This is a genomic window from Arcanobacterium phocae, from assembly GCF_018913465.1.
GTDB classification, from domain to species: domain Bacteria; phylum Actinomycetota; class Actinomycetes; order Actinomycetales; family Actinomycetaceae; genus Arcanobacterium; species Arcanobacterium phocae_A.
Genome location: NZ_JABAPM010000003.1, coordinates 230,687 through 288,357, shown reverse-complemented (window position 1 = coordinate 288,357; position 57,671 = coordinate 230,687). Strand labels below are relative to the sequence as shown.

General features: G+C 50.1%; 54 protein-coding genes and 1 tRNA gene (2 of these 55 running past the window's edge). 30 read left to right on the top strand and 25 right to left on the bottom strand.

The genetic code is table 11. From position 1 onward, the window contains the following. From hrpA to KSO86_RS05605, 4 genes are all read left to right on the top strand, one after another. A protein-coding gene (hrpA, locus tag KSO86_RS05620) for an ATP-dependent RNA helicase HrpA (protein WP_216378659.1) crosses the window boundary here: on the top strand, positions 1–2,645 show its 3' portion. Its footprint begins 1,471 nt before the window's first position; 2,645 of the gene's 4,116 nt are visible here — the last part of the coding sequence; its start codon lies off the left edge, out of view; the stop codon is at positions 2,643–2,645. A 214-nt stretch (positions 2,646–2,859) separates the two neighbouring features. After that, positions 2,860–3,777: an ABC transporter substrate-binding protein gene (locus KSO86_RS05615; protein ID WP_216378657.1), complete on the top strand. Its 918-nt coding sequence runs from the start codon at positions 2,860–2,862 to the stop codon at positions 3,775–3,777. A 22-nt stretch (positions 3,778–3,799) separates the two neighbouring features. Next, entirely contained in the window at positions 3,800–4,774 is a 975-nt protein-coding gene (locus KSO86_RS05610; RefSeq protein ID WP_216378655.1) for an amino acid ABC transporter permease, read from the top strand. Between the two features lie 57 nt (positions 4,775–4,831). Beyond that, entirely contained in the window at positions 4,832–5,599 is a 768-nt protein-coding gene (locus tag KSO86_RS05605; RefSeq protein WP_216378654.1) for an amino acid ABC transporter ATP-binding protein, read from the top strand. A gap of 10 nt (positions 5,600–5,609) precedes the next feature. On the opposite strand, the gene KSO86_RS05600 is transcribed toward KSO86_RS05605, so the two are convergent. Continuing rightward, positions 5,610–6,296 (bottom strand): hypothetical protein, encoded by a 687-nt coding sequence (locus KSO86_RS05600; RefSeq protein ID WP_216378652.1) that lies wholly within the window; start codon positions 6,294–6,296, stop codon positions 5,610–5,612. 60 nt (positions 6,297–6,356) lie between these two features. Continuing rightward, the gene (locus tag KSO86_RS05595; RefSeq protein WP_216378650.1) at positions 6,357–7,301 is read right to left on the bottom strand and encodes a GNAT family N-acetyltransferase; all 945 of its coding nucleotides are present in this window, start codon (positions 7,299–7,301) and stop codon (positions 6,357–6,359) included. A 200-nt stretch (positions 7,302–7,501) separates the two neighbouring features. Here KSO86_RS05595 and KSO86_RS05590 point away from each other — a divergent pair, with 200 nt between their 5' ends. After that, positions 7,502–7,954: a SprT-like domain-containing protein gene (locus tag KSO86_RS05590; protein WP_216378649.1), complete on the top strand. Its 453-nt coding sequence runs from the start codon at positions 7,502–7,504 to the stop codon at positions 7,952–7,954. Between the two features lie 10 nt (positions 7,955–7,964). On the opposite strand, the gene KSO86_RS05585 is transcribed toward KSO86_RS05590, so the two are convergent. Together KSO86_RS05585 and nrdF are read right to left on the bottom strand one after the other, a co-directional pair. After that, positions 7,965–8,534: a low molecular weight protein-tyrosine-phosphatase gene (locus KSO86_RS05585; protein WP_216378647.1), complete on the bottom strand. Its 570-nt coding sequence runs from the start codon at positions 8,532–8,534 to the stop codon at positions 7,965–7,967. Positions 8,535–8,658: 124 nt separating this feature from the next. Continuing rightward, positions 8,659–9,633, bottom strand: a complete 975-nt coding sequence (gene nrdF, locus KSO86_RS05580; protein WP_091279126.1) for a class 1b ribonucleoside-diphosphate reductase subunit beta — start codon at positions 9,631–9,633, stop codon at positions 8,659–8,661. Between the two features lie 88 nt (positions 9,634–9,721). Between nrdF and KSO86_RS05575 the strand changes: the two genes are divergently transcribed. Beyond that, the gene (locus tag KSO86_RS05575; RefSeq protein ID WP_216378645.1) at positions 9,722–10,882 is read left to right on the top strand and encodes a DUF418 domain-containing protein; all 1,161 of its coding nucleotides are present in this window, start codon (positions 9,722–9,724) and stop codon (positions 10,880–10,882) included. A 26-nt stretch (positions 10,883–10,908) separates the two neighbouring features. Here the strand turns inward: KSO86_RS05575 and nrdE are convergent, their stop codons facing one another. The 3 genes from nrdE to nrdH are packed head-to-tail and all read right to left on the bottom strand — an operon-like array spanning position 10,909 to position 13,699. Beyond that, a complete protein-coding gene (nrdE, locus tag KSO86_RS05570; RefSeq protein WP_216378643.1) occupies positions 10,909–13,044 on the bottom strand; it encodes a class 1b ribonucleoside-diphosphate reductase subunit alpha in 2,136 nt (711 codons plus the stop codon). Continuing rightward, the gene (nrdI, locus tag KSO86_RS05565) at positions 13,026–13,427 is read right to left on the bottom strand and encodes a class Ib ribonucleoside-diphosphate reductase assembly flavoprotein NrdI (RefSeq protein ID WP_091279135.1); all 402 of its coding nucleotides are present in this window, start codon (positions 13,425–13,427) and stop codon (positions 13,026–13,028) included. Before nrdI ends, nrdE begins: the two co-directional genes overlap by 19 nt. A 20-nt stretch (positions 13,428–13,447) precedes the next feature. Beyond that, positions 13,448–13,699 (bottom strand): glutaredoxin-like protein NrdH, encoded by a 252-nt coding sequence (gene nrdH / locus KSO86_RS05560; RefSeq protein ID WP_091279137.1) that lies wholly within the window; start codon positions 13,697–13,699, stop codon positions 13,448–13,450. Between the two features lie 162 nt (positions 13,700–13,861). Between nrdH and KSO86_RS05555 the strand changes: the two genes are divergently transcribed. From KSO86_RS05555 to mtnN, 3 genes are read left to right on the top strand one after another with little or no spacing between them, the layout of a single operon-like run. After that, positions 13,862–14,026, top strand: a complete 165-nt coding sequence (locus tag KSO86_RS05555) for a hypothetical protein (RefSeq protein ID WP_216431899.1) — start codon at positions 13,862–13,864, stop codon at positions 14,024–14,026. Between the two features lie 19 nt (positions 14,027–14,045). After that, positions 14,046–14,507, top strand: a complete 462-nt coding sequence (locus KSO86_RS05550; RefSeq protein ID WP_216378641.1) for an S-ribosylhomocysteine lyase — start codon at positions 14,046–14,048, stop codon at positions 14,505–14,507. After that, positions 14,504–15,844: a 5'-methylthioadenosine/S-adenosylhomocysteine nucleosidase gene (gene mtnN / locus KSO86_RS05545; protein ID WP_216431897.1), complete on the top strand. Its 1,341-nt coding sequence runs from the start codon at positions 14,504–14,506 to the stop codon at positions 15,842–15,844. The genes KSO86_RS05550 and mtnN overlap by 4 nt, the downstream gene beginning before the upstream one ends. Before the next feature lie 127 nt (positions 15,845–15,971). Here the strand turns inward: mtnN and KSO86_RS05540 are convergent, their stop codons facing one another. After that, the gene (locus KSO86_RS05540) at positions 15,972–18,083 is read right to left on the bottom strand and encodes a S9 family peptidase (RefSeq protein WP_216378637.1); all 2,112 of its coding nucleotides are present in this window, start codon (positions 18,081–18,083) and stop codon (positions 15,972–15,974) included. Positions 18,084–18,134: 51 nt separating this feature from the next. Then, positions 18,135–18,707, bottom strand: coding sequence for a ribonuclease H family protein (locus KSO86_RS05535; RefSeq protein ID WP_216378635.1), 573 nt, complete (start codon positions 18,705–18,707; stop codon positions 18,135–18,137). Between the two features lie 70 nt (positions 18,708–18,777). Between KSO86_RS05535 and KSO86_RS05530 the strand changes: the two genes are divergently transcribed. After that, complete coding sequence (locus KSO86_RS05530; protein ID WP_216378634.1) at positions 18,778–19,686, top strand: macro domain-containing protein; 909 nt, start codon at positions 18,778–18,780, stop codon at positions 19,684–19,686. An 18-nt stretch (positions 19,687–19,704) separates the two neighbouring features. Beyond that, a complete protein-coding gene (locus KSO86_RS05525) occupies positions 19,705–20,535 on the top strand; it encodes a trimeric intracellular cation channel family protein (RefSeq protein WP_216378632.1) in 831 nt (276 codons plus the stop codon). A 57-nt stretch (positions 20,536–20,592) separates the two neighbouring features. On the opposite strand, the gene KSO86_RS05520 is transcribed toward KSO86_RS05525, so the two are convergent. After that, positions 20,593–20,676: transfer RNA gene (locus KSO86_RS05520), tRNA-Leu, on the bottom strand. 205 nt (positions 20,677–20,881) lie between these two features. Here KSO86_RS05520 and KSO86_RS05515 point away from each other — a divergent pair. From KSO86_RS05515 to pknB, 6 genes are all read left to right on the top strand, one after another. Further along, complete coding sequence (locus tag KSO86_RS05515; protein WP_216378630.1) at positions 20,882–21,580, top strand: FHA domain-containing protein; 699 nt, start codon at positions 20,882–20,884, stop codon at positions 21,578–21,580. Then, a complete protein-coding gene (locus KSO86_RS05510; RefSeq protein WP_216378628.1) occupies positions 21,577–22,032 on the top strand; it encodes an FHA domain-containing protein FhaB/FipA in 456 nt (151 codons plus the stop codon). The genes KSO86_RS05515 and KSO86_RS05510 overlap by 4 nt, the downstream gene beginning before the upstream one ends. Next, positions 22,032–23,252 (top strand): PP2C family protein-serine/threonine phosphatase, encoded by a 1,221-nt coding sequence (locus tag KSO86_RS05505; RefSeq protein ID WP_216378627.1) that lies wholly within the window; start codon positions 22,032–22,034, stop codon positions 23,250–23,252. Before KSO86_RS05510 ends, KSO86_RS05505 begins: the two co-directional genes overlap by 1 nt. Beyond that, positions 23,249–24,745 (top strand): FtsW/RodA/SpoVE family cell cycle protein, encoded by a 1,497-nt coding sequence (locus KSO86_RS05500; protein ID WP_216378625.1) that lies wholly within the window; start codon positions 23,249–23,251, stop codon positions 24,743–24,745. The genes KSO86_RS05505 and KSO86_RS05500 overlap by 4 nt, the downstream gene beginning before the upstream one ends. After that, positions 24,742–26,187, top strand: coding sequence for a peptidoglycan D,D-transpeptidase FtsI family protein (locus KSO86_RS05495; RefSeq protein WP_216378623.1), 1,446 nt, complete (start codon positions 24,742–24,744; stop codon positions 26,185–26,187). Before KSO86_RS05500 ends, KSO86_RS05495 begins: the two co-directional genes overlap by 4 nt. A gap of 83 nt (positions 26,188–26,270) precedes the next feature. Beyond that, a complete protein-coding gene (pknB, locus tag KSO86_RS05490; RefSeq protein WP_216378621.1) occupies positions 26,271–28,142 on the top strand; it encodes a Stk1 family PASTA domain-containing Ser/Thr kinase in 1,872 nt (623 codons plus the stop codon). A 219-nt stretch (positions 28,143–28,361) separates the two neighbouring features. On the opposite strand, the gene KSO86_RS05485 is transcribed toward pknB, so the two are convergent. Further along, positions 28,362–29,318: a class E sortase gene (locus tag KSO86_RS05485; protein WP_216378619.1), complete on the bottom strand. Its 957-nt coding sequence runs from the start codon at positions 29,316–29,318 to the stop codon at positions 28,362–28,364. A 106-nt stretch (positions 29,319–29,424) separates the two neighbouring features. Here KSO86_RS05485 and KSO86_RS05480 point away from each other — a divergent pair, with 106 nt between their 5' ends. Then, positions 29,425–29,694 (top strand): cell division protein CrgA, encoded by a 270-nt coding sequence (locus KSO86_RS05480; protein ID WP_216378617.1) that lies wholly within the window; start codon positions 29,425–29,427, stop codon positions 29,692–29,694. A 52-nt stretch (positions 29,695–29,746) separates the two neighbouring features. Here KSO86_RS05480 and KSO86_RS05475 read toward each other — a convergent pair whose 3' ends face one another. Both KSO86_RS05475 and KSO86_RS05470 read right to left on the bottom strand, forming a co-directional pair. Next, positions 29,747–30,325: a rhomboid family intramembrane serine protease gene (locus tag KSO86_RS05475; RefSeq protein WP_216378615.1), complete on the bottom strand. Its 579-nt coding sequence runs from the start codon at positions 30,323–30,325 to the stop codon at positions 29,747–29,749. A 75-nt stretch (positions 30,326–30,400) separates the two neighbouring features. Continuing rightward, positions 30,401–30,922, bottom strand: coding sequence for a peptidylprolyl isomerase (locus KSO86_RS05470; protein WP_216378613.1), 522 nt, complete (start codon positions 30,920–30,922; stop codon positions 30,401–30,403). A gap of 224 nt (positions 30,923–31,146) precedes the next feature. On the opposite strand from KSO86_RS05470, the gene KSO86_RS05465 reads away from it, so the two are divergent. From KSO86_RS05465 to KSO86_RS05450, 4 genes are all read left to right on the top strand, one after another. Continuing rightward, on the top strand, positions 31,147–32,013 hold the full coding sequence (locus KSO86_RS05465) for a hypothetical protein (RefSeq protein ID WP_216378611.1): 867 nt from the start codon (positions 31,147–31,149) through the stop codon (positions 32,011–32,013). A gap of 121 nt (positions 32,014–32,134) precedes the next feature. After that, on the top strand, positions 32,135–33,010 hold the full coding sequence (gene rfbA / locus KSO86_RS05460; protein ID WP_216378609.1) for a glucose-1-phosphate thymidylyltransferase RfbA: 876 nt from the start codon (positions 32,135–32,137) through the stop codon (positions 33,008–33,010). A gap of 7 nt (positions 33,011–33,017) precedes the next feature. After that, positions 33,018–33,890 carry a glycosyltransferase family 2 protein gene (locus KSO86_RS05455; protein ID WP_216378607.1) on the top strand — a complete coding sequence of 291 codons (873 nt, stop codon included), beginning with the start codon at positions 33,018–33,020 and terminating at the stop codon, positions 33,888–33,890. 44 nt (positions 33,891–33,934) lie between these two features. Then, positions 33,935–34,897, top strand: a complete 963-nt coding sequence (locus tag KSO86_RS05450; RefSeq protein ID WP_216378605.1) for a serine hydrolase — start codon at positions 33,935–33,937, stop codon at positions 34,895–34,897. On the opposite strand, the gene KSO86_RS05445 is transcribed toward KSO86_RS05450, so the two are convergent. Beyond that, positions 34,866–35,483 carry a dTDP-4-dehydrorhamnose 3,5-epimerase family protein gene (locus tag KSO86_RS05445; protein ID WP_216378603.1) on the bottom strand — a complete coding sequence of 206 codons (618 nt, stop codon included), beginning with the start codon at positions 35,481–35,483 and terminating at the stop codon, positions 34,866–34,868. The two genes, KSO86_RS05450 and KSO86_RS05445, sit on opposite strands and share 32 nt — an antisense overlap. Positions 35,484–35,612: 129 nt before the next feature. Here KSO86_RS05445 and rfbD point away from each other — a divergent pair, with 129 nt between their 5' ends. The 4 genes from rfbD (at position 35,613) to KSO86_RS05425 (ending at position 40,393) form a co-directional block, all read left to right on the top strand. Beyond that, a complete protein-coding gene (gene rfbD, locus KSO86_RS05440) occupies positions 35,613–36,461 on the top strand; it encodes a dTDP-4-dehydrorhamnose reductase (protein WP_216378601.1) in 849 nt (282 codons plus the stop codon). Positions 36,462–36,466: 5 nt separating this feature from the next. Then, on the top strand, positions 36,467–37,582 hold the full coding sequence (locus tag KSO86_RS05435) for a glycosyltransferase family 4 protein (protein WP_216378599.1): 1,116 nt from the start codon (positions 36,467–36,469) through the stop codon (positions 37,580–37,582). 142 nt (positions 37,583–37,724) lie between these two features. Beyond that, entirely contained in the window at positions 37,725–39,512 is a 1,788-nt protein-coding gene (locus tag KSO86_RS05430) for a phosphotransferase (RefSeq protein WP_216378597.1), read from the top strand. Between the two features lie 71 nt (positions 39,513–39,583). Beyond that, positions 39,584–40,393 (top strand): LicD family protein, encoded by an 810-nt coding sequence (locus tag KSO86_RS05425; RefSeq protein ID WP_253280523.1) that lies wholly within the window; start codon positions 39,584–39,586, stop codon positions 40,391–40,393. Between the two features lie 39 nt (positions 40,394–40,432). Here KSO86_RS05425 and KSO86_RS05420 read toward each other — a convergent pair whose 3' ends face one another. From KSO86_RS05420 to KSO86_RS05410, 3 genes are all read right to left on the bottom strand, one after another. Further along, positions 40,433–40,789 carry a DUF2304 domain-containing protein gene (locus tag KSO86_RS05420; protein WP_216378594.1) on the bottom strand — a complete coding sequence of 119 codons (357 nt, stop codon included), beginning with the start codon at positions 40,787–40,789 and terminating at the stop codon, positions 40,433–40,435. 8 nt (positions 40,790–40,797) lie between these two features. Next, complete coding sequence (locus tag KSO86_RS05415) at positions 40,798–41,502, bottom strand: glycosyltransferase family 2 protein (protein ID WP_436231419.1); 705 nt, start codon at positions 41,500–41,502, stop codon at positions 40,798–40,800. Between the two features lie 218 nt (positions 41,503–41,720). Further along, positions 41,721–42,872 carry a glycosyltransferase gene (locus KSO86_RS05410; protein ID WP_216378592.1) on the bottom strand — a complete coding sequence of 384 codons (1,152 nt, stop codon included), beginning with the start codon at positions 42,870–42,872 and terminating at the stop codon, positions 41,721–41,723. 176 nt (positions 42,873–43,048) lie between these two features. Here KSO86_RS05410 and KSO86_RS05405 point away from each other — a divergent pair, with 176 nt between their 5' ends. After that, the gene (locus KSO86_RS05405) at positions 43,049–44,299 is read left to right on the top strand and encodes a lipopolysaccharide biosynthesis protein (RefSeq protein WP_216378590.1); all 1,251 of its coding nucleotides are present in this window, start codon (positions 43,049–43,051) and stop codon (positions 44,297–44,299) included. Positions 44,300–44,333: 34 nt separating this feature from the next. Here KSO86_RS05405 and KSO86_RS05400 read toward each other — a convergent pair whose 3' ends face one another. The 3 genes from KSO86_RS05400 to KSO86_RS05390 are packed head-to-tail and all read right to left on the bottom strand — an operon-like array spanning position 44,334 to position 49,889. Continuing rightward, positions 44,334–45,899: a DUF2142 domain-containing protein gene (locus KSO86_RS05400; RefSeq protein ID WP_216378588.1), complete on the bottom strand. Its 1,566-nt coding sequence runs from the start codon at positions 45,897–45,899 to the stop codon at positions 44,334–44,336. A 25-nt stretch (positions 45,900–45,924) separates the two neighbouring features. Beyond that, positions 45,925–48,366, bottom strand: coding sequence for a glycosyltransferase (locus KSO86_RS05395; protein ID WP_216378586.1), 2,442 nt, complete (start codon positions 48,364–48,366; stop codon positions 45,925–45,927). After that, the gene (locus tag KSO86_RS05390; RefSeq protein WP_216378584.1) at positions 48,363–49,889 is read right to left on the bottom strand and encodes a hypothetical protein; all 1,527 of its coding nucleotides are present in this window, start codon (positions 49,887–49,889) and stop codon (positions 48,363–48,365) included. The genes KSO86_RS05395 and KSO86_RS05390 overlap by 4 nt, the downstream gene beginning before the upstream one ends. 160 nt (positions 49,890–50,049) lie before the next feature. Between KSO86_RS05390 and KSO86_RS05385 the strand changes: the two genes are divergently transcribed. Genes KSO86_RS05385 through rfbB form a run of 3 tightly spaced genes read left to right on the top strand, consistent with a single transcriptional unit; the run spans position 50,050 to position 53,236 of the window. Further along, a complete protein-coding gene (locus tag KSO86_RS05385) occupies positions 50,050–50,985 on the top strand; it encodes an ABC transporter permease (protein WP_216378582.1) in 936 nt (311 codons plus the stop codon). Then, positions 50,985–52,217 carry an ABC transporter ATP-binding protein gene (locus tag KSO86_RS05380; RefSeq protein WP_216378580.1) on the top strand — a complete coding sequence of 411 codons (1,233 nt, stop codon included), beginning with the start codon at positions 50,985–50,987 and terminating at the stop codon, positions 52,215–52,217. Before KSO86_RS05385 ends, KSO86_RS05380 begins: the two co-directional genes overlap by 1 nt. 26 nt (positions 52,218–52,243) lie before the next feature. Continuing rightward, positions 52,244–53,236, top strand: coding sequence for a dTDP-glucose 4,6-dehydratase (rfbB, locus tag KSO86_RS05375; protein WP_216378579.1), 993 nt, complete (start codon positions 52,244–52,246; stop codon positions 53,234–53,236). Positions 53,237–53,322: 86 nt separating this feature from the next. Here the strand turns inward: rfbB and KSO86_RS05370 are convergent, their stop codons facing one another. The 5 genes from KSO86_RS05370 to KSO86_RS05350 form a co-directional block, all read right to left on the bottom strand. Beyond that, positions 53,323–54,702: an MFS transporter gene (locus KSO86_RS05370; protein ID WP_216378577.1), complete on the bottom strand. Its 1,380-nt coding sequence runs from the start codon at positions 54,700–54,702 to the stop codon at positions 53,323–53,325. A 150-nt stretch (positions 54,703–54,852) separates the two neighbouring features. Next, entirely contained in the window at positions 54,853–55,596 is a 744-nt protein-coding gene (locus KSO86_RS05365; protein WP_091279233.1) for a glycerophosphodiester phosphodiesterase family protein, read from the bottom strand. Between the two features lie 131 nt (positions 55,597–55,727). Next, on the bottom strand, positions 55,728–56,609 hold the full coding sequence (locus tag KSO86_RS05360) for a glycosyltransferase family 2 protein (protein WP_216378575.1): 882 nt from the start codon (positions 56,607–56,609) through the stop codon (positions 55,728–55,730). Between the two features lie 7 nt (positions 56,610–56,616). Beyond that, positions 56,617–57,306, bottom strand: coding sequence for a copper homeostasis protein CutC (locus KSO86_RS05355; RefSeq protein WP_216378573.1), 690 nt, complete (start codon positions 57,304–57,306; stop codon positions 56,617–56,619). A 57-nt stretch (positions 57,307–57,363) separates the two neighbouring features. Further along, positions 57,364–57,671, bottom strand: the final stretch of a protein-coding gene (locus KSO86_RS05350; protein ID WP_253280522.1) for an alpha-L-fucosidase. 868 nt of this gene lie beyond the right edge of the window; 308 of the gene's 1,176 nt are visible here — the last part of the coding sequence; its start codon lies beyond the right edge, outside the window — the gene reads right to left on this strand; it ends in the stop codon at positions 57,364–57,366.

Below are 57,671 nucleotides of genomic sequence, written 5' to 3'. Positions count from 1 at the left end.
GGTTGCCAATCGACCCACGTTTGGGACGTATGCTGCTTGCCGCGGTAGACAACGGCGCTGCCACCGAAGTTCTGGTGCTAGTTGCCGCAATGTCAGTCCAAGATGTCCGCGAGCGCCCAGCCGAATATAAGGCCCAAGCCGATCAGCTCCACGCCCGCTTCACCGAGCCAACTTCGGACTTTTTGGCTTACCTGAACCTGTGGCGGTATTTGCGCACCCAGCAACGCGACCTGTCTGGTTCGGCATTTCGGCGGTTATGCCGGGCCGAGCACCTGAACTGGTTGCGGTTCCGCGAGTGGCAAGACGTCGTCGCCCAACTGCGTGAACTTGCTAAACCACTCGGCATTACGTTGAAAAATATTGCATTGCCGTCCGCGGCGCAGATCCGCCAGGCGCGCGACACCCACAACGACGTCAGCCACAACCGCGATGTTACGCATGCGGTCAAAGCGGTGGGAGCTTCGGCCGATGCCCCGGCTGCCGACGCGATTCACCGGTCGCTCCTTGTTGGGCTGCTGTCCAACATCGGAACGTTTGACCAGCGCAAGCGGGACTATCTAGGTGCGCGCGGCACCCACTTTGTAGCTTGGCCGGGATCTGGGCTTGCCAAGCGCACCCCAGATTGGGTGATGGCCGCCGAGCTGGTGGAAACATCCCGGCTTTTTGCCCGAACCATTGCCAAAATCGATCCGGCCTGGATCGAGCGCGTCGGGGCACATCTCATCAAACGCACCTATTCAGATCCATTCTGGTCCACCCGGGACGGCGCCGCCAAAGTCCACGAAAAAGTCCTGCTATATGGACTAACCATCACAGCTGACCGGCAAGTATTGCTGTCTTCTGTTGGTACGCCGTCGGCACGCGAACTTGCTCGCGAGATGTTCATTCGCCACGCACTGGTAGAAGGCCAATGGCGAACCCATCACCGGTTCGTAAAAGACAACCACGATGCGTTGGCACAGGCGCACGAGGTCGAAGAACGGTTGCGTAGCCACGGGCTGGTAGCAGACGAGGACGCCCAGTACGTGTTTTTCGACGAACGTATCCCGGACAACATCGTCTCCGCCCGGCACTTTGATACCTGGTGGAAAAAGGACCGCCACAACCATCCCGATCTGCTAACGTTCACCCAAGAATTTTTACTTGGCGAAACAACCGCATCGGATGACGACTTCCCAACCGAATGGATCCAAGGCGATATCACCTTACCGATCGACTACACCTTTGTGCCCGGCTCACACGCAGACGGACTCACTATTGACGTGCCGGTAACTCTGCTTCCGCAACTCAGCGATGACGGCTTCGACTGGCTCGTTCCCGGCATGCTCGACGAACTCGTCATTGCAACCATTCGTGCGCTTCCCAAACGGATTCGCCGCAACCTTGTGCCGGCGCCCGATGCTGCCCGGCAGATTCGCGCCAAACTCCCAGATTGGGACAGTGTGGCACACGGTCAACCTGACGCTATCAGCTTCCAAGACGCATTCACGGCAGCTGCACGGGACCTGCGCGGGATCGATATTGACGCCGACTCCTGGGCGGATGTAGTTTTGCCAGCGCACTTGACGATCAACTTCCGGGTCCGCTCCGAACGCGGTGCCGTGCTAGACGAAGGCACATCTATCCACTACCTGCAGCGTTCTCTTGCTCCGCAGACGCGCACCGCCGTCGAACACGTTGTCAAAAAAGCCGTCTCGCAAGCCCTCGAAGCAGACCCAACCGAGCCCGGAATGACTGAGGCACTTACCCGCCACGACCTCACTACGTGGCCCGAGCTCGACGGAGACGACATTCCCGCCAGCATCGAAACGACCGGTGCTCATGGGCTGACGATTCGTGGTTATCCGGCACTGATCGAAACACCTGGGAAAGCTGGGTTCACGGTAGAACTGCGGGTATTAGCAGAACCGGCAGAACAAGTGCGCGACCACCGCAACGGGGTTATCCGACTCCTTGCCATCGAGCTTGCCCTGCCCGAAGCCCGCGTCACTAGCCGGTGGACTGGGCGTGAATCCTTGGCAATGGCTGCTTCGCCATACCCTTCCACGAGTGCGCTCATCACTGATCTACATGTTGCCGCTATTCGCAACCTCGCCGATCAGTGGGCTCGGGAGAATAAGAAACCGTTGGGGACGCTGCGGAACCGCGGCGACTATGAGGCGCTGCGCACCTGGCTACGTGACCGGTTTGAAGATGAAATCTATCGGATTGCGCAGATCGTGGTACGAATTTTGGAAGCCTATGGGGAGGTCGATAGCGTCTTGCGCACAACGTCCTCGCTGGCACTGATCAATACCGTGACTGATGTTCGCGACTATGTGACACGGCTCGTTTCCGATGGGTTCATTCGAACCACCCCAGGCGAATATCTCGCACATTTGCCGCGCTACCTCAATGCTGCACGGATTCGGGTAGAGAAAGCGCCAACGAATCCGGCTGATGATTCGTTGGCGTGGCAGGTCGGCGAGATTAGCGATGAGGTTGACAAAGAACGGCAGGCGATGGGGAGCTATGATCCGCAACGAGCCGCAGCCTTGGTGAAAGCCCGCTGGATGATTGAGGAACTGCGCGTTTCGCTGTTTGCTCAGCAGCTCGGTACGAGCGGCAAGGTTTCCGTGCAACGGATCCGGAAGCTGTTGAACTGATTACCGCACTGTGCGTAAAACTCGGCAATAGCGCAAACCTCGGCCATATACGTGTAGGTTTGCGCTTTTGCCGAGTTTGCCTGACGCCTACATAGCCGAATCTCCAACTGTGCCCTATCTTACCCACCAAAAATTGTATAACTATACATTCAACCGTATATACTTTCATTATTGGCGTAGTGCCACCCGAAAAATCCATCCGCGAGGAGAAACCATGAAAACCCTGAAATTCACCGCTGCCGCAGCGGCACTTCTGTTCACCCTGGGCGCTTGTGGCTCCGACGCCGGAACGTCATCCACCACCGATGCCACCGACGCCGCAGCTACTTCCGGCGACGTTCGCGCAACCGATGTATCCCACATTGAAAAAGTTGATGACATCGCAGCACTACTGCCAGAATCCGTCACCAAGGATGGAAAACTCACCATCGGCACTAACGCGTTCTACGCTCCGGCAGAATTCTATGCTGAAGACGGCACCACCATGCAAGGCTTCGACGTTGACCTAGCCAACGCACTCGGTAAGGTCCTTGGCCTCGAAGTCACCATGGAAAACGCTGAGTTTGCCGCGGTTATCCCAGGCATCGGGAAAACCTATGAAGCTGGTATTGCTGCAATTTCGGTAAACCCAGAACGCCAAGAAGCCGTTGATTTGACTCAGTACTATGAAGCGGGTTTGCAGTGGGCAGTCCCAGCTGGCAACCCAAAGAAGTTTGATCCGGCAGACGTGTGCGGCAAGGTAGTCGGCGTTCAAACCGGCACCGCACAAGACGAATACTTAACCGAACTAAACACCACCGACTGCAAAGACAAGCCTGTTCAGATCCAACGGCAGTCCGAGCAGCCACGGATCAGCCTCGAACTAGCCCAAGGCCAGCTCGACGCCATGTTTGCGGACACCCCAGTTATTGACTTCGCTATTTTGCAGACCAACAAGCAGATTGAAAAGATCGGCAAACCAATCGACGTCGTCGGCCTCGCAATCGCAACCCCGAAGGGCGACCCAACCACCGAAGCTATCGACAAGGCCCTCCAGCACCTCATCGACACCGGCGACCTCGCCAAGATCTTCGAAACCTGGGGAATCAAGGATGGCGTTGCCACCTCTGTTACCCTCAACCCAGCCAAATAACATTCACTAGCCAGGACGAATCATGCCGTCACAGAACACTCCGGAATTGATCCACGCAGTCCCCGTCCGCCATTGGGGGCGCTGGATTTCAGCAGCGATCGTCGCCGTCATCGCCTACGCGATCCTCAACCAGCTCATCACGAATCCACAATTCCAGTGGAGCGTGGTGTGGGATAACCTCTTCAAGATGCAGATCCTGAAAGGTGTGGCGTGGACGCTGGCGTTGACCGTGGCCGCGATGGCGTTAGGTATTCTCCTGGCAGTGACGATGGCAATTATGCGGCGGTCGGATAATCCGGTGTTGCGGTCGGTAGCAACTGGATACATCTGGTTCTTCCGTGGCACCCCGATCTACACCCAGCTGATTTTCTGGGGACTGATCGGAACACTGTTCCCAACGATCACGGTCGGCATTCCGCACGTGATAGATTTCTTCACCTTCGCACCGAATTCCATTTTTGCAGAACGGCAATACACGATGTTCTTGTTCGCCGTGCTTGGGCTTGGCATCAACGAAGGCGCGTACTTGGCGGAGATCGTCCGGTCGGGTTTGAACTCGGTGGATCCAGGCCAAGAGGAAGCCGCGAAGGCGTTGGGCATGAGCAGTGGCATGATTATGCGGCGGATTATTTTGCCGCAGGCGATGCGTGTGATTGTTCCACCAACAGGCAATGAGACGATTTCGATGCTGAAGACGACGTCGTTGGTGACGGCGGTGCCACTGTCCCTAGAGCTCACCCATGTAACTAACGCGAGTGGCTTCTCTTCTTTCCAGCCGATTCCGTTCTTGCTGGTGGCAGCGATCTGGTATCTGTCAATCACGTCGGTGTTGATGGTTGGCCAGTATTATGTGGAGAAATTCTACGGGCGCGGTTCGGCTGACGATTCGGCCGCATCGAATGGCCGCGGTGCGAAGAAAACTCGTGCTGGCCGCCAGGCTGCGATCAATGCGTCGCAAACGACTATGGACGATCCGTTCGTGGAGTACACTCCGTGATTGGGGCTGTTTCTCTGTCCTTTTCTATAAGCCAACTGTTATTTCAGGATTATTACAATGAGTCAACTCCCCAAAGTCAGCGTTAGTGACGTTCATAAGTTCTTCGGAGATCTGCATGTTCTCAAAGGCGTTTCGTTTACTGTCCAGCCGGGCACGGTCACCTCGATTCTGGGCCCGTCTGGGTCTGGTAAGTCGACGATGCTACGGTGCATTAATCTGCTGGAGACTATTCAGGCCGGATCGATTCATGTTGATGGAACGCTGATGGGTTTCCGGGAAAAAGACGGCAAGCTGTATGAGCTGACGGCGAAAGAGGCGGCCGCGCAGCGTGCCAAGATCGGCATGGTGTTCCAACGCTTTAATCTGTTCCCGCATAAGACAGCGTTGGAGAACGTGATGGAAGCGCCGGTTCATGTTCTTGGCAAATCTGTTGAGCAGGCGCGGGAGCAGGCGAAGAAGCTACTTGACCGGGTTGGGTTGGCAGACCGCATGGATCATTATCCGGCGGAGCTCTCTGGTGGTCAGCAGCAGCGTGTGGCGATTGCGCGCGCGTTGGCGATGGAGCCAGAGTTGATGTTGTTCGATGAGCCGACGTCGGCACTGGATCCGGAGTTGGTGGGCGAAGTTCTTTCCGTTATGCAGGATTTGGCAGCTGAAGGCATGACGATGGTTGTGGTCACGCACGAAATGGGGTTCGCCCGCGAAGTATCTGACCAGGTGATCGTCATGGACGACGGCAAGATTATCGAATCCGGTTCCCCAGACGATGTTTTCGAGCGTCCTCAAAGTGCGCGCGCAAAGGAGTTCTTCACCCGCGTGGTGTAATTACTCGTGACTACCCGCGCAACGAGCCGACGAACACCATCGCTAGGAACGCGGCAGTGCCGGCACTGGCCCACCATTGGATGGCGGCTGTGCGCGGGGTACGTTCTAGTGGGCCGCGCCGGATAGGCAGAATTTCAGCCTTGTTAGCGAGTATTCGCGGGCGCTTGGCAAGTTTATCCATAAGTTCTTGCTGCTCAGCCGTAGCTTCGCCTTCCACTAGGCGGCCGATTCCAGGTTCTGGTTGGAATAGTGGCAATAGCGTTCCAACGGGTGGTTCAACGACGTCCCGCCCCGACTGCGCCTGAATCGTCACCATCGATCGGAATGATGGCCCACCATCAACGGGCATCGCCACTACCGGAACAAGGATTCCACGCCGGCCGCCGGTACGGACTTCACGCCCCAGGGTTGATTCGGTTGTTCCCAGGACACGCGCAACTACCGCAGTTGGCTCAATACGTGACGTCTGCCAAATTCGCCAACAAATGTAGACTATGACGCCAAGTATCGCAGTTGGAATAAGCACGTAGACCATCCGCGCTAAGGGAACTTCGTCAATAAACAACAGCATTCCAACTACTGCACCAAACAAAAATCCCATCATAATAGCTGCACTAATACGACGAGCAATATCGATAGGCCGGTTTGCCGGCACGGCGGCACGACTCATTCGCAAAATCAGATCAGTTCCAGACATAGTGTTTATTATATCCTCCCACTCCGACATCCTTTGCTGCGCACTTCAACGCTCGCTTATTCATTGCGCTAGAAGCTGCCCAACAGTTAGCGGCGGATACATCGTCAGCCACAATGGTTCGAGAACGAACCCCAATGCTTTATTCATTCGTAGCGAAGCTTGATTAATGCTCGCCCCACCAGTCCCCCACTGACGTACACCACTGGCATATGTTTCAAGAACCGAAGCGGATTTCATTGCTTTTGCCACGCCTCGCCGTCGATAATCTGGGTGAACACTTGTTCGGTCTACTTCCCAGCGTCCCCCAGCATCAAACACAATACTGAAACCAACCAGCTGGTCACCCTTAAACGCACCCCATGCCCGGGCATTGTGATCAGCAATGTTAACGTCAAAATTGTCTGGCAACGGCTCGTGATGAGACGCCGGAGTGGATGGAAAATCCGGAGCAACTAATCGGTCAAGCGTATAGAGCTCAGTGAGATCATCACCAGTCAGTTCGCGGATCTGAAATCCAGCCCGGACAGTATCATCAACATATCGATGATAAGACGATAAATCAGCGTCGTCGTCGAGAAAAAGGCGCGCACCCCACGACGTCGAACCAACCGTCCAACCTGCTTGATTGAGCTGATGAACCTCTGGCGAATCTTCGCGCAAAATCCGCGGATCACCCGCGAAATCTGCCGCCGGTTTCAGAAAGCCTACCGGAAGTTCACCCCCATAAATGTGTGGGAATTTTTCGGATTGTGGATTGTCGGGATCCCCTGGCTCGTAACGAATCTCGTAACCAGCCTGATGCAGTTCACTATCATCAATGTCGATGACGAACGCGTCCGCACGGTCCGAATACAAACGTTCTGCGACGGCAATGACTTGCTTGAGCGAACCGCTGGCATGCACATAGCCCACAGACTTAATGTCACATCCGCGTGTTGATTGCGTATAGGTTCCATTTTCTACGGCGAGCTTCCAGTCTTCAGGCAAAATAATATGAAAAACCATACCGACACTCTAGCATTCGGCTCGACACTACCTCCCCATACCGTTCTGCGAGTCAATAGGACTTTTGCCGTGAGCCGGTCGAGGTTCATTCGCACAAAATCTCGCTCAACGAGACGGTAGTCCCCTATAGTGTGCTACCGTGCTGGATCTCGAGATTTTGAACGTGCACAGTCTGCCAGCAACATCGATACCATAGGATGGTGGATATCGAAAAAGCGCGCGCACTTGCACAAGATTTACTGGCGGCTCACGGCCTGACCGACTGGTCTTTTGCCTTTGATCGTGCCAAGCGCAGGGCAGGAGCCGCCCACTTCGCAGACAAAAAGATTACATTGTCCCGCGCAATCGCCGAAGCGGCCGATGAGCAGGTTGTCCGCGATACTATATTGCACGAAATCGCGCACGCCTTGGTCGGACCAGAGCATCACCACGATCGGCACTGGCGTGAGGTATGCATCCGCATCGGCGGGTCGGGACATGCACAGCTCAGCAATGCACCCCATATTCCTGGAGCATGGATTGGAACCTGCCCAGCTGGGCACACAATCGAACGCTTCCGCCGGCCAACCCGGCTCATGAGTTGCGCCCGGTGTAAACCAAGTTTTTCACCCGAGTACCAATTTGTATGGCACCGCCGAAACAATGAGGCTTAGCCAGCTAGACTCAGCCCTTCACCCACGTCACAATCCCGCGAGCGCCCGCTTCGATCATTGCCAGCGTGTCATAAAACCCTGACGCATCCCCGAACCACGGATCGAGCACATCCAAATCGCCGCTAGACGTATAAAAATCCGAACCTCGTCCAGCTTTAACTTTTTCTTGGCCTTCAAGCGGACCGCCTGGACCAAAAGCCCCCGCGTCAGCCGGCGGAACAGTTCCGTCAAATTCGCGCCATAGGTGAATCCGGGAGATATGCTCCTCTCCTAGCCCAGCAGCAAGCATCATCCGGCGCAATGCCCGGGCGTGCCCCGTCGTCATCGCCAAAACTAGATCTGCCTGCGAAAGTTCGGCTGCGGTGGCTTGGTGAGCATAATGCTTGCGCGGGACCTCATAGCCGAATTCTCGCAACACAGCCTGCGCCCGCCGATCAATCGGATTCCCAGTTTCCTCAGTAGACACCCCGGCGGACGTTACTTCCCCGGCAACCCCAGCCTGTTCCGCATAGTGGCGCAACACAATCTCACCCATCGGTGAACGGCAAATATTACCGGTACACACAACCAAAATCTTCATATCATTCCTTCTTATACGGCCAGCAACCATCTTTTACCTACACAAAATCTCGGGATACCGAACAACAGTGCCCTATAGCGCACTACCGTACCGGATCCCGAGATTTTGTACGGACGGACAGCGATTAGAAGTCCCAGTCCTCGTCCTCAGTAGCTTCGGCAGTACCGATCACATAGGATGATCCTGATCCGCTAAAGAAGTCATGGTTTTCATCCGCATTCGGCGAAAGAGCGGCCAAAATTGCCGGATTAACCGCGGTCTGGTCTGCTGGGAAAAGGGCCTCATAGCCCAGGTTCATCAGCGCCTTATTAGCGTTGTAGCGCAGGAACATTTTAACATCGTCGGTTAGCCCCATTTCGTCGTACAACGATTCGGTGTAGCCTTCTTCGTTTTCATACAGGTCTTCAAGTATTGAATACGTGTAGTCTTTCAGCTCTGCCTGACGTTCCGGGGATGACTTCTTCACTGCCTGCTGGTACTTGTAGCCAATATAGTATCCATGTACGGCCTCGTCACGAATGATGAGCCGGATGAGATCTGCCGTGTTCGTCAGCTTGGCGTGCGCACTCCAATACATCGGCGCATAGAACCCGGAATAGAACAGGAAGGATTCGAGCATGGTCGAAGCGACTTTGCGTTTTTCCGGATCGTCCCCACGGTAGTATGACAGAACGATATGTGCTTTCTTCTGCAGGTATTCGTTTTCTTCCGACCACCGGAACGTTTCTTCGATTTCCTGCGAGGAATTGAGGGTGGAGAAGATCGATGAGTAGGATTTGGCGTGGACTGATTCCATGAACGCGATATTGGTGTAGACCGCTTCTTCGTGCGGGGTTATCGCGTCTGGAATGAGCGAGATAGCTCCTACTGTTCCTTGGACGGTGTCAAGCAGGGTGAGCCCGGTGAAAACGCGCGTGGTCATGAGCTGTTCATGTGGCTTGAGCGTGTTCCAGGACTGGATGTCGTTTGAGAGTGGGATTTTCTCTGGTAGCCAGAAGTTTCCAGTGAGACGGTCCCAGACTTCTTGGTCTTTTTCGTCTTCGATTTTGTTCCAGTTGATGGCCTGGACGGAATCGATTAGCTTAATTTTTTCGCTCATGTTGTTCTCCCCCTGTATGTGTTTGTTCCATCATCTCATGGGCAGATGTCACTTCCAATGGCATCGCTCAGCGTTTATTATGTGACGTATGACGACGACGAACACCACCCCTACATTTTCCGCTTCAGCTCGCCAATCCTCCCGAATTGGTGGACTGGATTTAGCTCGTGGCTTAGCGATTTTAGGCATGTTTTGGGCGCACACCACAGCGTATGAACCCTATGGTTTTTTCGATGGTTGGCTAGCCCAAATACCTGATGGCCGGTCTGCGGTGTTGTTTGCGCTATTGGCTGGGGTGTCGGTGGCGTTAATGACGGGCCGGCAAGAGCCTTATATCGGCGAGCAGATGAAGGCGGCGCGGTTGCGGATTGTGGGCCGAGCGTTGCTTCTGTTTTTCCTCGGAAGCTTGTTGAGTTCTTTGAATACCCCGGTGGTGGTGATTCTTGGCTTTTACGGTTTTTGGTTGATGCTGGCGTTGCCACTCACATCGCTGCCCGTCCGCACGCTGGTGTGGGCTGCCGGGATTGCAGCAGTCGCGGGACCGCTCCTGTTGATTGTGGTTAAGTCAGCAATGGCAGCGAGTGGATTGTTTGTTGGTGCGGACCCTAACTCGGCATTTTTTGCCGTCATGATTTCCGGAACCTATCCGGGCTTGCAGTACGGCGTGTTTGTGATTGCTGGGCTGGCGATTGGCCGCAGCGACCTCCTCAATCGGGTACGACAGTTACGGCTCTTGGCAGGTGGATTAGTGTTGGCAATCGGCGGGTACGGGTTGTCCTATCTAGCTACTGGTGGCGAAAATACTATCCCACAGCATATGCCGTGGGACCCGATTAACTCACTCTTGGCGCGCGAAGGTGGTGAGCGTTCCTTGTCGGGGTCTATCGGCTGGGTGTTCCCGTCGGTTGGTGAATTTTTCTCTGCTGAACCGCATAGTGGAATGTTGCTGGAAACGATTGGTTCGGGTGGCTTTGCGATCGCAGTCTTAGGCGCCTGCTTGTTGATTGGTTCGACCGCGCGCCACGTGTTGTATCCGTTGGCGGCGATGGGGTCGATGCCACTGACGAGTTACTGCGCCCACGTTGTGGTGATCTATGTTGTCCCGGACGCTGAAGAAGCATTGACGTTGTTGCCGTTTATTACTATTGCGGCGACGACGATGTTGGTTGCGTCGCTATGGAAACTCAAGTTTTCCCGTGGCCCGTTGGAGTGGCTGGCATGGCGCAGCGGGCTGCTGTTTACGATGTAAACGTGCAGCCCGCTGGGTAGCTAGATTTAGAGCATACAGGAGACGCAGCCTTCGACTGCAGTTCCTTCCAGTGCAGCTTGCCGAATACGCATGTAGTACAGCGACTTGATGCCTTTTCGCCACGCATATATATAGGACTTGTTCACGTCACGAGTAGTGACCGTGTCTGGATAGAACAGGGTCAGCGACAGCCCTTGATCGACATGCTGGGTTGCTTCTGCATACGTATCGATAATGGCCTTCGGCCCGATTTCGTAGGCGTCTTGGAAGTATTCCAGGTTGTCGTTCGTGAGGTAAGCGGCCGGATAGTACACGCGCCCAAGCTTGCCCTCTTTACGGATTTCGATCTTTGACACGATCGGGTGGATCGACGACGTCGAATGGTTGATATACGAAATCGAACCAGTTGGTGGAACGGCTTGCAGGTTCTGGTTGTACATGCCGTAGCGAACCACGTCATCTCGTAGTTGCTGCCAGTCTGCCTGGGTTGGAATATGCGTGTTAGCGAACAGTTCGCGTACGCGCTGAGTTTTCGGCGCCCACTCCTGCACAATATATTTCGTGAAATAGGAGCCGTCAGCGTAGGCGGAACGGTCAAATCCTTCGAATTGCTGTCCACGCTCACGGGCAATGGTCATCGACGCACGGATCGCATGATATGCCACGGTGTAAAAATACATGTTGGTGAAGTCCAGAGCTTCTTCGGAACCATAGAAGATTCGTTCACGCCCTAAATAACCATGCAGGTTCATCTGGCCGAGCCCGATCGCGTGCGACATATCGTTACCACGTGCAATTGATGGTACCGAGGTGATATCGGTTTGATCAGAAACTGCGGTTAATGCTCGGATTGCTGTTTCGACGCTGCGTCCGAAGTCCGGCGAATCCATTGTCTTGGCAATATTGAGCGATCCTAGGTTGCACGAAATATCCTTGCCGATATGCTCGTAGGACAGGTCTGGATTGTACGTTGACGGTTCAGAGACCTGCAGAATTTCCGAACACAGATTCGACATCGTGATGCGGCCATCGATCGGGTTGGCTCGATTAACCGTGTCTTCGTAAACAATGTACGGGTATCCGGATTCAAACTGGATTTCCGCTAGGGTCTGGAAGAACTGACGGGCGTTGATCTTGGACTTACGGATGCGCTCATCGGCAACCAGTTCATCATACTTTTCCGACACCGAGATTTCGGTGAACGGCACCCCGTAGACCCGTTCGACGTCGTACGGCGAAAACAGATACATATCCGCGTTCTTTTTCGCCAGTTCAAACGTAATATCTGGAATAACAACGCCTAACGAGAGCGTCTTAATACGAATCTTTTCGTCCGCATTCTCGCGCTTGGTATCCAAGAACCGCAAGATATCCGGGTGATGAGCATGTAGATAGACGGCTCCAGCCCCTTGCCGTGCACCCAATTGGTTAGCGTAAGAGAATGCATCTTCAAGCAGTTTCATAACCGGATTAACACCAGAAGACTGGTTTTCAATGCGCTTAATCGGAGCACCCAGCTCGCGGATATTCGACAGATTCAGCGCTACCCCGCCACCACGCTTCGATAGTTGAAGTGCAGAATTAATACCGCGCGAAATTGATTCCATATTGTCTTCAACACGCAACAAGAAACATGATACGAGTTCGCCACGCGCTTTCTTTCCAGCGTTCAAGAATGTTGGGGTAGCTGGTTGGAATCGGCCGGTAAGAATCTCGTCGACAATCTGCTCAGCAAGGGTAGTATCACCGGCAGCAAGCGTCAGCGCAACCATGACTGCCCGATCCTCAAAACGTTCTAGGTAGCGTTTACCGTCGAACGTTTTCAGCGTGTACGACGTGTAATATTTGAACGCACCTAAGAATGTAGCAAATCGAAATTCGTGGGCATACGCGCGTTTGTAAAGACTCTTAACAAACGCCATATCATAAGCGGTAAAGACTTCTGGCTCATAGTAGCCTTCGTCAATCAGATAGGAAATCTTTTCTTCGATTGAATCAAATACGATCGTATTCTTATTGACATGCTGGAGGAAGTACTGACGGGCCGCCTCACGATCTGCATCGAATTGGATCTTGCCTTCCGCGTCATAAAGGTTGAGTTGCGCATTCAGCGCATGAAAATCCATACCTTCAGCCTTGTCCGTCATGACTTGTTCCACCATTGATTTAATCCCTCACGCAATTTTTCTACATCAACTGGGGTACCCAGCATTTCAAACCGATACATGTGCGGCACATGAGTCTTGGCAGAGATAATGTCCCCTGCTAAACCATATGCTTCCCCAAAATTAGTGTTTCCACCGGAAACCACACCACGGATATGTGAGCGGTTCTGCTCATTATTCAAAAACTTAATTACTTGTTTCGGAACTGCGCCTCGATCGTTTCCACCGCCATAAGTCGGCACGATAAGCACGTAATCATCTTCGACGACTAATGGCTCGTCACTGGTTCTGAGCGGAATCCGATCGGCACGAAATCCTAACTTTTCAACAAAACGTTTCGTATTTTCCGTCGTCGATGAAAAGTAGACGATATAAACCACAGGGATCAGCCCCGACGACGTTAGGCGCGCATCGCTGCCGGTGCTGAAACGCCAGCCAACCGCTTAATCAGATCTGGACGGTAGCCCGACCAGTGATCGCCGTCGGCAAATACAACCGGAGCCTGCTGGTAACCCAATGCTTTAACGGTCTCCAGCGCGTCAGAATCCTGAGTCAGGTCAATCTCAGAAAAAGATAGTCCATGTTTGAGCAGAGCTCGCTTGGTTGCAGTGCACTGGACGCAAGCTGGCTTGGAATAGAGAACGATAGCCATGTTTTCTCCTCATGAACATAATTTTCAGTACGTTAGATAACACTACACCTAGTGATTAAAAAATGCTTGACCACTACATGGTGTGGCTAGGGCAACTTATGTCACTCCCGGTAGAACAAAAATACTAGTCGCCTCAGCGTCCCTTTTACACCCCAGACAGCCATGACCAACACCACCAATCAGCCCAATGCCAAGCAAGCCAACGGCGCCACCACAATGCGTAAAGAACCACACCCGCGTACCTTCCGCATTGACTACATCGACGGCTATCATGTCAGAATCGGAAAATCACCACCAATGTGGGACAATACTTTAAGGATCATTTAGATTACGCGGAGGAATACCCATGCCCACAATGAACGTCGAATCGTTCAACCTAGATCACCGTCAGGTTAGTGCACCATACGTGCGCATCGCCGATGTCAAGCATCTGCCGCACGGTGACACACTCACAAAATACGATGTGCGTTTCACCCAACCTAATCAAGCACATTTAGATATGAAAGCTGTTCACTCCATCGAACATTCATTTGCTGAGTATGCCCGTAACCACGCAGACGACGTCGTTGATTTCTCTCCGATGGGTTGCCAAACCGGTTTCTATTTAATCCGTGCTAGCGAGCCAGATGTTTCCGGAACCATCGATCTAATCGAGACTACATTCGAAGATATTTTGGCAGCCACCTCCGTCCCAGCCGCTAATGAGATCCAATGCGGATGGGGAGCAAACCACTCCCTTCCGGCGGCCCAGGCAGCTATTCGGGATATGCTTGCGCATCGAGATACCTGGGAAGAGGTTATTTCGTGAAGCAAATAGATGCACTCGTCATTTCTGCCATGGACGAAGAAATGGCACCATTTCTGAGCCTCATCCAGTCTTGTAACCCTAAGCCACTACCATCCCCGGTTGGAACCGCATATCAGGCTTCAAAAGGGCAGATGCGCATGATTTTGATGGTCACCAAGGTTGGCATGACCGCATGCGCAAGTGCACTCGGTTGGCTGTTGGCGAACTATAAACCAAAGGTCATTGTCTCGATCGGTTCTGCCGGTGGCCTGGCACGTGATTCACGAGTAGGACAAGTTATCGTTGGCCGCGAGTACCTCAACGGTGGCGCTGATGGACGAGCATTCGGCTATACCCGTGGTCAAGTACCTGGCCAGCCCGCATCTTTCTTGGGCGATGCACGCATGGTTTCCGCAATCGAACAGTACACAACTACTGGCGATCACAACACCCCTACTATTCGCATTGGGCAGATGCTGTCATCTGACGCATTTGTGACTGAAGCTAATGTTGCTACAACCCGCGAAGATTTCCCAGAAGCTCTGTCCGCAGACATGGAATCCCACGCGGCTGCTCAAGTTGCCCATGCTTGGGGAATCCCATTTGTGTCCATCCGTGGTATCTCGGATCTATGCGGAGACCCTGACGATCAGGCTGTCTCTTTCCATGCAGAGCTTTCCGATGTTGCCACCGCCGCAGCTAAAGTTGCCTGCTATGCCCTTCAACATAGTGATTACATTTCAATTGAACGGTGTACGACACTACGTTTTTCTCGGCCAACGCTCACGAGCGCTCTCTACATGATGTTAGCTCGGCGGTACGATCTACCGGCTGGCGACCGTTCTGTTCTCGATCCGGTCGCTACAAAATCTGTACAGCGAGACATCGAAGCTTACGGCCCACACATCATCGAACTTCTCACTGACCAGGCCGCTGCCGGAAAAGCTTTCGCACGCGAGAATCCTAATTCGATTCTTACGGCTAAAGATTACGATCGATTACGCGCAGAGTTCATTGCTTCGATCCCGGACGATTTACAAACTGAGACGTTCGCTTGGCCGCCAACGTCTCAGACGATCATTAAACGTTTTGATGGTTACTGGAATGAAGCCCTAAAAGCAATCGGATTAGCTACACGCCCAGGTCGGGTTCGTGGCGGGGTGAAGTATTCTCCCGAGGACTACCAGTCAGCTATGGCCAAGTATGTTGCTTGCGCTCGTAGTAAGGGGCGCAGCCCGTCCTTTGCTGGATACTCAGACTTCGCAAAGAATGGTGCAAAGGGAGAGACATTGCCTTCTGGTGCAGCCATCCGGCAACACTTTGGTTCGTGGAGTAAGGCGCTCAATTCGGTGGCGTAACATTGTTACCCACTTGAGTTTGAGATCCAACAGGTTTGAGAACCAATGATTTTTTGGGGGGGGGGAGAAGCCGGCCGGCTTCTCCCCCCAACTACATCCTGGCTATAGCAAACCGCTACGCCACAGACTAATTCACGCCAATCTGGTCAAAGATGAAAGCTAATTGAGCTGCCCGCTCATTCCACTTCTTGTAACGGCCCGAGCCGCCACCGTGGCCAGCTACCATTTCGGTACGCTGAATGATCGGTCGTTCAATCGGATCGTTCGTGACAGTATCACGCAAGGCCTGGATCCACTTGGTCGGTTCAATATAGCTGACTCGAATATCGTTTACTGAGGTAGAAGCCAAAATCGCCGGATACTCAACTGCCGTAATATTTTCATACGGCGAATACGACTTCATATAGTGGTATACCTCGGCGCTCTCAATCGGGTTTCCCCATTCTTCCCATTCTCCGACCGTCAGCGGCAATTCGGGCTTGAGAATAGTGTTGAGCGCATCAACAAATGGCACGATTGCGTGAACCACACGGAATACGTCCGGAGCCAGGTTAGTGATCGCTCCCATCAACAGACCACCTGCCGAGCCGCCTTCCGCAGCCAATCGTCCAGGTGCAACAAGCTCGTGATCAACTAGCCAGCGAGCACATGAAACAAAGTCAGTGAAAGTATTACGTTTGGTGAGCATCTTGCCGTTGTCATACCATGCCCGACCCATTTCACCGCCGCCGCGAACATGGGCTACCGCATAGACGACACCACGATCTAGCGCCGATAACAAAGTCGGACTAAACCATGGGTCCATGGAGATCTCATACGAGCCATAGCCGTACAAGATTCCCGCATGAGAACCATCTTTAGCGAGATCTGCACGGTGCACAACAGTTAACGGAATTAGCACACCATCCGATGCCGGCACCCATTCTTGATATTGCACATAGTCATCACGCTGATAGTTAGGCACCTCGGTACGTTTCACCGTTACCACTGCACCAGAGTCTAAACTCCACCGCTGGAATGTTTCTGGGGTGAGTACCGATTCGATACTGAATCCTACTTCCCGTGCCTGCCACACGTCATTGCCGTAAAAAGCAATCGATGCGAGATCTTCGGTAGGAATAACAACGCCAGCTTGCCAAGAATCAGCAGTAGCGCCCTCCCAGGAACGAGCAAACGCCCGCAACTGCATCGAGCCAGCATCACGCATATTAACAACCGCGAAATCTTGGAATGCCACGACTTCACTCAATCGCTGCCCCGGTTGCGCCTGATAGATCAGCTCCCACGAATCTGGTGTGCTAGCCCCAACTGGAGCCACCGCCAAATCGAAATCAGCGTTGTCCTTGTTATGGATAATCAACAAGCAATCCCCAGCCGGCTCAACCGTATAATGCAACCCGGTGTGCCGCGGATAGACAAGAAAATTCTTTTCCGGATTTCGGGTAGAGAACAACCGGACATCGGCAGTGAGCTTGGATTCGGACTGAACAATGAGCCACTCGCCGTCACGCGATTGATCTATGCCTGCCCAGAACAGTTCATCGTCCTCCTGGTACAGCAGAACATCATCTTCTGTATTTCCACCCACGGTGTGCATCCACACCTGGTAGGACCGCCACGCTTCATCGTTCTTGGTGTAGAACACCCGAGTGGAATCATGTGACCACACTAAGCCGTATCCCACGCCGACCAGCGATTCGTCCATGGTAGAATCATCTTCGATGCGCGAAATCCGCACACTAAATTCTTCGTTTCCGGCAGTATCTACGCCCAACGCCAACATCTGACCATCAGGCGAAACCGATGCTAGCCCAATACTAAAGAAGTCCTTGCCTTCAGCTAGCACATTGCCGTCATATAAAAGCTGAACCGGAACACTATCAATATCAGGAATATCTGCGGCCCCACTGCCTTCGCCTACAGCCGAACACCGATACGTTGCCGCATAGGATTTTCCTGCAAAAGTTCGCCGCCAATACCAGTAGTCACCATCACGCACTGGAACCGAGACGTCATCTTCCTTGGTGTGACTAGCAAATTCACTCACCAGTGTTTCCCGCAAACCGCTCAAGTGTGCGGTACGCGCATCAGCCCACGCATTTTCCGCCTCAATATGTGCCCGCACCTCCGGCGTTTCACTGCGAACCCACTCATAATTATCCACCACGTCATCACCGTGGAATGAGCGTGTGATCGGTTTCTTCGCCAACCGTGGCGCCTGCGTCATCTTGTTGTCCATGTTCTTAACCCTAACGTCACCCTCCGACACATTTTCGTGTCACGTACAAAATTACCGATACTTATTTGTCTGTTCGACGGCGAGCCGATCTGCCATATCATTGCCCGGATCCCCATTGTGTCCGCGTACCCATTCAACGTCTGCGTGCCCGGTACGCCCCTCATAAAGGTTTACTATTTCTTCGATAAGCTCACGGTTTAAAACCGGCTTGCCGTCAGCTTTTCGCCAGCCACGTTTACGCCAGCCCACGGCCCACTTAGTCATCGAATCAATCACGTATTTTGAATCAACACGCAACAGCAACTTCACATCCGGCCCGGCATAACGTAACGCATGGAGCATCGCGGTCAGCTCCATAATATTATTCGTCGTTTTGTGGGATCCGCCCGACACCGCATATCCGTTAGTTTGGTCCACAAATGCCCAGCCGCCTGGCCCGGGGTTTCCCGAACACGCTCCGTCAGTTGCGATTACCAGATCATAGGACGACGACGGACGCCCTACCGGTTTTCCAAAGCTATGTTCCTCAGCTCCATCCGGGAGTCGAAAAACTGCTGACGATTCAGGAGCGGCTGCGTCGTCGTCGAAATCAGAAAATAGCGAAGGCTGGTGTGAAAAAGTCATAGGGACAGTTTATCTCACATGACCTTCCCGGCGAAGATAGGTATCCTTAGAGTAGCGAGAAAGGTAAATAATGATTCTACTATCGGACTACCGTAAAGAAATTCATCTGGACGAGCCGTTCCCAGAGCCAAAAAATGACACCCGGGCAGACTATGACCTCCTTATGACAGCCCTAGCCGGCATTAACGAAAAGCACTACACTGGAACGTCCTCATTAGCTCACCTTTCTACTGACGAAGGACTCTTCCGCTGGCTACAAGCCGAATTGGCAGTACGTGAGCCTAAGCCACTCGATCCTATTTCGTCGCGCGCAATCAACACCCTGCTGTTCCGCCAAGTTGGCAAACATGGTCGGGTGGAAGCAGAAAATCTACGCCGAGTATCCGATATGCTTCCAGACTGCGATTATGGTCCAGCGCCACGCACTGTTCTCTACCGTGGCGATATGCGCCAACTCGTCGTAGACGCCGTCGTCGATCCCGCTGTGCCAGACCTCAACGGCTGCCCAGTCCCACTGCACGACTGCTTAGACTCAACCTTGCACGAGCAAGCCGGGCCATGGATGCGTAACGACACCAACACGGTACGCGAACTCAATGGCGGTAAAGGCCTAGAACCAGCCGATGCAATCATCACTCGCGGCTACCGCCTTCCCGCAAAATACGTAATTCACACCACCGGCCCCCGGGTCGAAGACGGAAAAGTCACCCAAAAAGACCGTGACGTTCTCTTCAAGGCCTACTGGAACTGCATGGAATTGGCCCGCGCTAAGGGAGACATTCGCTCCATCGCTTTCCCCGGTATCTCAACCGGCAACGGCGGATTCCCACTGGGCGAAGCAACCCAAATCGCATTGGACGCCGTTGAGCGCTGGACCTACCAACATGACCAAGTCCTCGATCTGGTTGTGTTCTCGCTACGGACTGACGCGGATGCTGAAAAAGTTCTCAAAAAGATGGAAACCTGGATTGAGGACTGAGATTAAAAAGGCGGTGTTATGGATCCCGAAAGCCTTTTTCGTCTAGTCGACGTACTCGGTGTTATCGCGAACGCACTGATTGGATCTGCCCTAGCACGAGTTTTGGGCTATGACCTGATTGGATATCTGGTTCTTGGCACCGGAACAGCCCTCGGTGGTGGTATTACTCGTGATGTGATGCTCGGGGTTGGGTTCCCAGTGGCGTTAACGGATCCGTGGTATCTCGGTGGCGCTTTTGCGGCGTCAATTTTGGCTTACCTTTTTCCGTTCGAAGGGCGCTGGTCACAACGGATGCTTTCTTTGGCAGACGTTTTGGCATTGGGCTGCTGGTCAGCAACCGGCGCATCCAAAGGACTGAGCGCCGGTTTAGACTGGATACCGTCGATCTTCCTCGGCGTTGTCACCGCTACGATGGGTGGCGTCTTGCGTGACGTCATGGTGAACAGAACACCAGCAATTTTCGGCGGCAGTCCACTGTATGCAACGTTTTCAGTGATAGCCGCAACCCAAATGGTGTTCTTCCAATACAACGGCATGTATCATGCGGGGATGGGATCGGCAATTGTGTTATGCGCAGTGTTCGGCCTGCTGGCGCGCCGGTTTAATTGGCAGCTACCTCGCACAGCTTACGATCTACGCCAGTATTCCGCGCGTTTACGCCAACTGCGGTTGCGTCCACGTCATATGCGCGACGACGCTACACCGACACATCACAGCGAGGAAAGCGATATCGCAGCCGAAGCGAGCACTAAAGGTGTCGCCCAAGCTGGGCGCGAATATCGGCATAAAATTCGGCATACGAAGCCTGACGACGTCGGCAATGTCCCGCGTCATCTGCGGGAAGAGTGAACGCATTAAAGAACGCAACATGAAAATCCCCGGTATGTTTCATACCGGGGATTATTGTGCTCGAGGGGGGAGTTGAACCCCCACGCCCTTGCGGGCACACGGACCTGAACCGTGCGCGTCTGCCTATTCCGCCACTCGAGCTAGACGTCCGCTAGTTTACAATCTTTTACACGCCAAGCGCAAACCCTCCCCAACGCCACGGCAGTGATTCCAACCACCGAAACCTGCAAGATGGCTCGCATTTACCTGCCATAGTGGATACCTACTAGGGAAAGGACGTAAAGTTGAATTAGTGTGTTGTCTTTGTACAACTAAGTTAATGTAAAAGGAATCGAGGAGCTGGCGTATGGGTGCGTTGGATAAGTTCGAAAAGAGCGTGGAGAACGCCGTTGAGAACGTTTTTTCGCGCGCGTTCAAGTCAGACGTGAAGCCAATTGAACTCTCATCTGCAGTTAAGCGGGCAATGGATGATCGGGCGGCGGAAGTCTCCCGGGATCGCACCGTTTCTCCAAATGAATTTGTCCTGACCTTGTCTTCTCGCGACTTTGAAAAAATTAAAGAATGGGGCGAAGACTCACTGCGCGAAGAGCTAGTGCGAGTCGCCGCACGTTATGCAAGCGAACAAGCATACGTTTTCCTCGGACCAGTCACGATTGAGTTCACCTCCACTGCCACCCAGCCACGTGGAAAAATTGACGTCACCTGCGCAACTCGGCGCGGTCCCGTTGCACCCGCCACGATTGCAGACGCTTCACCACAAAACCCGATTATCGACGTCGACGGCGAACGCTACATCCTCACCGGTGCGATCACGGTTATTGGCCGTGGCTCTGTTGCCGACATCCAACTTGACGACGACGGCGTGTCGCGCAAGCATCTGGAACTGCGAGTTACTCCCAACGGCGTCATTGCCACTGATCTCAACAGCACCAACGGCAGTTTTGTGGAAGGCCACCGGATTACCGCGGCAACGTTAGTCGACGGCAATACGATCACGATCGGTCGAACCCGCATCATGTTTTGGACGTCTCCGGAGCCACTATGAGCGCATTAGTTGTCACTCTATTACGGTTTAGCTTCTTAGCCGCAATCTGGTTGCTCATCATTTTCATGCTCGTGACCATTCGCAACGATATCTTCGGAACGAAAATTCGGGAGCGACGCCACAAAGCACCGACAGCTCGTACACAACGGGCGGAAACGTCGTCGACACCACGGCATCTCGTGGTTGTGCGCGGACCGCTAACGGGAACAGCGATTCCGTTAGGCACATCCGCTATTACAGTGGGACGCTCACCAGACTGCGCACTGGTACTCGATGACGGCTATGCGTCGTCTCGTCATGCTCGTTTCTACGCCGAGGGCGAGGACTGGATCATCGAAGATCTCAACTCCACAAACGGCACCTGGGTTGGAACCCAAAAAATAGTGTCACCCGTTCGGCTAGATATTGGCACACCCGTGGTGATCGGTAAAACAACGATGGAGCTGCGTTAATGATTCGTTTTGAGTATGCGGCAGTGAGCGATGTTGGTTTGGTTCGTAAATCCAACCAAGACGCCGGTTACGCTTCGTCACATCTGTTAGTCTTAGCAGACGGCATGGGCGGTGCTGCCGGTGGCGATGTGGCTTCATCGGTGGTTGTCGGCAACATGGCACATATCGATGATTCTCACCAAGCTGAAGACCTTATCGCACTCTTGAAAGCCCAGCTCAACAAATCACAGCACGAATTACTCGAGCTCGTCAACGAGATACCGCAACTTTCTGGACTGGGCACAACATGTACCGCTATATTGCGCACAGCTAACAAGCTCGGTATGGTCCACGTGGGAGACTCACGCGCCTATCTGCTGCGGGACAATAAGCTAACACAGATCACGCATGACCATACTCTCGTCCAGTACCTGGTAGATCATGGCGAAATAACTCCTGAAGAAGCACTCAACCATCCGAAACGGCATGTCATCATGCGCAACGTTGGGGCCAGTGAAGATCCCGTTAATATTGATGCTTCAATTCGAGAAGCATTACCCGGAGACCGCTGGCTACTCTCCTCCGATGGTTTGTTCGGAGTAGTATCAGACGAAACTATTGAACTTACGTTGCAGTCCTACGCGAACTTGGACGAATGTGGCGAACGACTGATTGATCTAGCGCTTGCAGCCGGAGCACCGGACAACGTAACCATTGTTTTAGCAGATGTGGTAAACGATCCAGGCACTGGCTCCTCTTATGATCGAGGACCAATTATCGTCGGCTCAGCAGCGGTTGATCGCAAGAAACCTACCCGAGCCGGTTCATCAGCAGCCGGACAGCTAGCAGCCCTGACCGCGAGCGCACGCCCTGCCGAAGACAATGACGATGACGACGACGCCAAACCGCCACGGCGCTGGATCGCTCGGCTCGTCGCATTTCTTGTTTCACTCGTCATCGTTGCCGGAGGTTTAACTGGTGGCTACATGTGGACCCAGAGCCGTTATTACGTCTCAGTTGACCACGGAAAAGTAGCAATATTCAAGGGAATCCCACAGAATATTGGACCGATAGAGTTATCAAGCGTCTATGAGCAAACAGGCATTAAGGTCACTAGCTTAACCCCAGTGGCACAGCAACGTTTAGATCTACCGATTACCCGCGGTTCGCTGGCCGAAGCGCATAAGGTTGTCAAAGATCTTGCCGCTCAAAAATCAGTTTCTTCTGGTGGTTCTCGATGAGCGTTGTGAGCACTCAACCAGCAAAATCTGGCCGCTACCAAGAACTTGGTCTGCTTATCCTGGCCTATATCATTGTGATCGGATCTTGGATCTTGGTCCATTACGGGGTTCATGGGGCACATCCAGAAAGCCCATTGCCCGATAACTTTGTATGGATCACTGGTGTTGGAGCAGCATTTCTGCTCGCTAGCCACGTCATCATACGCAAGTTTGCACCCTACGCAGACCCGGTCTTATTTCCTGCCGCAACGGTTCTAACCGGTCTGGGACTGGCAATGATCTACCGGATCGATTTCCAGCTTGTTGCCCGGAATGCACCTCCGGACACCCGCGGACAGCTTCTTTTGGCTGTGGTGGGAGTAGTTTTAATGGTTGCCACAGTGGTTTTGCTCCGCGATCACCGTTGGCTACGCCGTTTCACTTACAGCTCCCTCATAGCAGGTCTAGTATTGCTTCTTTTACCACTAGTACCTGGTTTAGGTGTGGAGGTTTACGGTGCACAGTTATGGATTAACATTGCCGGATTTTCCTATCAGCCAGCTGAAATGTCAAAGATTTTCCTCGCCATGTTTTTTGCCGGCTACCTGGTAACCCAACGTGACAATCTTTCATTAGCTGGCCCGAAATTTTTAGGCATTCATTTTCCGCGGCTACGGCATTCGTTGCCGATCCTCATCGCCTGGCTTACCTGCATGGGGATTCTTGCGTTGGAGCGCGATTTTGGAACTGCTCTGCTCTTCTTCGGCCTGTTTGTCGCGATGCTCTATGTGGCGACCGAACGTACCTCGTGGATTATTATTGGCGGTTTGCTCTCCTCACTCGGCGTCTATGTGATAGTCCAGCTAATGCCCCACATCCAAGCTCGGTTCACAATCTGGCTACATGCACTCGATAACGACGTCTACAACGCCGAATACGGTTCTTATCAGCTTGTCCAAGGCTGGTTCGGGATGGCTTCTGGCGGATTATTCGGTACCGGATTAGGCGAGGGAAGCCCAGCCAATTCATTCGCAGCTAACTCCGACTTCATTATTGCGTCGCTCGGAGAAGAACTCGGGTTAGTCGGCTTACTTGGCATTTTGTCCCTCTATGTTGTGATCGTGACCCGAGCTTTGAAAACTGGAATTGCGTTACGCGACGGATTCGGCAAACTTTTCGCGGCCGGCTTGGGCTTTGCGATTGCGTTGCAGTGCTTCGTGGTTGTCGGCGGAATAACGCGCGTTATCCCGTTGACTGGGTTAGCGATGCCATTCCTGGCTAAGGGCGGCTCAGCGCTCCTGACGAATTTCATTATTATCGGCATCCTCATTCGTATGTCCGATTCAGCTCGTCGGCCGTTCACCCCAGTTTCGACTCCGCTTTCGACGATCACCACCGGTGAGCTTCCAGCCAGTTTGACCGCACTAGCTGACGACGACGAAACGCCGTCGTCAGAAGAAGACTACTTAGCAACAACTGCTGTCCCTCGCATCGAAAGTGAGGATCTGCCGTGAATCTAGCCATTAAGAAACTGACAGCCATCATTATTGTCATGTTCGTAACGCTGATGGCTGCTGTGACATATATTCAGTTCTTTAAAGCGCCTGAACTTAACGCTGATACCCGAAATGTGCGTACTCTCTGGCGCGAATACGGTACCGATCGTGGACCAATCATCGTCGCCGGGGAACCGATCGTCACCTCAGAACCATATCCCGACGAATACAAGTTCTTACGCACCTACCACCAGGGTGAACTGTATGCAGGTATCACCGGATACTTTTCGACGACGTTCAACTCGATGACTGGTCTGGAACGCGGCGAAAATCCAGTGCTCGGCGGTTCTGATTCGGCACTCTTTACTCAACGTATCGAACAGTTAATCACCGGCCGGCAACCGAAGGGTGGAGCAGTCGAACTAACCATTGATCCGCACGCGCAACAAGCCGCTTGGGATGCGTTGGGCGACCGACGAGGCGCCGTCGTCGCTATCGAACCAGCAACTGGAAAAATATTGGCACTGGTGTCTAAGCCATCCTATGATCCAAATGTGCTTGCTAGCCGGGACGCAACCGCAGCTAATGATGCGTGGAACAGCCTCAACAATGATCCGTCACGGCCGCTGATCAATCGTGCGCTGGGTGGGGACCTCTATCCGCCAGGATCAGTTTTCAAAATTGTTACCGCAGCGGCCATGATTGAGCATTCGGATTTGAAGGCAGATTCTCTTATTGATGCTCCGCTGTCTTTCACTCCAGCTGGAACCACGCACGAGATATTCAACCCGTACAAGCAACCGTGTGGTGACGGGTCTGGACAGGTACCACTCGCGGTTGCATTAGCACAGTCATGTAATACCCCTTTTGCAATCGGTGGTACGAAAGTTGGCGCGGAAGACATGGTTTCGATGGCTACCGCTTTTGGCTTCAACCAAGAATTATCTATCCCGCTTCCGGTTACGGCATCGAAATTCCCTTACCCGGAAGATGCAGCCACTCTTGCCATGGATTCGTTCGGCCAACGCGACGTGAATGTCTCACCGTTGACAATGGCGATGGTTGCTTCGGCGGTTGCTAATCGGGGTACGTTGATGAAGCCATATCTGGTTGACAAGACTCTCACTGCTGATCTTGGCATTCTCTCCGAAACCAAACCAACAGAGTTTAGTACACCAATCAAGGAAGAAACCGCTGATACCTTACGCACTGCGATGATCGACGTCGTCAACAAGGGTACCGGTATCCATGCGGCGTTAAGCAATGTTCAGATCGCCGGAAAAACGGGAACAGCAGAGATCGGTTCTGGCGATACGGCACATGCGTGGTTCATCGGCTTCGACGCAGAAGAATCGCCCAAAGTTGCACTTGCTGTGCTCGTCGAAGAAGGCGATAGCGGATGGAAAGTTGCAGCGCCCATTGCTAAGAAAGTATTCGAAGCGGTTATCAATCGTGACTGAATCGCAACCATATCTACGCACATTTTGGCTACGAGATAAGGCAGACTAGATTTCAGCTGTGTGATCCAGGAAGGAAGATCAGAATGACAAACATCCCACGTATGCTGGGTGGTCGATACGAAGTCGGTGACCTTATCGGTCGAGGCGGTATGGCACAAGTCCATATGGGATACGATACGAGGCTCTCACGTACTGTCGCTATCAAAGTTTTGCGATCTGACCATGTGGCTGACCAAACATTCGTCGCCCGGTTCCGCCGTGAAGCGCAAAGCGCAGCCGCTCTGAATCATCCGTCAATCGTCGCCGTCTATGACACCGGCGAAGAACATACGACTTCTGAAACCGGAGAGACAATCTCCATCCCGTATATCGTCATGGAATACGTCAAAGGACGTACCGTCTCAGAGCTATTGAAGAACGGAGACGCACTGCCGATCAACGAAGCCGTCCAGATCGCCGTCGGAATTCTATCTGCACTCGAATACTCCCACCGCGAAGGCATCGTTCACCGAGATATCAAGCCCGGTAACATCATGCTCACCAACGATGGCAAGGTCAAGGTTATGGACTTCGGCATTGCCCGGGCGCTCTCCGATTCATCGGCAACCATGACGCAGACAAACTCTGTGGTTGGTACTGCTCAATATTTATCACCAGAGCAAGCTCGCGGTGAAGTTGTTGATTCGCGTTCAGATCTGTATTCCACAGGTTGCCTACTCTATGAGCTCCTCACCGGACGGCCACCATTCCGTGGCGATTCCGCCGTGGCAGTCGCATACCAGCACGTATCTGAAATTCCGCAGTCACCGATGGTTCTTGCTCCAGATATTCCCGAAAATATTGACCGCGTAGTGATGAAATCACTGGCCAAGAAGCGTGAAGACCGGTATCAACGTGCAGTTGATATGCGAGCTGACTTGCTGTTGGCTTTGCGCGGTGGATTTGTTAATGCGCCAGAATCGAACACGTGGCGTACCCAGGTTATTCCACAGGCACAAGCACCGGTAGCGCAGAATGTAGCGCCGGCAACCCAACCAACGCTCACCGAAACAGGAGTGTCTCCCGCGGTAGCAACAGATAAAAAGACTAATACGCTCCTGATTGTCCTAGGAATTATTCTTCTTATTTTGGCTGGAACTGGCTTGGGATGGGCACTACTGTCCGGCGGTGACTCCGCCGATACCGAAAAAGCCAATATCGTGACTGTTCCTGATCTCGAAGGAACAAGCCAAGTCACCGCACGCCAACGCTTAGAAGAAGTGGGCCTGGTATTTGTTTTAGGTGAGCCACAAGAAGATAAGAATATTCCAGAAGGAAAATTCGTATCTTCCGATCCTGTATTTGGTACCGAAGTTAAGAAGGGCTCCTCAGTAACTGTTTCGTTCTCTTCCGGCGCCGGAACAGTGACAATTCCTGATTTAGCTAATGGCAACTTCAACCAAGACGCGGCAAAACGTGAATTGGAAAAACTTGGTCTCAAAGTTGGGCGAGTCGACGTTAAAGACGTCCCAGGGCGAGCAAAAGATATTGTAACCGAAACTCTGCCTGCGCCCGGTCAACAAGTCGAACACGGCACATCGGTCAATATTGTGATTGCTTCAGGCGAGATCCTTATCGATCAATCGGTAAGTTCAAAAATCATCGATCGGCCTCGCGCGGAAGCCGAGCAGTATCTCAATGAAACCCTCAAAATTTCTTCGATTACCGTCGAAACCAGAAAAGATGGGAACGCTGTTGAAGGCACCGTTATCGGCATGAGCCTAGAACCTGGAAAGGTTCCTTACGATACCAAAGTGACGCTATGGATTGCGGAAAAGCCTGATCCAGCTCCAACTCCAAAGAAACCAGATTCTAGCACTGGAAATGGCAACAGTTCCGATAATAGTTCTGGTAATGGTGGAAGTACTTCGCCAGCTGCGCCGTCGCAACCCGGATCAGAAGACAACCAGCCGTAGTAACACATCTAAAAAATGGCCCCGGAGAGGTAAGCTTCTCCGGGGCCACTTAGTATCGCTGTCACTCAACAGTAGTGTCAAACCAATTGGAGTTGTAATACACCCACGGGTAAACATACTGAACTAAAACAAAAACTACGCCTGCAAACAACGCCAACATAACAAGGGCTTTCACCCATTTTGGTCCCGGGATAATCCGCCACAAAGCACCGTACATTGTCACTCGCCCTTTTCGTTCATCTCGATCAGTTCCTTCGGCATTCCTTCAGAACGATCAATCCAATATTCGAATTCACCATGCACAATCCACCGTTGTGCTGCGCCGTATTCTGGATGGCACGTTGTCAGCGTAATCAAACGACGCGTAGGTGTATCGGTTACTTGAGTACCGTTTTCTTCGGCTTCTTTAGCCTTATACGGATCTGGTGCTATCACTCGAGTCTGATCTGGATTCACTAGCTCATGATCAAGCACTCTATACATGTAATATCCATCCGCAGTTTCGATAATAATCGGATCGCCCGGATTGATCTTCTCAACAAACCACAGTGCGTCACCGTTACCGCGACGATGCGCAGCTACTGAGAAGTTGCCGATCTCGCCTGGCCACGCAGTAGTTTCATAATGACCGTAGCCACCATGATCGAGAATGTCCCAATTCGATGTACCCTGGCTGATAGTACGAGTGGCGAATTTGCCCATCGTAGGTAGGTGAATCACGCCAAATGTTTCTCCGTGCTTTGGCGACAGAGTAAACGGTGGTGGATCTTTTTTCATCGGTTCAGCGGCTACGGCAGGCGACTTGCCAGCTAAGCGCGCAAAATCATCAAGCCACTCATTTTGTACTTGTTTCGCTAAAAATGTGGTCCACCAAAGCTGCCAAGCAATGAATCCAGCCACAATAATACCGAACGTGATAAGAAGCTCACCTATGATTCCAATAATAATCGCAGATGTTTTTCTTCTTCTACGCTTTTGAGTTTTAGGCTTCTTCTTGCCACCCGCCGGTGGCGCAATCATGGTAGGCGCAGGATCCGGTTCTGTTTGAAATCCGTGGAAAAGATCGTTTCTTTCGCCAGATATGATTCGAGCTTCACGTGGGAGTGCAGACCGTCGTCGCACCGGGGTACTGCCGCCTGGCGCGTTTTGCTCATGTGTCACAGAATTCCCTTTCACAGTGTTTCCTCTGCCCACTATACGGGTATTTGTGAGTCTAAACTACCGCGAACGCGTCAATACCGATAGTCTTATATCGGTAGTTTCACTTTTAGCGAGGAAAATAATGCCTGAATCGAAGAAACGTAAGAAAGTTGAGGAGCGCCGTATCGCCGCTTCGCGTAACCAGCAAGAGCGCCCAGCGCCTGAAATTCAACGCTCCCCACGTTGGTGGGCACCAGTCATGGTGACACTCGCGTTGATTGGCTTACTTGTTGTGGTAGTTGCCTACGTGTCTCAAGGCCAAGCCCCCGTTCCCGGCTTCGGCAACGGAAACCTATTTATCGGTATCGGTTTGATGCTGGCAGGTTTCTTGATGACGATGGGTTGGAAGTAACCTCCATACGTTAAAGCATTGGGGCTCGCGTTCGTTCGCGAGCCCCAATGCTTTACCATCCGCTACGAGATGATTTTTGACGACGACGGTGCAGTGGCCACCAGATAGCAGTCAACACTAGCCCGGTCAGGAATCCGCCAAGATGTGCCTGCCATGAGATCTGCGGATTTGTGAAAACAATCAGCACGTTGATCACGAGCAAGGCAAGGATGCCACGCGGATCAGTCCGTAATGCCCTGGTAAGAACGACGAGCGCACCGAAAAGGCCAAAGATTGCACCAGAGGCTCCGACTGCTGCTATATTCCATTCATTCGTCCAGAGTGCCCAGGCATATACACCGGCGTTACCACCGAGTGCACTAGCAATATAGAGAACAGCGAAACGTGATGATTTGAGTGCTGGTTCCAATTCGTTTCCGAGGAAAATCAAGGACAGCACATTAAATCCGATGTGTAGCATCCCGGCGTGCAGGAAGGCTCCGGTAAGGAAGCGCCACGGTTCCGCCTCAGCTAAAAACGGCACAAAAGCATAGTCGTAGAGCGCTTGCGGATAGACGTACGTCAACAGGGAAGCTGCAATACATACGGCACTCATAAACGCTGTTACTGGGGGAATGTTGAGCTTAGACATAAATCCTCACATTGGTAAAAGTATTCCTGCCGCGCCGAAACCGGCGCGGCAGGAAAGATCAACACAAGAAACGAGTTACTCAGTAATGGTGATGGACTCGATCATGATCGGATCGATGGGGCGATCCATTGGGCCAGTTGGCGTGGTAGCGATCTTGTCCACAACTGCTTTCGACTCATCGTCGATAACCTTGCCGAAAATGGTGTGTGCACCGTGGAGCCATGGTGTTGGAGCAACCGTGATGAAGAACTGCGATCCGTTTGTACCCTTACCCATACGCTTACCGGCGTTGGCCATGGCAAGAAGATAAGGTTCATTAAAGGTTAGTTCTGGCGAGATTTCATCGTCAAACATGTATCCAGGACCGCCGGTACCAGTACCTAGTGGGTCACCACCTTGGATCATGAAACCATCGATGACACGATGGAAAATGGTGCCGTTGTAGAGCGGCTCAGTGCTTTCTTCACCGGTAGCAGGATCGATCCACTCGCGCTTACCGGTTGCCAACTCAGTAAAGTTAGCAACTGTTACTGGGGCATGCTCTGGAAAAAGTTCGATGGAAATATTACCAACAGATGTTGTCATTAGTGCTTTCATAGTCTCAATCTTCCCATACCTTCTCGCCGCACACCACTAGCAGCACTCCAAGTAATGGCTGAGAGCGAAATAGCAGCGCCGTCGTCGTCGTTAATTCGGTTCAGCGCGAACAAAACCAAGCAAAACTGCGTTTTTATGTGCACAGGATTACACTTTCATGAAAGAATGGAATGGAAGAAGGCTCGCTGTGAAAATTCACGGCGATGAAACCTGGAGGTGGTGCAATGTCTTTCTTTAAGCGCAAGACTGCCGCAGAAAAGGCAGCAGATGAAGCTAAGAAGTTCAAGGATCAGGCAGCGAATGTAACTGGAACATTTTTTGCCAAGGTAGCAGATGCATATCAGACATCCCGCACATGGGCAGAGCCACGGATCGAAGAAGCCGCAGAGAAGCTGGTTCCGGTAGCACAGCAAGCCGTGACCCGAGCTAATACAGTAGCTCGTGACGCATATGAGCGCACGATGCCGTACGTAGAAGAAGCAGTAACTAAGGCAAAGCCGTACGTGGAAGAAGCTGTCACCAAAGCTAAACCATACGTTGATGATGCTCAGGCTTTCGTAACTGAAAGCACGGATCGTGTGAAAGACGATTATCTTCCACGAGCCAAGAAGGCTGCCAACGCTGCTATTGCAGAGATGAAGGCTGGTGCGGATGAGCAGGCGACTAAGATTACGAAGCTTTCCAAGAAAGAAATGAAGAAGGCTAAGAAGGCTGCTAAAAAAGCCGAAAAGAAGGCTATGAAGCTAACGAAGAAGCAGGAAAAGAAGGGACGCGGAAAGAAGATTTTCGGTCTAACGCTTCTTGTTGGCTCTGCTTTGGGAGCAGCTTATGTTGCGTGGGCTCGTTCCAAGCCAGTTGAGGACCCGTGGGCGGAAGCCTACTGGGAAGATCTGGCTGTTCCAACTGAGGACAGCACCGATTTCACATCGTTTGAAGAAGCTGTTGATTCAGTCAAAGAGCAGGTAGAAGACGGTGCTGAAAAGGCTAGCGACGTTGCTGACGAAGTCAAGGAAGCTGCCACTGAAGTAGCTGATGAGGTTGCAGAGAAAGTAACTCCCCTTGATGTTGCAGAGCAACTAGAAGACAAGTAATCATCACTGTTGTGGGGCAGAACAAAGTTCTGCCCCACACGTGTACCTATTACCACCCGTTACCCCAAAAAATACGGAATAATAGAGGACATACATTAACCCGCAACAGAAGGTAGGTATCATGCGTGGCATTATTTTGGCAGGTGGATCCGGCACCCGGCTTCATCCCATTACCCGCGGTATTTCAAAACAACTCGTGCCAGTGTATGACAAACCAATGGTCTACTATCCAATGACTACCCTCATGCTGGCCGGGATTCAAGACATTCTTGTTATCACTACGCCACACGATGCAGAGAGCTTCCAGCGTCTTCTTGGGGACGGCTCTCAGCTTGGTGTCAACCTCTCCTATGTTCAGCAACAGCAACCAAACGGACTAGCCCAAGCCTTCGTTTTAGGCGAAGAGTTCATCGGAAACGAAGCAGCGTCGCTCGTTTTGGGTGACAACATTTTCTACGGTCCTGGAATGGGAACTCGGTTGCGCCGTCACGTCAATCCTGATGGCGGCGCAGTATTTGCCTACCATGTGGACGATCCCGAACGGTACGGCGTGGTTGAGTTCGATAGCGAATTCCGAGCGCTCTCCATCGAAGAAAAGCCTACACACCCTAAGTCAAACTATGCTGTTCCGGGCCTGTATTTCTACGATAACGATGTTGTTGAGATTGCGAAGAATCTTCAACCTTCACCACGTGGCGAATACGAAATCACTGACATCAATAAGCATTACCTGCGTGAAGGAAAGCTAGCTGTTGAGGTGTTGCCGCGTGGCACTGCGTGGCTTGATACGGGCACCTTCGATTCGCTCGCAGACGCTACCTCTTTTGTGCGCACAGTTGAGGCCCGCCAAGGCTTGAAGATCGGCTGCCCGGAAGAAGTCGCTTGGCGCATGGGCTTCTTGACCGACGACGAACTCATCGAACGAGCTGAGCCACTGCGTAAATCTGGGTACGGCGAATATTTGATGCGTATTCTTGCCCGCGGAAAGGACGCCTGAACTTACCGTGTCCACCATTTTCGCGGTTATTGTTACGTATAACCCTGGCGACATCTCGCAGCTGCTGGAACGCTTCGTCGCACAATGTGCTGAAGTTGTTGTTGTTGATAATTCCGACGTCGATAGCCCCTCACTTCGTTCAGCATGCACTGATGCTGGCGCAACTCTCATTAGTTTGGGACAGAATGTTGGCATTGCGGCAGCTCAGAATATAGGCATCGACTATGCGCTGAATCGCGGTGCGGACGCGGTGCTTTTATCGGACCAAGATTCTATTCCCGGGCCAACAATGGTTGCCGATCTCGCAGCACATCTAGGCCCTGGTATTGGCGCTGTTGGACCAGTTCCCTACGACGGCGATGAACCGCTGGTGTACACCGATCACTACTGGGGGCCGAAACGCCCTAACACCGCGGTAATCGGGGACGACCCCATTGCGGCCGCCTTCTTGTTGGCTTCCGGATGCTTGATACCGGCACAGGTACTCCGTCATGTTGGGTTGATGCCAGCTGATTATTTTATTGATCATGTAGATTTGGCATGGTCCATGCGAGCACGTGCTTACGGGTACCAGCTTCTTGCGATTCCAACAGTTAAGTTGATTCATTCGCTCGGTGACCGCGGAATCAAGATTAAAGGGCGTCAACGCACTGTTCACGTACACTCGCCGATTCGTAACTATTATCTGACCCGAAACACGGTAGAGCTGATGCGTAATCCGGATCTTCCAGCTACGTGGCGTTTCAGATATGGATATTGGATTGCTCGCTTTGCGGCGTTTACCCTACTAACAAACAATGATCGAGCAACACGCGCGGTCATGATTGGCCGTGGATTCTATGACGGTATTCGCCGCCGTATGGGTAAGATGCCACAGTGACCGGCAGTGCTGAATCAACTGTTAAAGTCAACTATCCTTGAAATATGGCTTTTAAACACTCTAGATCTTTCAAGAGGTGCGCTACCGTATGCATTCTGGTTGTTAGTAGCTTGGTAACAGCAGCATGTTCCGTTACTCCTAGCGATGAGCAAACCGAAGATTACTCAGAAACTACGGAAAGTGCCGATCAATCGGTTCCGGCTTACGAACCATCCCTAGAAGGACTTCTGGGACGTGTCGGCAGGATCAACTCAAACAAGCTCGTTATGTTGCCGCACACTCCTCAACTTTCGGCACCTTTAAAAGCCAAGCTCACCGCGCAGATAAAAGCTATTAAAAAGGCTGGAGCTAACGTCGGTATTCTCATGATTGACACTGAAACCGGACAAGGCTTGGCGTACAATGCAGAGACTCAATTTTATGGTGCCAGCACTATTAAGGGCCCGTACGTCGTCGCCATTAACAAATTTTTAGCCGACGACGTCACCGATGCTGACGAAACACTGATGTACAACGCCATCGACGCATCCGATAACGAAGCCTATATCGCACTGCGAACCAATTACGGCGACGATCTGTTCTCATTTTTTGCTGACAACGCCAACGCGCCTGATATCGACCGGGAAGAATACTATCCTTATCTATCCACCAAAGAACTCACTGCTCTCTGGGCCGAGATGTATGACTATTTCTTCCTCAACCCCAACGGTCGAGCTGACACAACCCGCAACTTCTTCACATCTCCCTACAACTCGTTCATTTATCAGTCTTTGGGCGACGAATACACCACATACACAAAACCGGGCTGGATAGATATCGATCCGATAGCTCGTAACGATGCCGGAATCATCGAAACAGACGACGGCACATATCTCCTCGCAATTATGTCTACGGCTTTCAACGAGGAAGAAAAACTGATGGACCTCACCGCAACTATGGATGAGATCCATCAAGATTTAACAGCTTCTAAGAAAACTACTTCTGAAGTGAACGAACAAAAGCCATAGCTTTCTCATAGGATGGCAATAGCCCCGATTCTTGAGCTTCAATAAGACCTGGAGCGGCAGTGTCCTTCTCTGATAGCAGCAGTTCCATCGGGTTCCCGGCACGATCTACAGTTGGCCATTCGATGCCAAGCGTAGAACAGGTTGGATTCACGCCATGTTCCCGGCCCGGAGCATACGGTGCCGAACACAAATAAGTAGCCACAGTATTATCCTCCAACGCAATAAATGCGTGTCCTAGACCTTCGGAGATAAAGATTGCCCGCCGATCGACGTCGTCAAGCAACACTGAATCATACTGGCCAAACGTTGGCGAACCAACCCGAATATCAACCACAAAATCAAGCAACGCGCCCTGCGGACACATCACGTATTTGGCTTGCGACGGCGGAACATCAGCAAAATGAATACCACGAACAGTTCCCGCCTTTGACACCGACGTATTAACCTGCTGCACATCGAGTTCCCGGCCAACAGCTTCAACGAACGTCTGTTGTTTAAACGCTTCTAGGAACAAACCTCGCGAATCTGGGAATTGCTTCGGAGTGATACGGTATGCGCCGTCGATAGCTAGTGGTTCAATCAGCATGGAGCCTCCTCAAAAAGATAAATACTTCTGGAAAGAAGTCTACGCCACCTACAGTGGTGAACACGTTAGTTAAGTCCCCGTGCGTGTAGAATTAATGGAGCTTATGAAATGATTTGAAGGAGATACCCCATGACATGGATGGTTGTTGGCGCTAAAGGCATGCTTGGAACTGACCTTGTGGCACGGATCAAGCGTGACGGTCATGAGGTGCGAGCCGTTGACCTTGGCGATATCGACATCACCGATGTTGATTCAGTGAACACTGTTGTTAACAACGTCGACGTGGTTATCAACTGCGCTGCCTTCACTGCCGTGGATCCAGCAGAAGAAAACGAAGGGGTAGCATTCCGCGTCAATGCTACTGGGCCGGCAAATCTAGCTCGCCAGTGTGCAAAGATTGGTGCCCGGCTAGTACAGATCTCTACCGACTACGTGTTCCGGGGAGACGGCTCTACTCCGTGGGACGAAAATGATCCAGTTGATCCGATGTCTGCCTACGGGCGCACAAAGGCTGCCGGCGAATGGGCAGTGCAGGCCTACACTGATGATTATTTGATTGTGCGAACCGCATGGTTGTACGGCAAGTATGGCAACTGTTTCCCGAAGACGATGGCGAAACTCGCCCAGACACACGACACTTTGAAAGTGGTTACTGACGAGGTCGGTCAGCCTACCTGGACTGTCGATTTGGCTGATCTGATCGTGCGCCTAGTGGACGCGAAGGCGCCGTCGGGCATCTATCACGGGACCTCGCAAGGCGAAACCTCGTGGAATCTTTTCACCAAAGAAATCATGCGTTCGATCGGCAAGGATCCAGAGATGGTGTTGGAGACGACGGCGGCCGCATTCGACCGTCCTGCGAAACGCCCCTCCTACTCGGCTCTCGGTCACGATGCGTTAACCGCTATCGGTGTTGAACCTATTGGCGAGTGGAAAGAGCGCTGGGCGGTAGCCGCGCAAATAGTATTTGGAGAATAAAAACTATGCGCATCGCGATGATCGTCAACAACTATCCGCCAAAAGTCGGTGGAGTTGAATACCACGTCCAAAATCTCGCGCATGAACTAGTCCAGCTGGGACACAAGGTCTGGGTACTCAATATTTCCAATACTCCTGGAATCCGGTCAGATGAAGGCGTTGAAGTCATTACTCGTAAAGCCCACCTGCCGATAGCTGACGTCATTACAGTTCCCGGTTTTGGCACTACTCGCGATATCACACAGTTTTTAATCGAGAACCGGATCGACGTCGCCTCTATCCACACTCGTTTCTTCCCGATGTCATTCGTCGGGCTACGAGCCGCCCAAAAAGCCGGCATCCCAGTTGTTCATACGGAACACGGCAGCGGCTTCGTGGCAACCAAAAACCCTATCGTCTGGTTAGGCTCCCGAGTTGTCGATCTAACGATGGGACGCTACATTCTGCGACACGCCACCAAACTTTTCGGGGTATCAGAAGCCGTCACCGCGTTTGTGGAAAAGCTCAGTGGCCGTCACGCAGATGTGTTTTATAACGCCATTACTCCACCTAAGCCTCGTTCAGCGCACCCGAATCGCCCGAACCATTTAGTTTTCGTTGGGCGAATGGTTGCCGGAAAGGGCTGGGATACGTTTCTTGACGTGGTTGCCCAGTTGCGTAAGGAAGGCTACGACGTCGACGGCGAACTGTTGGGTGACGGCGCGCAACTGGCCGCGGCACGAGAAAAAATATCTACTCTCGGAATGGATGGGATCGTTACGGCACCTGGACGAGTGACTCCAGATGAAGTCCGTGAGCGTCTTGCTGGAGCGACGCTCGTCAATCCTACCGTCTTATCTGAAGGCTTTCAAACAACCCTTGTTGAAGCCATAGCTGAAGGTGGACGTGTTGTGACATTCCCTGTTCCTGGCGCACGTATGCTCGCTGAAAAGCAAGCACCAGTAATTATTGCAGATCAACGAGATACTGCCGCTCTTATTGGAGCACTACGTACGATGTTGGCTTGTCCGCCAACACTAGCACAGCCCGATGTTTACAATTCGTTGACATGGCCGGCGCAAAGCAAGACCTACGCTAGCCATCTAATCGATCTTATCGGTGGCAGTATGCGAGAAAAATAATGCCTGCTTTCCTAAACAGTTCTGTATTTTGCCTGTTCTTTAGTATCTTTACGATAGAATATTTGGATGAGTCTTCTTCCTTCGTATGGTTAGAGCTCAAGACATCTAATATCCTAGTGAAATATCTTGAACGGACGAAAATATGGAATCCAGTCTTTCGCTACCTCAATTCGAGGTTCTTTACGAAATATCTAAAGCTGATTCGGCTTTATCATGCGAAGACCTAGAAAAGGTAACATCATTATCGTCCGATACGGTTTCTGTAGCGATGCAGGAACTAGCACGGCTCGGTTACACCTCGGAGAACATGATCACCGATGCTGGGATATCAGCGCTGGAACCTTACCGAGTAAAAAATGCTGTCATTATGGCAGCAGGACTGTCCTCCCGATTCGCCCCAATTTCGTATGAACGCCCGAAAGGCACTCTACTTGTCCGTGGCGAAATCCTTATGGAGCGCCAGATTGACCAGCTGCTTGAAGCTGGAATCACCGACATTACGTTGATCGTGGGATACAAGAAAGAATACTATTTCTATCTCAAAGAAAAATACGATATTGACATCATTGTTAATAAAGAGTACTCAACCCGAAACAACAATGGTTCATTGTGGCTCGTCAAGGAAAAGCTAGATAACACATATATTTGTTCGTCGGATAACTACTTCACGGAAAATCCGTTCCGGTCTCACGAATATCACACATATTACGCTGCTCAATACGCCTACGGAGAGACAGATGAATGGTGTATTGACTACGACGAAGACGGCTTAATTGTTGGTGCTGTTGAGGGTGGCGCTGACTCCTGGATCATGATGGGGCACGCCTATTTCGATTCCACGTTCGCGCAAAATTTCCGGGATGTTCTCCATCGCGTCTACCATCTTCCACATACCGCTGGAAAGCTGTGGGATGTTGTTTATCTGGATCATATCAACGAACTTGATATGTGGATCAAGAAATACCCAGATAACACCATTCTGGAATTTGACTCAGTCGATGAACTTCGTGAATTCGATCCGGACTTCATGCAAAATGTTGACTCGGAAATTTTCGACCACATTAGCTCCGCGCTTCATTGCGAAAAGTCAAAGATTCACGATTTCTACCCACTAAAACAGGGCTTAACAAATCTTTCGTGCCACTTTAGCGTAGGGAACAATGAGTATGTCTATCGCCATCCCGGTATCGGCACCGAGAAAATAATCGATCGGAATGCCGAATTAACAGCTCTAGCCCAAGCACGTGAACTTGGTTTTGATTCCACATTTGTTGTTGGTGATGCCGCAAAAGGCTGGAAGATCTCACGATTCATTCCTAACGCTCGCACCTTGGATGCCTCAAACGACAACGAACTCAAAACTGCGATGGAGATCGCTCACCGACTTCACAACTCAAGTATGGTGTTAGACAAGCATTTTGACTATGTCGAAGAAGGACTTCGTTTTAGCAAGCTCAATGAACAAATCGCTCCGATTGAAGTTCCTGGTTATTACACGCTACAGAATAAAATTATCGAGCTGAAAAAGTTCGCTGACGCTGATGGCTACCCAACGGTGCCATCTCACAATGACTTCTTCCAACTAAACTTTCTTATTGAAGAAGACGGAAGTATGAATCTCATCGACTGGGAGTATGCCGGCATTTCCGATGCTGCTGCTGACTTCGGAACTCTTGTTGTTCACGATGAAAACATGACCGATGAGCGTGCTGACGAGGCCTTAACATATTACTTTGGTCGTGAGCCTTCCGCTAAAGAACGTCGCCATTTCTGGGCGTATGTAACGTTCTCTGGATGGTTCTGGTACGTTTGGGCACTACTCAAAGAAGCCGAAGGCGATGAACTCGGCGAATGGCTCCTCACCTATTACACATACGCCACAAAGTATGTTGATAGCCTTTTGCAAGACTATAAAAACAGCAGTAAATAACCTGGCATATTGGAGAGTAATTAATGTCAATGGCCTACGATAAAAATGAACTTCGTAAAATTCAAAAATGCATGACCCTTGCGCTAGAAGAGTTTGATCGAATTTGTACCGAGCTCAACCTTCGGTACGTTGTTTACAGTGGTACTGCGATTGGCGCTGTGCGGCACAAGGGTTTCATTCCGTGGGACGACGACGTAGATGTATGCATGCCACGCGAAGACTATGACCTCTTTTTTAAAAAGGCCAGAACGGTTATCGACGATAAATTTACCGTTTTAGATCCTTCACTTGCCTCAGATTACCCACGGCCGTTCGGCGTCCTCGGCTTCAAGGACAGTGTTTTCATCCCAGGCATTGCCGAAAATCGCACCTATCCGATGCCACTCGGAATCGATGTTTTCCCGTTTGATTCGATCCCTTCTAGTGAACAGCAATATAAGAAAAAGGTGCGAAAGACATGGATATGGGGACGTCTTTTCTATCTCCTAGGAACACCGAAGGTAACCCTAGGTATTAAAGGCCCCAAGCGATTCCTCATCGATTCCGCGCTGCACACGATCCACTGGTCGTTGCGATTGGGCCGGGTGAAACCATTTACTATCTATAAAAATTGGCTGAAGGCGGCAGAGATCTTCAACGATTCTTCATCCACTTGGCTCGGAAGTTTTGCTGAACAAAATCCGAAGCGGTGGTCTGCTCATATGGATGAGATGTTCCCAGCTTCGCGAGTACCCTTTGAAGATATCACCGTGATGCTTCCAAATGATTACGATTCAATCCTGACCCGCCAGTACGGAACCTACATGGAAATTCCGCCGGAAAACGAGAGAGTTAATCACGCTGCATCGACTGTTATTTACGGCCCGAATGTACCGCTCTAAGGATGCTTAATAGTTAATGCTCGGCTACGTGACCGGGCACTAACTATTTTTCTGCGCTAGTTCGGCTTCTAATAGCGCATATTTCCGCGCCAGAATCGTCATTTCTCGATCCACTTTACGCGCGTGGACCGAATTGCTGACGGCATATCCTAAGAAGAAAACTATTGACATATAGAGGACAAGATCAGTACCGCGTCCAATGCCCAACCAGCTCGCGACTAGGTCGGTTACCTGTGGAAAAATGACTGCCAAAATACCGGCGCTGATGCCCAGCATCCACATAATTCGGCGAATCGCCTGACCACGTGCACCTTTACCTGGTTTAACAATAACCAAGGCCATGAGGATCAGGGCGACGATAAGGAATACTTTGATAACGACTTGACTATTTCCCACAGCTAAACTCACTTAAAAATTAGTTCAGATAAAATATTGACCGAGTTCCATAGTGACTGGCCCTTGGACCGCGAATAATCGGTATATTCGATCAGCACAGGTTCCTCATCATAGCGAAAATTCTTTTCCGCAATTTCGCTAACAATTTCCGAAGCATGAGCCATCCGGTTTTGGAAAATCGAAATGCCATCCGCAGCTTGGCGATTCAATGCTCGTAGCCCGTTATGAGCATCAGTAAGGTTCATGCCGGTAGTTATCTTTTGGAAAACAACAGCAGTCTTGAGGACTAACTTTTTTAACGCGCCAGGGTTTGTGCGACCATCTAAGAATCGCGAACCAATAACAACATCTAATGGCTCAGTAGCCAGACGCACAACCATTCGTTGTGCATCGATAACGCGATGTTGCCCATCAGAATCAAAAGTAACGAAGTATTCTGCCCCTGGCTGTGCCAACGCAAAATCTAGGCCAGTTTTTAAAGCAGCACCTTGCCCAAGATTAAATGGATGCTCGACGACGCATGCGCCTGCACGCCGAGCTTCATTAGCAGAATCATCGCTAGACCCGTCGTTTACACACACAATATTAGGGAAAGTCTTCTTAGCCTGAGTCACCACATCAGTAATAACCTGTTCCTCGTTAAACAGCGGAACAATTAACCAGCTTCTGGAGGCTAACTCCTCGCTCCATCCGCTAACTGTGGGAGTCTCAATACGTGTAAGTATTTCTTCAGACACAAACTTCCCCTGTACCAATTAAGAGTATGCAATTAAAATAAGCCAGTTGAAGTATATCAGGCGCAAATAACTAATCATAACCATTCACTGCTGTCGCTAAAATATAACAATTTCACATACATGAAATCTTAAGAACTACGCACCATAAAATCTTTGATTCCGAACAACTCTCCCGCTAGCCATACCAACATTTTTTATCGTCTCCAATTCTCTTTATTTTTCTTTGCACTCGCATTAATGTAGAAAGCCTCTAGCCACGCTGCGGTTGATTGCATATCGAAACCATTTTCTCTAGCCAACTTAGCGCCCTCAATTCTATGAGGTTGCCTACTTCGTATTTGGATTATCGAATCTTTAATAGCGTTTACCCATACAGAAATTGGCAATTCTAGGTCAATAAAATGCACTTTTTTAGACCAATTCAAAGCTGGTGGAAAACCCGTCGACACCACACAAGGAAGCCCAGTTGCTTGCGCTTCTACGGATGCAACAGACAGTCCCTCGGAGAATGACGTCATTATAAATACGTCTCCCGCTTGCAAAATATCATGGATATCATCCCGAATTCCCAAGAACTTAACACAGTTATTTAACTGTAGCTCATCTACCCTATTTTTTAGATTTTGCCCTTCAGATCCTCCCCCTCCAACGATTAGCAATACGCTGTTCGGACACTGCTTTCGAAACTCACTATAAACATCCAATAAGAAGGCCTGATTTTTTACAGGGTCAAAACGAGCTACATGAACGAGAACGGTTTGATCAGCATTTAAGCCAAGAGAACTACGCATCTGCGTTCTTCGCTCCTGTGAAAAAAAATATTTCTCTAAATCAACTCCGTTTAAGACAACATTAAATTTATTCGAATGTACTATCTTTTTCCCATACCGATCATTCCCAGCCTCTGTAGAAGCTCCAAAAAAATGGTCAGCTATGAAACGAGTAGGAAAAGTAATTATCTGAAATAGTACTTGTTCATAACTTAGCGGATAATTTTGCGCATGAGAATGGGCTATTGTATAGAGGCCAGCCTTTTTTGCCGCAAGAAGATAAAGTGCTGCCATCGAACCAAGATGCCCTTGGACGATCGAAATTTCTTGATGCTCATTAAAGAAACGTTTATAGAACGAATACAGTTTGAATAGGTTCTTAGATTCGATACTAGGCGCCCTGAAGATGCGCCCTCCCAACGCATAAATTTCGTCGTCGTACGCCGCACTTTTATCAGTATGCACAAGAAAATCAAACTGTACTTTAGAGCGATCTATCGATCTATACAAATTCATCAAAAATGTTTCTGCTCCTGCTCGTTCCATTGCGCCAATTACATGACAAATTCGAATCACGAACAAATCTCCTTACAAAAATGTGCCATTACCCTAAATACATGGTATCAAGAACGCCACTTAGGAAGAGACGCCCACGAGAACCTCTTATATATATTCCTAATGTTATAGTGTTCAGTGTTTAACTCCCCCCGCCGGGATGACACAGAGAAGATACTAGGATATATGAGGTGCATATGAGCACTAATAAACCGCTAACGCTTAAAAGCAATATGCTATGGAACTCGATCGGATCCATGATTCGACTAATATGCAACTACGTTATGACAATTGCTGCTGTTCGACTTTCAACCGGATTTGATGTTGCAGGTAGCCTAGCCATCTCCATGTCAATATCTAACCTTATCCTTCCGTTTGCTGATTATCGCCTCCGCACATTACAAATCACCGATGTGAAGAATGAACGCTCATCTAATCAATACGTCGGCTTACGTATTATCACATCACTGTTTGCATTTGTAGCTGGTAGCTTCTATGCCATTATCACCTCGTCTTTTTCCAGTCTTATCCCGGTCCTCTTATATCTCATCTATTCACTGACGGTTAACTTTATTGAAGTATTTCATGCAATTGATTGGCGCAACTATCGTATGGATATTTCTGGGATTTCCTATATCTTACAAGGCATCACAAACCTACTATCGTTCAGCGTGGTGCTATGGACAACAAACTCTTTGACCTGGGCAATCATTGCTATGATCATCTCGGAAATTCTGGTAGGAGTTTTCTACGACGCACCTCAAGCGGCAAAGTTCGAGAGCATAACACCAGTTGTTGATATCTTGCCCTCGCTAAAACTACTTTTAACGCTTACTCCGCTTGTTATTTCACAGGTGCTGAGCACTGCGGTACTGACCATTCCTCGCCAACAACTGGAGATTTCCTTAGGTACCGCCGCGCTAGGAATCTATGCTTCAGTAGCATCTCCAGTGCTTATAGTTCAAATGGGCGCTACATACGTCTACAGCCCACTGCTTCGGGAGCTTGCCCAGCGGCTAAATTCGGACAAACACTCTGCCTTAAAACTCATCAAAAAAACAACCGGTTTTATCTTGCTCATCACTGGTCTACTATCCGTTCTTCTTCTGATTTTCGGCAACTGGCTCTTAACGATCTTATTTGGCAATGAGATTAGCCAGCACACTTACATCCTGCAACCAGCCATATTATTTACGTTAATTACTGCCTTTGTGTGGTTTATGAACGATCTGCTGATCACCGTAAGAAATTACAAGGGAGCATTCATTGGAAATGCAATCGCTGCAGTTTTAACTGTTACACTTTCCCAAGGGTTCATTAACATGTTCGGAATCAATGGACCGAGTTGGGTTGGCACCGCATCTTATTCGAGTGCCCTGATCGTCATGGTTGCAGTATTCGCGTACAGCTATCGTAAGCTACCACGTCACTCAATCATTGAAGAGTAGGACCAAGACCTACCGCCAATCCGCATTCTCATCGTCACACGAGATTTTTAGGCGCTTTCTTTTCACCTTCACTGGCGATGTATCGATTTTCCTCAACCATTGAAGTATTCTTCACTTCCGCATCACAAAATGAATATCGATGAATGAAGATAATAACCGTTATCAGCCCAACTACAAATGCAAGTGATGACACTTCCCATACAGTCATTGGCGAAATACTAATATTCCACCACCACTCTATGTTGTTATTCAGATTGAACAAGTGCGGGGGCTGAAACCCGGAAATATAGCGTTGCATGACAATGTGGAGGGCAATACTATTAACGACCGAAACAGCCAGGCCTACAGTTATTAACTGCGGTAGATCGAAGATGCGTTTCCGATACGGTCCCGCAACAAAAAGTAAGAAAAGCAAGACGCCAAGTAGCGGGATCATATACCTCGGTTGGTAATCACCAAACCCAGTGAATATTCCCTTAAGAATAAACACTAACGGTATTCCCGCCATGGCACCAAGAACAACTGTTGCAGAAAGCCATTTACGCCATGTTCCAGAACGCAACCCCGCCATTAATGCACCAGAAAAAACAAAGAGCGCTGTGTATGTCACCGGTCCGTCTAATGGCGTATCGAACCAACCAGGACCATATGTAACACCAAACATTCCAGCTAGATATCGCGGGAAATCAAGAATCGTGTGAACAGCAGTGCGCATCAGATTTCCTCCACCAACAAATCCAGCTGTTACATGTTTAACTTGCCCGCCTAAGGATATCGAATATGCACCTACCAACCCTATAAGAGCAACAGTTACGGCGGGTATAATATTTTCCCTACTCCACCTGATAGCGAACACGAAAGCAACTGCAACAACGAACAGGTAGAATGAAACATCTCGCCGAGCCGATAAACATAGAATCGCAGAGATAATACCAAACCCTAAGAGAACCCAACGGCGCCAGTCTCTGGCAGTCGCGGCGCCAAACATAGCCACTGTATAGCCATAAAGTCCTGTTATTGCCCACGAGCTTGGATTTATTGATGTAATGAAATAAAATCCCATCGGAATCCAGGCAACAACCATTGGCAGCAAGAATGCTGGACGTTGTTCAGGACGTAAGAAAACCCCTATTAATCCTAATAACACTACAGCGATAGCTAGATTAATCGAACGCATAACAATAATGGACTTGCTTACATCCTCCTGAACAAAAAGATGCTGAAAAGCATAATAACCAGCTGGATAGTCACCATTGTCATAACGGTGACTCCACACTAGCTCATTGGTGGAAATATCAACATTACAGTCCGCAGCTGAACTATCCGGCTTGAACGCATGACATGCAGCACCGGCAGCAACAGGAATTGGAACCTGCACTTCCTCGACGCCGTCAATTTTCTTGACTGCACATGACTCACCAATCGGACGTGGACACCAAATAGATCCCATATGGAAATCGTCATCAGGAGAACCACCAATTGGAGAGGCCACAACCCACCCTAAACCAGCCCCAAAAAAAGCTATCATCGTCACAATAACGAGGCTGATCGATCGAACACCTAATGTTAAACGGAGTGGCTGAAGTTTATTATTACGCATTTTCATTTCCTGTAACTATCCACGACTAAAACAGTTTCCGTAACCGAGAACGGACTTTATCTGCCAGTAACTTCGGACCACCTGCTTTCAGATGCTCGACCACAAGTTTGGCATCACGGGATAGATTAAATGGCACCCTCACAAACTGGAGATCGGTACGAACTGCATCTCCTTCAACAGTCTTCCGATCGTCTGCACGATGAGCATGATCTACAAAATCGAGTAAAGGTTTGAGCGCATTTCTCCATTCAAATTGAACCGAATAGCGCTCAATATTACGCTTAAAATCGTCCGCTAAGCCTGGCTCAAATAGTACTCGCTCTAATGCGGTTGCCAACGCATCAACGTCTTCAGGCGGAACAGAAATTCCAATATTTTCTGAGTTTAACGCATTACCAAAAGAATCACCTTCGGTTGCTACAATCGGCAATCCAGCCCATAAATAATCCAGAATCCGAGTACGGAATGAATACTGGGTTTCAATGTGTTCAAAGTGAGTTGAGACTCCACAGTCTGCATCAAGTAGATAGTTGTGGCGGATGTTGTAGTCCACCCAATCATGATTAAAGAAGACATACTTCCCGGTCAGACCAAGTTCATCAGCAAGATCCATCGCCTGTTGTGTCATCTTCATCTTCGGCACCGCCGGATTAGGATGCTTCACACCAAGGAAATACATTCGGACGTTGTCGTGCTTCTTTACTAAAAGGTCAACTGCCCGAATCAATGTGAGCGGATCGAACCAATTATAGACTCCACCACCCCATAAAATAACCTTATCTTCAAGCGAAATTCCAGGAACCTTTCCCTTAATCGCATGATAATCTTGTACCGGGCGCAATTCATTCAATCCAAATGGCACAATGTCGATCACAGACTCAGGATTATTGCCAGTACCTACAAAATTCCGATTGATTCGACCCATTGCAGCTAGTTGTCCAAGCCAGAAGTTACGTTGTTTCTCCGAAGCGCATAGGAATCTATCGCCTCGAATAATCTGTCGATTTAACGCATTAGTACTTGACAGTAACGTATCGTCACGACCCTTTGGACCTTGGTCTTTAGCTTGTTCTAGTTGTTCGAGGTGGATAGGGTCATAAATATCAGTGATCAAGATCTTATCTGTATCTATAATCCATGGAGCGACTTCAAGTAAAAACCCTTGAAAAATGACGATATCAGACCAGTCAACAAGAGCATGAAGCTCTTTGCTACTACCCAGATGGATATCAAAATCAGCTGACTCCACTCCAATAACGCCAGTAGTTGAACATAGTTTGACTTGATGTTTTTCGCTAAGACGCTTTGCCATTTCCCAGGCACGAATAGCTGGACCAGCCATCTTTTCGGAGAGCATATCGCCAGTAATAACTAAAATGCGTGATGGACGGAAATATTTCTGCTCAATATCAAAATGATCAACCAATTCCTTATGCGCATTAAGATAGGCTGAATACGGTTCGAGTGGTTCCAAAGCTACCCGCATTAAAGGCAAAATCTCCGAATCATCACGTACACGTGTTGCTTGAACTTGCTTTCGCAGCGCAGCAAAGTACTCCAGATTTTCATTGAACCAACCAACTGCAAATGCACCCGTAACTGCAGTCTTCTTAATCTGTGTACCCGTAAATGCATCCGCATTAGCGGTATCTATTTCTTTTTCCCCCCGCGAGGCACCACGTTCATTCGCCAATGCCAGTGCAGAAGCAAACACGGTACGTAGAAGATCCGGTCCTAGATTCTTATAAATACACGCCAAAGCATTGCGTTCTAGTAAATACTGCTCGCGGTAATTACCGAATTTATCCATCGAGACATGATGCCGGTGATAAGCGATAGATGTCGGAACATAGCGTACATCGTATCCTGCAAGTGTCACACGCCAGCCGAAATCTACGTCTTCATAGAACATAAAGAATTTTTCATCGAAACCGCCGAGTTCTTCATACACATGGCGAGGAGCAAACATTGCAGCGCCAGTCGCGAACAACACGTTCTTTTCCGAGCTGCCTTGCCCAACATAGTCCCAGCCAGCTTCACGCTTGTAGCCCATACCGAACCAAGTAAGTGAGCCATCGACGTAGTCAATTTTGCCACCTTCCCAGTTGAGAACTTTCGAGGCTACACAGCCGATTTTCGGATCTGCTTCAATACGTGCCACTGCAGCGCTGATCCAGTTTTCGTCTGGGCGCGCATCATTATTCAAAAAGGCAACAACATCCCCGGTTGACGAAGCAACACCCAAATTACAGCCACCTGCAAAACCAAGGTTCTCCCCCGCGTCGACGATAACTTCATTAGGAATTTGCTCGCGGAACTTTGCTAAGGAATCATCGCCCGAATTATTTTCAACGACGACAATTTCCAGTTGGTCTTGGGGCCACGATGTTTGGCGTAAATATTTGACTGCATCAATCGTATCTTGTGCACCACGGTAATTAACCAGGATGACCGAAACTTTTGTCATTTCTGAACACTTCCCTTTGCTTTATCCACCACGTTCCCAGTTTTCTTTGCCAGCTCGTTCACTACACCCTGGGCAGTTCGCTTTGCCAGCATACCGTAAGGAGTCTTCTGATAAAGCGGAACAGATTCAACGTTATCGAGTGCTTTTAGTGGATGTTTAATAGCAGAAATGATCTCTGCATTCCCCTCTTCAATAGCGACAAGGGAGTTGTATGCGTGATCCTCGTCGTATGCCATGGCATTAAGCCGTTTAAGCCCAGCAATATAACCAAGGTAAAGATCTCGTTGTTTTGGCGAAGAAACAATAATCCGATCCATATATTCAATCGTTTCATTCCACGTTTGCACAGACGTTTCGGTGACACCTTCAGTAAAACTTCGATAATCATTTTGCATCAGCGATAAAATATCTGTTGTTGTCATATCAAGAACCATCATTGCATGCGTATTTCGAATTCCAATCACATCGCGCAACGGCGATCCAATCAAAACAATAACGGACATTTGCTCAAAAATCCCTTGGACTTTTTCTACCCTTCTCAGCTTTCCCGCTGAGCATTGGAAAAGCTCACTATTGCCCGTGTCCCACATATAAACATCAGTAGAAAAAAGGGAACTGACCTCCATCATCCGATCGTAGGAGATTTTATCTTTAAACGGACAAACAAATAAAATATCCGGATGATTATACGGTGAGATATCGGCAAAAGACTCACGCAACACAGAAATATAAGCTGGATTCAGTCCAGTACTCGCCCACATTTCATCAATAAAATCGGATAGCCCAGGCAATCGCTTCCCGGGTATTCGATTCATAGGAAAGTTAATCTGACTTGCAGCATTGGTCCGCTTCATTCCTTTAGCCCATTTACGAATCAAGCGCGCTCCAGATAACGCACGAGAGGGAAGCGTGAGTTCTCGATTAGCTTCGTCGCCTGGCGACAATTGCAAGTCTAAAGTAGAAATATCAACACCAGTCATCGCCCCCGACAGAACACCTAGTACCAACGGTGCAAGTTCATAAGCTTGCACCTGTGGATCAAGATTTCGGGAAAGAACGTTCATATATACCAAGACAGACGGCAAGTTGGATTTCAATCCGGCCATCCGACGACGTTCAATGACATATCCTCGAGCACTTAGCCGGAACATTACATCCATCGCCATCGTCTGCGCATCAAGTGAAGCATCGAGTCCCCCAATATAATGGATGTCTTCAGCATTGAAAAAATATGCGGCAGCAGCCGTCGATAAAGATTGCCCTTCATATCCATCGCCAGTAAAGACAACATTCTTACCGGCACTCAAGTAATCTAATCCTTTATCCATAACAGTCGCGATTAACTCTCCTGGAATCGCAGCTACCTGCGGGATTATCACAACAACACCGGGGAAAGACATCTGGTCGAAAACATTAGTAAACTCCCCAGGTACAACTTTCTCTACACGCGCGTCACTTTGTAGATATGGCGACCACTGCGGTGAAAAACTCTGATCCTCACCAATAATAAACAGCGAATTCACTACGATCTCCCTAAATTTAATAAGATGTAATCACTACTTAATGCTACCCTGATTACTCATAGTACATACTCCGACTTCAACTATGTCTATCTCACATGTCCACTATTTAGCCAGTCGAGCATTACTATAGATTTAGGAATACTGAAACGATTGGATATCAATGCAAGAATATAACGCCAACCGAAAACCGGGCTCTTCTGCTCAGCAAAGGTTTAAGCGCCTTGCCACTGAAGAAATGCACACAGTTTCGCCTGATTCTAGCTTCATTCATGGCTTAATCCCATCATGGCTCGATGTTTGGAACCATCGAAATCTCCTGATGCTTCTCATCCGTCGCGAACTTAAAGCAAAATATAAAGACTCTTTCCTTGGTTTCACCTGGACTTTAATCCGGCCACTAGTGCAGCTTTTCATTTACTATTTTGCAATCGGAAAAATTCTTGGCGCAGAACGCGGGATACCAGATTTTGGAATTTACGTCTTCGCAGGACTAACCGCTTGGGCATTGTTCAATGAAATTGTTGCAATGGGAACACAATCGATCGTTTCCAATGGTGGAATTATCAAAAAAGTTTATCTGCCACGAGAGATTTTTCCTCTAGCTAGCGCGGGAGCTGCCTTCGTAAACTTCTGTGCTCAAATGTTGGTATTAATCATCGGTGCACTTGTGATCCGTGGTATTTCTTTAACTTCTTTCATTCTTTATGTACCCCTAGCATCACTCGTTCTTTTCGTTTGGGGCGTCGCGCTAGCTTTATGGTTGTCTGCAGTTAACGTCAGTATGCGCGATACCCAATATTTAGTCGAAGTCGGTTTACTCATCGGAATGTGGTTAAGCCCGATAGTTTATTCTTATGAGATGGTAGCTAACGTTTCAAGTGAGACCATTGCACTCATTTATAGTTGGAACCCAATCACCATAGCCGTATCTGCTTTTCAAGCTGGAACATGGAAGGCAGGGATGGACAATGGTGCACAACTCCCTCCCGATTTGCTAACTCGAAACTTCACCGTCCTTGCTGTCGGTATTGTTTTATGCATTCTTGCTCAACGCTATTTTGCCCATGCACAACGTAATTTCGCTCAGGATCTATAATGACATTTAACGTAGCACCAGAACCTTTAGACGTTATTAAAGTAGATAGCGTCTCTAAAAAATTTGTTTTACGTAAAGATAAATCGCTTAAAGAACGCATCGTTAATGCTGGACGTAACCGTAAACACATCGAGCGCTACACCGCACTTGATGATGTTTCTTTCTCGGTACAAGCTGGCGAATCCCTCGGGCTAACTGGCGCCAATGGCTCCGGAAAGTCTACGCTACTCAAACTTATTGGTGGAATTATCTCTCCCGATTCAGGGAGTGTTAAGGTTCGCGGCCGCATTGCAGCTCTTCTTGAACTTGGGGCAGGATTCCATCCCGATCTTACTGGAATGGAAAACATCTTCCTTAATGCCTCCATTATGGGCCTGAGCGAAGAAGAAATCGATGAACAGATAGATTCCATCATTGACTTTTCTGGAATTTCCGATTTTATCAATACCCAGGTGAAATTTTATTCTTCTGGAATGTATGTGCGACTTGCCTTCTCAGTCGCTGTCCATTCAAATCCAGATATTCTCTTAGTTGATGAAGTCCTTGCTGTGGGAGATGAACCTTTCCAGCGGAAATGTATGGAACGTATCCGACAGTTCCAAGAGGACGGCCGCTCCATTATTTTAGTTTCCCATTCGCCAGACCAAATTGTTGAAATGTGCGATCGCGCTCTAGTCCTTCAAAAAGGCAAGCTTATTACTATTGGCCCCACTCGTGAATCTATGAACATTCTTCACAAGTCATACGCGAAACAGATTCAGGCCGATCGAGCTAAAAATGCAAGCATCCCTCCCGAAGCTGAAGAATCACTCCACAATCTCAAAATTACCGATGTGCGAGCTAGCGGATTCACAACACTCCCTAGTGGCGTTGATTTGTTCCTTTCAGGCAATGACCTCACTATTTCAACAGATATTTCCACCCAAGTTCCGCTTCATGATTACACGCTAGAACTGAGTATAGAAGCCCTCGACGGCACAAAAATTTTCACAATGAATAGTGCCAACCTTGATCAAAAACTTCAGCCAGTTTCATCTACTGGAACTATCGATATTACTATTCCAAATTTCTATCTTGGCGAAGGCCAATTTGTTTTCAACGTTCTCATCAGCACTTCTTCAGGAATAACTCTGGCACATAAAAAGAACGCTTTAGTTCTTCAAGTAGGATCTGACGCAAAGACTTCTGGATTGATCAAGGCCTTCCCCGAAATCACAGTTAAAGCTGACTAACTCGTTCAAATAATTAAGGAGAAACAATGAAAGTACTCGTCACCGGCGGAGCCGGATTTATTGGTGCGAACTTCGTCCACCAGACTGTTGAGACCATGCCCGACGCCGACGTCGTCGTTTTGGACAAACTCACCTACGCTGGTAATCCAGCTTCGATCGCTGGCCTCGACCGGGTAACACTTATCGAAGGCGATATTGCTGATCGGGACACTGTTGATCCGCTCGTGAAGGATGCCGACGTCGTCGTCAACTTTGCTGCCGAATCACACAACGACAACTCCCTCAACGATCCATCGCCGTTCATCCGCTCCAATATTGTGGGCACGTTCGAACTCCTCGAAGCCGTTCGCCGTCACGGCACCCGGTTCCACCACATCTCCACTGACGAAGTCTATGGCGACCTTGAGATCGGCGAACCACGCCGTTTCCAGCCGGGTGACCCCTACGTGCCATCAAGCCCATACTCGTCATCAAAAGCTGCGTCAGATCACCTTGTGCGCGCCTGGGTACGCTCCTTTGGGATCGAAGCAACGATCTCCAACTGCTCGAACAACTATGGCCCATACCAACACATTGAAAAATTCATTCCACGTACCGTCACCAACCTGATGGACGGCATTCGTCCCCGCATTTACGGCACGGGCGAGCAGATCCGCGACTGGATCCATGTGCGTGACCACAACACTGCTGTCTGGGCGATTATTAACAAGGGTCGCCTCGGCGAAACCTACTTGATTGGTGCCGACGGCGAACTCAACAATCTCCAAGTCACTCAGATGATTCTGGAAGAATTCGGCCGCGACGCTAACGACTTCGATCACGTCAATGATCGCCCCGGACACGATCAGCGTTATGCTATCGATAATTCCAAGCTCGTTGAAGAAACCGGATGGCAGCCGTCGTTTAAGAACTTCGCTGACGGCCTGCACAACACCATCGAATGGTACAAGGCCAACGAAGCATGGTGGCGTCCAGCAAAAGATGCCGTCGAAGCTAAGTACGCAAAGAATGGCCAGTAAAACTAACTAAATTAATAATCCGCATCTAGTAGGAACGGCAAACCCGATTCCCGCTAGATGCGGATTATTTTATGTCTGAGCGAAGACTAGTCTTCAACCTCAGCTGCAACAGCGAGGATTTCGTTGTCGCCAGCAATATCCAGCTTTCCAGCCTTCTCTAGGCGATTGTTAACAATCGCCAAAACGATCGCGCAGGCAGCACCGACCGCTGCTACCAATACCGTGATCCACAAGATCTGCTGGTAACCGACGTATGGATCCGCCTTGTGGGCTTCCACCAAACCTGCAGTCATTCGGTGCGCCCAGAGCACTGAGGCGAAAGCCGCAAATGAACCGACCGACATAGCCGAACCAGAAATATGTTCAGGCAGATGGAGCTCCGCGATCGGAGCAAGAATAACAGCCTTACCCATAAAGATTCCGATAGCCATGATCATCAGCAGAACCATAGCTAGCCACATCGAATGGGAACCAGCCGGCAACAACGACACGGTGAATGCGCCACCCGCAGTCACCGCCAAAGATACACCCAGCATGACTGTCGAGGACTTAAAGACATAGTCCGCAACGATACCTGAAATAAGACCAGCAAACACGCCAATAAGACCAGTATTGAAAATACCGAAAGCACCCGCAACAGCATCCGAAGCGTTGAATACCAGCTTGATGTATGGCGCCGACAGGTAGATGAGGTTGACGTACGTCCAGTACAGACACATAGCTGCCATGCCTGCCATCCACACGCGTGGCTTAAGCAATACGTTGATCAGACCCGCTAGCGCAGCGACATTCTTACCAGCCTTCTTATCGCTGATCTGAACACTCTTAGCAATTGCGTTCTTTGGTACGTAGCGAAGCAGAGCAATAATGATCGGGATGAGTAAAAGGGCATATCCAATTCCGAAGCCCTTCATAATGCTGACTGCATTATCTGGATACAGTCCAATGAACACCAAGATAACTGCGTTCATAGCAAATTCGAGTGCGCGGCGAATGGTTTCAAGCAGACCCATTGCTAAACCACGGCCCTTAATATCTTCGTCTTTTGCGATAAATACGACGCCATTAACCACTGCTGGCCAGCCGATTGCATCCCAGATGCCCCAGCTAGCTGCAATAACAACCATAGCCTTAAATGGAATACCTGGTACCAAGTACAAAATAAGGAATGTGACAAGACGCCACCCAGCGAATGCAATCAGGATTGAACGAATAGTGAAACGATTGTTCACCCAGCCCGCTGGCACATAGAAGAACATCGCAATGCCAATCCAGCCGAATAAAATACCGAATTGGTCGATACTAATTCCGAGCGACTCGGACAAAGGCAGAAGCAACGCGCCTTTAAACGCTTCGAACGAAACATATACCAGCTGGCCAGTCAGGACGATAGTCAAGAACGCACCGATTTTGCCTCGCTGTAGGAACTTAGGCAAACGTCCAGATGACGTTACGCTTTCTGTCATTATTTTTCACTTTCTGTTTTGGTTAGTAGCGTCATCGCCACTAATATCAAATTTGACGAAATATCAAGTACTAGAACCAGTCAGGAGCGGGAAGGTATACTGCCTTCCTGCTCCTGATAGGCGTTATAACGGTGAGATATAGGTGGATGGTTACTTCAAGAATTCATCTGCGATGTCGGTAAAGACTCCGGTCGCACCCCAGTTGAACAGTTCGTTTGCGCGGTCTTTTCCATTGACAGTCCAGACGTTTACGCCGTATCCAGCTTCTCGGAATTGGGAGATGAGCTCTGGAGTAAGCTTTGCATCCTCTGGATGGATGTAGGAGGCTCCTACGAGTTCCAAGATGGACTTCCAGTCTGGCCACAGGTTATCAACAACGAACAATGCACCGATCGGAATATCTGGGCGCATTTCATGTACGTGGTGGAGAAGCAGGTGGTTGAACGACGAAATGATAATCTCACGCTCTGGATCGAGGCGGTCCAGTTCTGCTAGCGTATTCTCGATCATCTGAAGCGACATGGCCTTGCCGCGCTCATTAGACTTGAGCTCAATGTTGGCGTTCATGCCGGTTTCGTTCATCAAATCTACGAGTTGATGAAGCGTTGGCATTGGCTCGCCAGCATATTCAGACGAGAACCAAGAGCCAGCATCGATGCTCGGCAGATCCTTAGCAGTAAGATCGTAGAAATAACCTGATTTGTTGGTGGTGCGATCTAACAAGGTATCGTGCAGAATAATTGGTGTACCGTCTGCCATAATGTCGACGTCGGTTTCAAACCACTTGCAGCCACTTTCAGCCGCAAGACGGAACGCAGCAAGCGTATTTTCCGGTGCACGATGGTTAAGACCACGATGTGCGATTACTTCGCGTTGTAACATTGTATGTTTCATAGCGCAATTATCCCCTTTGATATGAATACTTTTGAAGAATAACCCTTCAGTGCAAATAAATCTTAACTGTCGCTAAGTAATGAGAATTGTCAGCATTGACAACGTTGGTTTGTGCACAAAATTTCACATAACTATTCGTTATCACGCGTTTGCCACCACGCACGCATATCCAAGCCTAGTCCCAGCACACCTCGGAGTGGAGCGAACTTCATTCCCGGATACGCCCCAGCAAGATACTGTTTAGCAGATTCGTGGTGGGCACGTATCATTCGTGCCGGACGTGCTTTCCAGGAAGCGCCTTGTTCGTGGACGACGACGGCGGAGGGAACATACACGCTAGCGTATCCAGCTTCACCAGCACGCCTGCCCAAATCGACGTCCTCAAAGAACATGAAGAAACGCGGATCGAAACCGCCGATTTCACGCCAGACCGAGGCTCGGATAACTAGGCACGCCCCAGAGAGCCACCCGGTCACATGCTCTCCGGTTGTCGAGCCATGATATGCCTTCGTCCATGGATTATGTGGCCATAGATGCGCGAAAACAGCATGCCCGATCCCGTTGCGAATACTTGGCAAAGCACGTGCCGAAGGGTAAACGTTTCCATTGCTTTCTAAAAGCTGCGGACCGAAAATTCCTGCTTGCGGCCAGCGTTGCCCAGCGGCAACCATCGCTGCTAATGCACCAGGTTTAAAAACCGTATCTGGATTAGCAACACAGACCCACGGTTCGACTACGTCGTCGAGACCTAAATTTGCGGCTCGGCCATACCCGAGATTCTCTCCAGGGCGTAGCACGCGAACCTGCAACTGATCCCGATATTGTTCCGCGAGCGCATCAACCCGCTCGGTCTCGGCACCGTTATCCACAATCGTCAGCGAGACTCCAAGATCACCACTTGCATCGTCTACCTGCCGGCCAGCTTCCAGAAGCGAGAAAACCATCGCATCCAATTCTGGCCCCGGATTGTAGGCGATCGTAACAACGTGAATTGCGGATTGTTCAACTGGCATAGGTCTATTATAAAACACCCGTCGCTACCGCCCAAGATTCGACTAGTCGCGGATCGATTGGATTCACAAAACTACCGCCACGCACTGCAGAACCAACATGGAACTTATGGATACCTGCGTCTCTCAAAGCTGGGAGATGCTCGAGATGCAGTCCACCACCGACCATCATAAGCTCCCGCGCCTGCGGATTCACCGCTTGTGATAGCAGGTTATCCATACCAGCAGTAACTCCCGTTGCCGAGCCAGCAGTGAGCACACTTGTCACGTGAGACAGGCTCAGAATCTGATGCCAGCCAGCAGCATAATCTGCCACATTGTCTACCGCGCGATGGATCGTTAATTCACATCCAGGAACATCAGCGAGAACCTCCTGCAAGGTTTTTGTATCTAGTTGGCCGTCTCGAACCCAGCCAACAACAAGCGCTTCTACCCCAGCCTGCACAAGTTCTCGAGCAGTAGCAGCAAGCGTTTCTTTGCTCCCAGGCATGAAACCAGCTTGATCGCGCACCATTGCACGAATAGGAATATCAGATACTTCGCGAATGTGCCGCACCTGTTCAACCGTTGCTGATAATCCGTCTTGGTCCATTGTGCCAACCAGTTCGATTCGATCTGCTCCACCTTGAGCAGCCGCGAGCGCATCGTGCGCATTTAATGCGATAACCTCAAGCATCTTTCCTCCTGCGATGGTTTTCATCACGATTGTATGGCATCTCTTACGACGACGTAACAACCAGCACGATATAGTCCCAAGTTAATCCACCAACTTCGCCACAACAATAGGCCACTGCATACCATCACCACTCTCGAGTGGAATTATTTTTCGATTCCGTAGCTTTTCTGGTAACACTACCTCGCGGTCCGGCTCGTACAGTGCATAGACCACGTCATCAGCTCCAGTTGAACAGGTGAAATAACAGCCGTCAAGCAATCCCGGACCCCACGGCCGCGTCCCGTAGATACCCTCACCAAAAACACGTAACCATTGCCCCATATATTCCAGCGATTGCTGCTGAATATCAGGTACCGTTCCATCTGCCTTGGGCCCGATATTGATCAGTA

Coding starts and splice junctions, on each gene's coding strand:
- KSO86_RS05615 (WP_216378657.1), top strand. CDS start 2,860: ATGAAAACCCTGAAATTCACCGCTGCCGCAGCGGCACTTCTGTTCACC.
- KSO86_RS05610 (WP_216378655.1), top strand. CDS start 3,800: ATGCCGTCACAGAACACTCCGGAATTGATCCACGCAGTCCCCGTCCGC.
- KSO86_RS05605 (WP_216378654.1), top strand. CDS start 4,832: ATGAGTCAACTCCCCAAAGTCAGCGTTAGTGACGTTCATAAGTTCTTC.
- KSO86_RS05600 (WP_216378652.1), bottom strand. CDS start 6,296: ATGTCTGGAACTGATCTGATTTTGCGAATGAGTCGTGCCGCCGTGCCG.
- KSO86_RS05595 (WP_216378650.1), bottom strand. CDS start 7,301: ATGGTTTTTCATATTATTTTGCCTGAAGACTGGAAGCTCGCCGTAGAA.
- KSO86_RS05585 (WP_216378647.1), bottom strand. CDS start 8,534: ATGAAGATTTTGGTTGTGTGTACCGGTAATATTTGCCGTTCACCGATG.
- nrdF (WP_091279126.1), bottom strand. CDS start 9,633: ATGAGCGAAAAAATTAAGCTAATCGATTCCGTCCAGGCCATCAACTGG.
- KSO86_RS05575 (WP_216378645.1), top strand. CDS start 9,722: ATGACGACGACGAACACCACCCCTACATTTTCCGCTTCAGCTCGCCAA.
- nrdE (WP_216378643.1), bottom strand. CDS start 13,044: ATGGTGGAACAAGTCATGACGGACAAGGCTGAAGGTATGGATTTTCAT.
- nrdH (WP_091279137.1), bottom strand. CDS start 13,699: ATGGCTATCGTTCTCTATTCCAAGCCAGCTTGCGTCCAGTGCACTGCA.
- KSO86_RS05555 (WP_216431899.1), top strand. CDS start 13,862: ATGACCAACACCACCAATCAGCCCAATGCCAAGCAAGCCAACGGCGCC.
- KSO86_RS05550 (WP_216378641.1), top strand. CDS start 14,046: ATGCCCACAATGAACGTCGAATCGTTCAACCTAGATCACCGTCAGGTT.
- KSO86_RS05540 (WP_216378637.1), bottom strand. CDS start 18,083: ATGGACAACAAGATGACGCAGGCGCCACGGTTGGCGAAGAAACCGATC.
- KSO86_RS05535 (WP_216378635.1), bottom strand. CDS start 18,707: ATGACTTTTTCACACCAGCCTTCGCTATTTTCTGATTTCGACGACGAC.
- KSO86_RS05530 (WP_216378634.1), top strand. CDS start 18,778: ATGATTCTACTATCGGACTACCGTAAAGAAATTCATCTGGACGAGCCG.
- KSO86_RS05525 (WP_216378632.1), top strand. CDS start 19,705: ATGGATCCCGAAAGCCTTTTTCGTCTAGTCGACGTACTCGGTGTTATC.
- KSO86_RS05515 (WP_216378630.1), top strand. CDS start 20,882: ATGGGTGCGTTGGATAAGTTCGAAAAGAGCGTGGAGAACGCCGTTGAG.
- KSO86_RS05510 (WP_216378628.1), top strand. CDS start 21,577: ATGAGCGCATTAGTTGTCACTCTATTACGGTTTAGCTTCTTAGCCGCA.
- KSO86_RS05505 (WP_216378627.1), top strand. CDS start 22,032: ATGATTCGTTTTGAGTATGCGGCAGTGAGCGATGTTGGTTTGGTTCGT.
- KSO86_RS05500 (WP_216378625.1), top strand. CDS start 23,249: ATGAGCGTTGTGAGCACTCAACCAGCAAAATCTGGCCGCTACCAAGAA.
- pknB (WP_216378621.1), top strand. CDS start 26,271: ATGACAAACATCCCACGTATGCTGGGTGGTCGATACGAAGTCGGTGAC.
- KSO86_RS05480 (WP_216378617.1), top strand. CDS start 29,425: ATGCCTGAATCGAAGAAACGTAAGAAAGTTGAGGAGCGCCGTATCGCC.
- KSO86_RS05475 (WP_216378615.1), bottom strand. CDS start 30,325: ATGTCTAAGCTCAACATTCCCCCAGTAACAGCGTTTATGAGTGCCGTA.
- KSO86_RS05470 (WP_216378613.1), bottom strand. CDS start 30,922: ATGAAAGCACTAATGACAACATCTGTTGGTAATATTTCCATCGAACTT.
- KSO86_RS05465 (WP_216378611.1), top strand. CDS start 31,147: ATGTCTTTCTTTAAGCGCAAGACTGCCGCAGAAAAGGCAGCAGATGAA.
- rfbA (WP_216378609.1), top strand. CDS start 32,135: ATGCGTGGCATTATTTTGGCAGGTGGATCCGGCACCCGGCTTCATCCC.
- KSO86_RS05450 (WP_216378605.1), top strand. CDS start 33,935: ATGGCTTTTAAACACTCTAGATCTTTCAAGAGGTGCGCTACCGTATGC.
- KSO86_RS05445 (WP_216378603.1), bottom strand. CDS start 35,483: ATGCTGATTGAACCACTAGCTATCGACGGCGCATACCGTATCACTCCG.
- rfbD (WP_216378601.1), top strand. CDS start 35,613: ATGACATGGATGGTTGTTGGCGCTAAAGGCATGCTTGGAACTGACCTT.
- KSO86_RS05435 (WP_216378599.1), top strand. CDS start 36,467: ATGCGCATCGCGATGATCGTCAACAACTATCCGCCAAAAGTCGGTGGA.
- KSO86_RS05430 (WP_216378597.1), top strand. CDS start 37,725: ATGGAATCCAGTCTTTCGCTACCTCAATTCGAGGTTCTTTACGAAATA.
- KSO86_RS05425 (WP_253280523.1), top strand. CDS start 39,584: ATGACCCTTGCGCTAGAAGAGTTTGATCGAATTTGTACCGAGCTCAAC.
- KSO86_RS05405 (WP_216378590.1), top strand. CDS start 43,049: ATGAGCACTAATAAACCGCTAACGCTTAAAAGCAATATGCTATGGAAC.
- KSO86_RS05400 (WP_216378588.1), bottom strand. CDS start 45,899: ATGCGTAATAATAAACTTCAGCCACTCCGTTTAACATTAGGTGTTCGA.
- KSO86_RS05395 (WP_216378586.1), bottom strand. CDS start 48,366: ATGACAAAAGTTTCGGTCATCCTGGTTAATTACCGTGGTGCACAAGAT.
- KSO86_RS05385 (WP_216378582.1), top strand. CDS start 50,050: ATGCAAGAATATAACGCCAACCGAAAACCGGGCTCTTCTGCTCAGCAA.
- KSO86_RS05380 (WP_216378580.1), top strand. CDS start 50,985: ATGACATTTAACGTAGCACCAGAACCTTTAGACGTTATTAAAGTAGAT.
- rfbB (WP_216378579.1), top strand. CDS start 52,244: ATGAAAGTACTCGTCACCGGCGGAGCCGGATTTATTGGTGCGAACTTC.
- KSO86_RS05370 (WP_216378577.1), bottom strand. CDS start 54,702: ATGACAGAAAGCGTAACGTCATCTGGACGTTTGCCTAAGTTCCTACAG.
- KSO86_RS05365 (WP_091279233.1), bottom strand. CDS start 55,596: ATGAAACATACAATGTTACAACGCGAAGTAATCGCACATCGTGGTCTT.
- KSO86_RS05360 (WP_216378575.1), bottom strand. CDS start 56,609: ATGCCAGTTGAACAATCCGCAATTCACGTTGTTACGATCGCCTACAAT.
- KSO86_RS05355 (WP_216378573.1), bottom strand. CDS start 57,306: ATGAAAACCATCGCAGGAGGAAAGATGCTTGAGGTTATCGCATTAAAT.